General features: G+C 68.3%; 45 protein-coding genes and 1 pseudogene. 21 read left to right on the top strand and 25 right to left on the bottom strand.

Annotated elements, in window-relative coordinates:
• The coding region (locus tag JZ792_RS24755) for a glycerate kinase family protein (RefSeq protein ID WP_216913880.1) at nt 1-812 on the top strand (812 nt) is incomplete at its 5' end.
• A 64-nt stretch (nt 813-876) separates the two neighbouring features.
• Here JZ792_RS24755 and JZ792_RS24750 read toward each other — a convergent pair.
• Complete coding sequence (locus tag JZ792_RS24750) at nt 877-1224, bottom strand: winged helix-turn-helix transcriptional regulator (RefSeq protein WP_216913878.1); 348 nt, start codon at nt 1222-1224, stop codon at nt 877-879.
• A 144-nt stretch (nt 1225-1368) separates the two neighbouring features.
• Between JZ792_RS24750 and JZ792_RS24745 the strand changes: the two genes are divergently transcribed.
• Together JZ792_RS24745 and JZ792_RS24740 are read left to right on the top strand one after the other, a co-directional pair.
• Nucleotides 1369-2259, top strand: a complete 891-nt coding sequence (locus JZ792_RS24745; RefSeq protein WP_216913876.1) for an NAD(P)-dependent oxidoreductase — start codon at nt 1369-1371, stop codon at nt 2257-2259.
• Nucleotides 2260-2376: 117 nt separating this feature from the next.
• Nucleotides 2377-2823, top strand: a complete 447-nt coding sequence (locus JZ792_RS24740; RefSeq protein WP_216913874.1) for a nitroreductase family deazaflavin-dependent oxidoreductase — start codon at nt 2377-2379, stop codon at nt 2821-2823.
• A 4-nt stretch (nt 2824-2827) separates the two neighbouring features.
• On the opposite strand, the gene aroQ is transcribed toward JZ792_RS24740, so the two are convergent.
• Nucleotides 2828-3265, bottom strand: coding sequence for a type II 3-dehydroquinate dehydratase (gene aroQ / locus JZ792_RS24735; RefSeq protein WP_216913872.1), 438 nt, complete (start codon nt 3263-3265; stop codon nt 2828-2830).
• 102 nt (nt 3266-3367) lie between these two features.
• Nucleotides 3368-3973: an ATP-binding transcription factor AbmR gene (gene abmR / locus JZ792_RS24730; protein WP_216913870.1), complete on the bottom strand. Its 606-nt coding sequence runs from the start codon at nt 3971-3973 to the stop codon at nt 3368-3370.
• A gap of 420 nt (nt 3974-4393) precedes the next feature.
• Between abmR and JZ792_RS24725 the strand changes: the two genes are divergently transcribed.
• Complete coding sequence (locus tag JZ792_RS24725; RefSeq protein ID WP_216913868.1) at nt 4394-6073, top strand: NTF2-like N-terminal transpeptidase domain-containing protein; 1680 nt, start codon at nt 4394-4396, stop codon at nt 6071-6073.
• 54 nt (nt 6074-6127) lie between these two features.
• Here JZ792_RS24725 and JZ792_RS24720 read toward each other — a convergent pair whose 3' ends face one another.
• The 4 genes from JZ792_RS24720 to JZ792_RS24705 all read right to left on the bottom strand — a co-directional run bounded on the left by JZ792_RS24720 (nt 6128) and on the right by JZ792_RS24705 (nt 8505).
• Nucleotides 6128-6331 (bottom strand): hypothetical protein, encoded by a 204-nt coding sequence (locus tag JZ792_RS24720; RefSeq protein ID WP_216913866.1) that lies wholly within the window; start codon nt 6329-6331, stop codon nt 6128-6130.
• Between the two features lie 49 nt (nt 6332-6380).
• Nucleotides 6381-7037, bottom strand: a complete 657-nt coding sequence (locus JZ792_RS24715) for a DUF1707 SHOCT-like domain-containing protein (protein WP_216913896.1) — start codon at nt 7035-7037, stop codon at nt 6381-6383.
• A gap of 75 nt (nt 7038-7112) precedes the next feature.
• Complete coding sequence (locus JZ792_RS24710; protein WP_216913864.1) at nt 7113-7496, bottom strand: EthD domain-containing protein; 384 nt, start codon at nt 7494-7496, stop codon at nt 7113-7115.
• A 22-nt stretch (nt 7497-7518) separates the two neighbouring features.
• Nucleotides 7519-8505 (bottom strand): LLM class flavin-dependent oxidoreductase, encoded by a 987-nt coding sequence (locus JZ792_RS24705; protein WP_216913862.1) that lies wholly within the window; start codon nt 8503-8505, stop codon nt 7519-7521.
• An 8-nt stretch (nt 8506-8513) separates the two neighbouring features.
• Here JZ792_RS24705 and JZ792_RS24700 point away from each other — a divergent pair, with 8 nt between their 5' ends.
• Nucleotides 8514-9206 carry a TetR/AcrR family transcriptional regulator gene (locus JZ792_RS24700; RefSeq protein WP_308165439.1) on the top strand — a complete coding sequence of 231 codons (693 nt, stop codon included), beginning with the start codon at nt 8514-8516 and terminating at the stop codon, nt 9204-9206.
• A gap of 1 nt (nt 9207) precedes the next feature.
• On the opposite strand, the gene JZ792_RS24695 is transcribed toward JZ792_RS24700, so the two are convergent.
• The 3 genes from JZ792_RS24695 to JZ792_RS24685 form a co-directional block, all read right to left on the bottom strand.
• Nucleotides 9208-9876: a response regulator gene (locus JZ792_RS24695; protein ID WP_216913853.1), complete on the bottom strand. Its 669-nt coding sequence runs from the start codon at nt 9874-9876 to the stop codon at nt 9208-9210.
• A gap of 156 nt (nt 9877-10032) precedes the next feature.
• Nucleotides 10033-11253, bottom strand: a complete 1221-nt coding sequence (gene macS / locus JZ792_RS24690; RefSeq protein ID WP_216913851.1) for a MacS family sensor histidine kinase — start codon at nt 11251-11253, stop codon at nt 10033-10035.
• Nucleotides 11240-12493 (bottom strand): AI-2E family transporter, encoded by a 1254-nt coding sequence (locus JZ792_RS24685; RefSeq protein ID WP_438804374.1) that lies wholly within the window; start codon nt 12491-12493, stop codon nt 11240-11242. The genes macS and JZ792_RS24685 overlap by 14 nt, the downstream gene beginning before the upstream one ends.
• 168 nt (nt 12494-12661) lie before the next feature.
• On the opposite strand from JZ792_RS24685, the gene JZ792_RS24680 reads away from it, so the two are divergent.
• From JZ792_RS24680 to JZ792_RS24670, 3 genes are all read left to right on the top strand, one after another.
• Nucleotides 12662-14176 (top strand): adenylate/guanylate cyclase domain-containing protein, encoded by a 1515-nt coding sequence (locus JZ792_RS24680; protein WP_216913890.1) that lies wholly within the window; start codon nt 12662-12664, stop codon nt 14174-14176.
• A gap of 9 nt (nt 14177-14185) precedes the next feature.
• Nucleotides 14186-15286, top strand: coding sequence for a lysylphosphatidylglycerol synthase transmembrane domain-containing protein (locus tag JZ792_RS24675; RefSeq protein WP_216913849.1), 1101 nt, complete (start codon nt 14186-14188; stop codon nt 15284-15286).
• An 83-nt stretch (nt 15287-15369) separates the two neighbouring features.
• On the top strand, nt 15370-15738 hold the full coding sequence (locus JZ792_RS24670; protein WP_216913847.1) for a DUF3054 domain-containing protein: 369 nt from the start codon (nt 15370-15372) through the stop codon (nt 15736-15738).
• 21 nt (nt 15739-15759) lie between these two features.
• Here the strand turns inward: JZ792_RS24670 and JZ792_RS24665 are convergent, their stop codons facing one another.
• A complete protein-coding gene (locus JZ792_RS24665; protein ID WP_216913845.1) occupies nt 15760-16950 on the bottom strand; it encodes a helix-turn-helix domain-containing protein in 1191 nt (396 codons plus the stop codon).
• 331 nt (nt 16951-17281) lie between these two features.
• Here JZ792_RS24665 and JZ792_RS24660 point away from each other — a divergent pair, with 331 nt between their 5' ends.
• Together JZ792_RS24660 and JZ792_RS24655 are read left to right on the top strand one after the other, a co-directional pair.
• Nucleotides 17282-17740: a hypothetical protein gene (locus tag JZ792_RS24660; protein ID WP_216913843.1), complete on the top strand. Its 459-nt coding sequence runs from the start codon at nt 17282-17284 to the stop codon at nt 17738-17740.
• A 123-nt stretch (nt 17741-17863) separates the two neighbouring features.
• The gene (locus tag JZ792_RS24655; RefSeq protein WP_254190291.1) at nt 17864-20152 is read left to right on the top strand and encodes a DUF2339 domain-containing protein; all 2289 of its coding nucleotides are present in this window, start codon (nt 17864-17866) and stop codon (nt 20150-20152) included.
• On the opposite strand, the gene JZ792_RS24650 is transcribed toward JZ792_RS24655, so the two are convergent.
• From JZ792_RS24650 to JZ792_RS24635, 4 genes are all read right to left on the bottom strand, one after another.
• Complete coding sequence (locus JZ792_RS24650; protein ID WP_216913841.1) at nt 20118-23234, bottom strand: MMPL family transporter; 3117 nt, start codon at nt 23232-23234, stop codon at nt 20118-20120. The two genes, JZ792_RS24655 and JZ792_RS24650, sit on opposite strands and share 35 nt — an antisense overlap.
• Nucleotides 23234-23974 (bottom strand): NYN domain-containing protein, encoded by a 741-nt coding sequence (locus JZ792_RS24645; protein WP_216913839.1) that lies wholly within the window; start codon nt 23972-23974, stop codon nt 23234-23236. The genes JZ792_RS24650 and JZ792_RS24645 overlap by 1 nt, the downstream gene beginning before the upstream one ends.
• Before the next feature lie 79 nt (nt 23975-24053).
• A complete protein-coding gene (gene trmB, locus JZ792_RS24640; protein WP_216913837.1) occupies nt 24054-24863 on the bottom strand; it encodes a tRNA (guanosine(46)-N7)-methyltransferase TrmB in 810 nt (269 codons plus the stop codon).
• A 94-nt stretch (nt 24864-24957) separates the two neighbouring features.
• The gene (locus JZ792_RS24635; protein WP_216913835.1) at nt 24958-26316 is read right to left on the bottom strand and encodes a lipase family protein; all 1359 of its coding nucleotides are present in this window, start codon (nt 26314-26316) and stop codon (nt 24958-24960) included.
• 178 nt (nt 26317-26494) lie between these two features.
• Between JZ792_RS24635 and JZ792_RS24630 the strand changes: the two genes are divergently transcribed.
• From JZ792_RS24630 to JZ792_RS24615, 4 genes are all read left to right on the top strand, one after another.
• Nucleotides 26495-27283 (top strand): SDR family oxidoreductase, encoded by a 789-nt coding sequence (locus JZ792_RS24630; RefSeq protein ID WP_216913833.1) that lies wholly within the window; start codon nt 26495-26497, stop codon nt 27281-27283.
• A gap of 93 nt (nt 27284-27376) precedes the next feature.
• Nucleotides 27377-28516 carry a hypothetical protein gene (locus JZ792_RS24625; RefSeq protein ID WP_216913831.1) on the top strand — a complete coding sequence of 380 codons (1140 nt, stop codon included), beginning with the start codon at nt 27377-27379 and terminating at the stop codon, nt 28514-28516.
• Nucleotides 28517-28643: 127 nt separating this feature from the next.
• Nucleotides 28644-30248, top strand: a complete 1605-nt coding sequence (locus JZ792_RS24620; RefSeq protein WP_308165437.1) for a hypothetical protein — start codon at nt 28644-28646, stop codon at nt 30246-30248.
• Nucleotides 30249-30486: 238 nt separating this feature from the next.
• The gene (locus JZ792_RS24615; protein ID WP_216913829.1) at nt 30487-32319 is read left to right on the top strand and encodes a phosphoenolpyruvate carboxykinase (GTP); all 1833 of its coding nucleotides are present in this window, start codon (nt 30487-30489) and stop codon (nt 32317-32319) included.
• A 55-nt stretch (nt 32320-32374) separates the two neighbouring features.
• On the opposite strand, the gene JZ792_RS24610 is transcribed toward JZ792_RS24615, so the two are convergent.
• Complete coding sequence (locus tag JZ792_RS24610) at nt 32375-33127, bottom strand: HD domain-containing protein (RefSeq protein ID WP_216913827.1); 753 nt, start codon at nt 33125-33127, stop codon at nt 32375-32377.
• 188 nt (nt 33128-33315) lie between these two features.
• Complete coding sequence (locus JZ792_RS24605) at nt 33316-34659, bottom strand: lipase family protein (protein ID WP_216913825.1); 1344 nt, start codon at nt 34657-34659, stop codon at nt 33316-33318.
• A 398-nt stretch (nt 34660-35057) separates the two neighbouring features.
• On the opposite strand from JZ792_RS24605, the gene JZ792_RS43030 reads away from it, so the two are divergent.
• On the top strand, nt 35058-36008 hold the full coding sequence (locus JZ792_RS43030) for a GlxA family transcriptional regulator (RefSeq protein WP_216913823.1): 951 nt from the start codon (nt 35058-35060) through the stop codon (nt 36006-36008).
• A 210-nt stretch (nt 36009-36218) separates the two neighbouring features.
• On the top strand, nt 36219-36419 hold the full coding sequence (locus JZ792_RS24595; protein ID WP_216913821.1) for a hypothetical protein: 201 nt from the start codon (nt 36219-36221) through the stop codon (nt 36417-36419).
• Between the two features lie 48 nt (nt 36420-36467).
• On the opposite strand, the gene JZ792_RS24590 is transcribed toward JZ792_RS24595, so the two are convergent.
• Complete coding sequence (locus tag JZ792_RS24590) at nt 36468-37913, bottom strand: aldehyde dehydrogenase (RefSeq protein WP_216913819.1); 1446 nt, start codon at nt 37911-37913, stop codon at nt 36468-36470.
• A gap of 294 nt (nt 37914-38207) precedes the next feature.
• Here JZ792_RS24590 and JZ792_RS24585 point away from each other — a divergent pair, with 294 nt between their 5' ends.
• Nucleotides 38208-38510, top strand: a complete 303-nt coding sequence (locus JZ792_RS24585) for a hypothetical protein (protein WP_216913817.1) — start codon at nt 38208-38210, stop codon at nt 38508-38510.
• A 22-nt stretch (nt 38511-38532) separates the two neighbouring features.
• Here the strand turns inward: JZ792_RS24585 and JZ792_RS24580 are convergent, their stop codons facing one another.
• A complete protein-coding gene (locus JZ792_RS24580) occupies nt 38533-39291 on the bottom strand; it encodes a class I SAM-dependent methyltransferase (RefSeq protein ID WP_308165438.1) in 759 nt (252 codons plus the stop codon).
• Between the two features lie 176 nt (nt 39292-39467).
• The gene (locus JZ792_RS24575; protein WP_157978252.1) at nt 39468-39611 is read right to left on the bottom strand and encodes a hypothetical protein; all 144 of its coding nucleotides are present in this window, start codon (nt 39609-39611) and stop codon (nt 39468-39470) included.
• Between the two features lie 190 nt (nt 39612-39801).
• On the opposite strand from JZ792_RS24575, the gene JZ792_RS24570 reads away from it, so the two are divergent.
• Entirely contained in the window at nt 39802-40977 is a 1176-nt protein-coding gene (locus JZ792_RS24570; protein WP_216913813.1) for a glycosyltransferase family 4 protein, read from the top strand.
• Nucleotides 40978-41088: 111 nt separating this feature from the next.
• On the opposite strand, the gene JZ792_RS24565 is transcribed toward JZ792_RS24570, so the two are convergent.
• Nucleotides 41089-43047, bottom strand: a complete 1959-nt coding sequence (locus JZ792_RS24565; RefSeq protein ID WP_308165436.1) for an MmpA family trehalose lipid delivery protein — start codon at nt 43045-43047, stop codon at nt 41089-41091.
• A 173-nt stretch (nt 43048-43220) separates the two neighbouring features.
• Entirely contained in the window at nt 43221-43595 is a 375-nt protein-coding gene (locus tag JZ792_RS24560) for a VOC family protein (protein WP_216913811.1), read from the bottom strand.
• Between the two features lie 64 nt (nt 43596-43659).
• Here JZ792_RS24560 and JZ792_RS24555 point away from each other — a divergent pair, with 64 nt between their 5' ends.
• Complete coding sequence (locus JZ792_RS24555; RefSeq protein WP_216913808.1) at nt 43660-44097, top strand: winged helix-turn-helix transcriptional regulator; 438 nt, start codon at nt 43660-43662, stop codon at nt 44095-44097.
• Nucleotides 44098-44339: 242 nt separating this feature from the next.
• The gene (locus tag JZ792_RS24550; RefSeq protein ID WP_254190290.1) at nt 44340-45494 is read left to right on the top strand and encodes a polysaccharide biosynthesis protein; all 1155 of its coding nucleotides are present in this window, start codon (nt 44340-44342) and stop codon (nt 45492-45494) included.
• Between the two features lie 353 nt (nt 45495-45847).
• On the opposite strand, the gene pgfA is transcribed toward JZ792_RS24550, so the two are convergent.
• A complete protein-coding gene (gene pgfA, locus JZ792_RS24545) occupies nt 45848-47011 on the bottom strand; it encodes a cell envelope lipid trafficking protein PgfA (protein ID WP_216913806.1) in 1164 nt (387 codons plus the stop codon).
• A 231-nt stretch (nt 47012-47242) separates the two neighbouring features.
• Here pgfA and JZ792_RS24540 point away from each other — a divergent pair, with 231 nt between their 5' ends.
• The gene (locus JZ792_RS24540) at nt 47243-48418 is read left to right on the top strand and encodes an acyltransferase family protein (RefSeq protein WP_216913804.1); all 1176 of its coding nucleotides are present in this window, start codon (nt 47243-47245) and stop codon (nt 48416-48418) included.
• A 10-nt stretch (nt 48419-48428) separates the two neighbouring features.
• Here JZ792_RS24540 and JZ792_RS24535 read toward each other — a convergent pair whose 3' ends face one another.
• Together JZ792_RS24535 and JZ792_RS24530 are read right to left on the bottom strand one after the other, a co-directional pair.
• Nucleotides 48429-48932, bottom strand: a complete 504-nt coding sequence (locus JZ792_RS24535; protein ID WP_438804375.1) for a DinB family protein — start codon at nt 48930-48932, stop codon at nt 48429-48431.
• A 1-nt stretch (nt 48933) separates the two neighbouring features.
• Nucleotides 48934-49835 (bottom strand): annotated as a pseudogene (locus JZ792_RS24530) (hypothetical protein); the annotation flags it as partial.

Below are 49835 nucleotides of genomic sequence, written 5' to 3'. Positions count from 1 at the left end.
TGCCCGATCCGCTCGGCGCGAGCACCTTCGGGCTGGGGGTGGTGGTCGCGGACGCACTCGACAGGGGGGCCGTCGAGATCGTGATCGGCCTTGGCGGCAGCGCGTCCAGTGACGGCGGGGCCGGAATGCTGCGGGCGCTCGGCGTGCGGGTGCTGGACGGGCAGGGCGACGAAGTGCCGCGCGGTGGCGCGGCGCTGGCCGATGCCGTCGCGCTGGATCGCTCGGGAATCCATCCGGGGGTCGACGCGGCGCGGTTCGTCCTGGCCTGCGATGTGGACAACCCGTTGCTCGGGCCGCGCGGTGCGGTCGCGGTCTACGCCCCGCAGAAGGGGGCAGACACCGCACAGCTGGCGATATTGGAAGCGGCACTGTCGAATTGGGCCATCGTCGCGGGTGTCGAGTTCGCCGAGCGGCCGGGCGCGGGTGCGGCGGGCGGCACCGGGTTCGGCGCGATGGCGCTGCTCGGCGCAGAGGTGCGCAGCGGTATCGCGGTGATACTCGAACTGCTCGATTTCGCCGCCCTGCTCGACGGCGCCGACCTCGTCGTCACGGGCGAGGGTTCCCTCGACGATCAGAGCCTGCACGGCAAGGCGCCGATCGGTGTGTGCGAGGCGGCCCGCGCGGCCGGCGTGCCCGTCGTCGCGGCCGTCGGCCGTAATCTCCTGGCCCCGGACCGAATTCGCTCGGCCGGTTTCACCGCCTGCTACGCCCTCACGGATCTGGAATCCGATCCGCGGCGGTGCATGGCGCAGGCGCGGTCGCTGCTGGAGGACGTCGGCGCGACGATCGCCCGCGAGCACCTGGGGGCCTGAACGCCCGCTTCACGGCGGAGAGTCGACACCATCACTCGCCCCGCGCCGCGCGGAAGCGTCGCGCTCAGCCCGACGAGGCCAGATTGTCGAGCAGTCGGCTGCGGTGCCTGTCACCCCATTGTTCGAGCGGACGCAGCGCGAGGCGCAATTCCTCGCCGAGTGGGGTGAGCGAATATTCGACCCGCGGCGGTATCTCCGCGAACACCTCGCGGTGCACGACACCGCCCGCCTCCAATTGGCGCAGATTCTCCGCGAGCACCTTCTCGCTCACGCCGGTCAGGAGTTTGCGCAGCCTGCCGAAACGTTGCGGTCCGGCTTCGAGCGCCCACATCAGGTGCAGCTTCCATTTCCCTCCGACGACGTCGATCGCCACCGACATACCGCAGACCTCGTGATCTGTCTCACTACTCATGCGGGGCGCACCCTTTCCGACGGTATTTCGAACCTCACGGTAAGCAACCCGACCCCGACGTGCGGTCTTCCCGCCTCCGGCCGTGCGGACGACGATGAATTCGGCGCCGATCAGTTTCCGAATCGAGAATCGAAGGCACACAACATGTTCGAGCAGAGTATCCCCCGATCCGTCTCCGTGCTCGGCCTCGGCCCGATGGGGCAGGCCATGGTGCGGGCCTTCCTCGCCGCCGGTGTCGAGGTGACGGTGTGGAATCGCAGCGGGGCCAAAGCCGCCGCGATGGCCGAACTCGGCGCGAAGCGGGCCGACACCGTCTCCGACGCGCTCGCGGCCAACGAGGTGATCGTCGTGAGCCTGACCCACTACGCCGCGATGTACGAGGTCCTCGGCCGAGGGGTCGAGCGGTTGCCGGGCAAGGTGATCGTCAACCTCTCCTCCGATTCACCGCGTCGGGCCCGCGCGGGCGCGGCCTGGGTGCGTGAGCGCGGCGCCGAATTCCTTTCCGGCGGAGTGATGTCGGCGGGTGACGATATCGCGCACCCGGCCTCCTACATCTTCTACAGCGGACCGAGGGAGGTCTTCGACGCGCATTCGGCACTGTTGCGGCCACTGAGCCCTCAGGAATACCTCGGCGTCGACGACGGCCTGGCGCAGATCTTCTACCAGGGACTGCTCACCATCTTCCATCCGTGGCTGCTCGCCTTCGATCAGGCGACCGCGATGATCGAGCGTTCCGGTCACGACATCGCCCGGTTTCTGCCCTTCGCCATCCGGTCCAGCGCGGCCTTTCCCCATTTCATGACCGAGTTCTCGGCGGCGAACGCGGCGGGCGGATGGGCCGATATCGCCGGATTGCGAATGATGGACGCGGGCGCGGAGCACATCATCGACGCGAGTGCGGACGTCGGCGTGGACGCGACGTTCTCCCGGACCGCGCGGACCTTCTGGCGCGCGGCGATCGTCGCGAGCGAAGGAGCGGGCCGCGCGGTGTCGACCTACGAGCTCATGCGCGGTGCGGCGGAACCGGTTTCGTGACCGGCGGGCCTACAGCAGGCGAATTCCCTCGAAAAGAGAGCACTGCTCTTGACAGTGGCGGGCGAAAAGTGGAACATTGATCTCAACAGAGAGCAGTGCTCACAACAAGGAGTCGAGATGAACGCCAGCACCCGCTACATCGCCCCCGCCGGATTCGAGTCCGTGATGAATCGCTTCTTCAACCTGCTGCCCAAACTCGGCATCAGCGTGATGGGGTCGCGGTTGCTCGCGGTGAAGGGGCGCAAGAGCGGTGAATGGCGCACGACGATGGTCAATCTGATGATCGACGACGACGGCGCCCGCTACCTGGTCGCCCCGCGCGGCCATACCCAGTGGGTGCGCAATCTGCGGGTGGCGGGCGGCGGCGAACTGCGCCTGGGCCGCAAGGTCGAGAACTTCACGGCCACCGAGGTCGCCGATGCCGACAAGGTTCCGCTGCTGCGTCTCTACCTGCGCAAATGGGGTTGGGAAGTCGGCAAATTCTTCGAAGGGGTCACCAAGGACGCCACCGACGAGCAGTTGGCCGAGATCGCACCGGGGTTCCCGGTCTTCCGGATCGCGTGAGACGTCACGACGTGCGCGTCGCCAGGAATTCCACGGCCGCCGCGTACCCCGCGACGCCCATCCCGGCGATCACCGCCGTCGCGATCCCGGAGATATAGGAGTGGTGCCGGAATTCCTCCCTGGCGTGCACATTGCTGATGTGCACCTCCACGATCGGCACCTCGGGGATGACCAGCGCGTCACGCAGCGCCACCGACGTGTGGGTCAACCCGCCGGGATTGATGACGATCCCCGATTCGGCCCCGCGTGCCCGATGAACGCGATCGATCAGCGCGCCTTCGGAATTCGACTGGAACGCGACGATCTCCCGGCCGAACCGGGCCGCGGTCACCCGGCACAATTCGACCACGTCGTCGAGGGTTTCCGAACCGTATACCTCCGGCTGACGGATGCCGAGCGTGTTCAGGTTCGGGCCATTGAGGATCAGGATCGGGGCGGCCATGGGAGAGACTTTAGTGGCGTTCCGGCCTGATCGGACAAACTCTCACGAGTGATCGAGGATCCCGCGCGTGGAGTCCGGGATCGTCCGTTCAGGCCGGATTCCCTAGAGCCCCTTCGGTCCTTCCGACCGCAGATCGTCCACCTTGCTCATGGCGGTGCGCAGTTCCTCCAGCCACGCCTCCGCGTGCTTGCCCGCGAGTTTGACCGTCCAGGCCAACGCGTCGGAGCGGGAGCGGGCGACCCCGGAATCGACCAGGGTGTCGAGAACCTTGCGCTCGGGTTGACGCAGCCGAGTCATGACGGGCACCGCCTGGTGCGTGAACATGATCCGCTCGCCGTCGACCGTCACACCCCAGGCGACGCTGCGCCCGTACCGGTGCTGGGCCTCGCCCGCGATCTGCATGCGCGCCGGGCGGGTGGATTCGCGGAAACGCGAGATCACCCCTTCCTTGGTGGCGCGGGGCAATTCGTCGGTGGGGGCTTCCTCGTCGCTGTCGGTGGGGCCGGCCGGTCGCTCGGGCTTCGGCAGCGGCAGTTCGCCGATGACGACGATCTCGTCACGGTCGATCTCGATCACCGGCGCTCCGACGAACCACTCGCTCGGCAATCTTCCGGCGAACCAGTCGGGCACATCGGCGGGGTCGGGCAGATCCGCCTGCTGCCAGCCGCCGGGCCTGCCGAAATTCCGTCCCCGGTGGTCATGTCTCATGGGGAGTCACCTTCTTCTCTGTTCCGCGCTTCGTGCAGAGTTTGCGCTGACGGCGGAGTGTTGATTACAAGATTACGTCGCAAAACCCCGGGGTGGTTCCGCTCTGCGTGAAACCGCTCTGATTGGGGTAATCCACTATGGAAGGCGCCGATGACGGCGGTGGATGCGAGACGGGGGAGGTCCGAAATGGCGACGTTCACGGTAATTCCCCAAACGTGCCTTCCGCCCGGTACGGTAGCGGCGCCGGTTATCGCCTTGTGACTGGACAGCGTTCATGATCCGCCTTCTCGGTGACGGGATTTCGGGCACAATCGATACCGCTGAGCATGGGTAACGGCCCGGCTACAGGGCGCCAACGAGCAGGTAATTTCAGGTACGGTGGTCTTGTTACTGGAGTGACAAGAGTGAAGAGTGGGCGATATGGATGGTCGGGGATCCCGCCGCTTCAGCGTCCGGGGCGCATTGGCACTCGCGGGGGTAGCGGCTGTAGCGATCGCACTGGGTTCGTGTGGATTCCAGGCGGAACCCAATGAGGCGGAAGGCATCGTCGAGCGGTTCACCGAACTGCTCGACAAACAGGATTACAAAGAGGCCGCGGAGCTGACTTCCTACCCCAGCGGAGCTCAGGCAACCCTCAAGCAAATGTTCGAGGGTTTGCAGCCGGGGAAGGCTGACTACCAGAAGACCCAATTCATCGGCTTGGATTCGCAATCGGCGATCTTCAGCATGGACGTCGACTGGAATTTCGGTGAGAACAAGACCTGGGATTACAGCATCCAGGGCACCGTCCGCAAACTCGCGATCGGCTGGCGCATCTCCTGGGAGCCCGGCATCGTCATGCCGCAGCTGTCGAACAACCGCACGGCCAAACTGGTCCGCACCCTGCCCGCCCCCGCGCCACGGGTCGTCGACATCACCGGCGCCCCGCTCATGCACGAGCAGGTCATCAATGTCATCAAGATCGATCCGACCAGGACGTCGGATCCGGTCGCCTCCACCGACGCGCTGGCCAAGGCCATCGAGCCGGTCGCGCCGCTGATCACCGGCCCTTCGCTGATGCAGCAACTGGCGACATCGCAGGGTAAGCCGGTGATCGCGGTCAACCTGCGCGAAGGCGATTTCGGGATCCTCGAGCCCGCGATGGCGCCCATCCCCGGTGTGGTGATGGAAAAGCAGCCGCGCCTGATCTCCTCGGATCGCCGGGTCTGGTCCCCGCAGCTGGACGCGTTGCGCAAGGTCTGGCAGGACAGCCAGGAACAGCATTCCGGTTGGGGTGTGCAGATCTACGAGGCCGACGGCAAATTCGTCGGACAGGTCGCCGGATATCAGGGGCCGCCGGGAGCCGATATCGCCGGTGCGATGGATCAACGGCTGCAACGCGCGGCCGAGGACGCGGTGGTCAGTGTCGGCACCCCGGCCTCGATCGTCGCGATCCAGCCGTCCAGCGGCGCGGTCGTGGCCGTCGCCCAGAACAGCCAGGCCAGCGCGCACGGTTCGGTGGCCTTCACCGGGCTGTACCCGGTCGGGCGCAATATCGAACTGTTCCGCAATATCGCCGCGGTCACCGAAGGTAAACAGCCGCAGGACATCTCGGTGCAGGAAGCGGCCGAAGCCGCGAGCAGACTCGGTGTCGGCGTCGATTTCCGGGTGCCCGGCCTCGACGAGGTCACCGGACGTCTCGCGATCGCCGGACGCAGCGCCGAACAGGTCCGTCAGGGTGGCGGTTCGGACGCGGTGCTGGCCAGCCCGTTCGGTATGGCCATCGCGGCGGCCGCGATCGCGCGCGGCGAGGTTCCGGCCCCGGCGATCGAGGTCGGTCGCCCCGGCGGCACCGACGCGAAACTCGAACCGCTGCCGGGCGATGTCGCCGACCGCCTGCGCACCATGCTGCGCGACGGCGCGGGCAGCCCGGAGTTCGCGGGCCTGCGTTCCTACCGCGACATCACCGGTTTCGCCGCGACGGCGGGCGCGGACGGCTGGCTGCTCGCCACGATGGGCGACCTCGCCTTCGCCATCCACATCAACGATATCGACAGCGGCGACGCCGCCACCCGAATGGCCGCCCGCATGCTCCAATCCCTGGCCAGCCCCGAACCCTGATCCAGGAGTGTCGCTGACCGCGACGGGCGGTGCACGCCGTAGCGCGCGGTCACGTCACCAAGTCACGTCGGGCAATTCGATGTCGATCGGGAACGGGCGGTCGACCTTCACTCGATTGCGGAAGATCCCGGTCGGCGCGTAGCCGCCTTCGGGGAGTAGCCGGGGCAGATCACGAGCTGTGAACCCGTCCTCCGGGGGCGTCGGTATCAGCACCATGTGGCCTTTGATGGGCTCTTCACGACGCTGAGCGGCGGTCATATCAGGAGGCTACCTGTCGGTGGCTTCCGCTGCTTTCGCCAGATTCGGTTCAGTGGCCGAGGAGTTTGCGCCAGTGGGCGCGTAGGGGGTGTTTGGCGGTGACCGAGCCGAATCGGATGCTGCCCTGGACGACGAGGTGGAGTGGGCCGAGTGGGGGGCCGGTGCGGACCTTGTTGTTGACGCTGGAACCGATGAGGTCGACGCCGTCGAGGTCGACGGTGGCCTCGGCGGGGACGAGGAGATTGAGCGAACTGCAATAGTCGTCGACGTGCAGTTCGACCACCTGGGTCGACATGATCGCCTCGGTGAAATCCAGGGTGACGCCGGAAAGCCAGCTGTTCAGCACCAGTGTCGGCGGTACCTGCCACGGGCCGCGGCGGTTGACGCCCGACATGCGCGATCGGATGACATTGCCCGGCGCGGCGACCGGTGGGCGTCGGTAGGGCGGCATCGGGCGCGGCCGCTGGAACGGGGGCGCGGCGTTGACGAAATGCGTCTGCGGTGCGGCGGGCCTGCCGACGAATTGGACGCCGGGCAGGTCTATCAGCACCGAGTTGAGTTCACCTCGGGTCTTGGCGGCCAGGGCGGTGTCCATCCGCTCGGTGAACTCACCGAGCGAGAGCATCCCCAGGCCGACCGCGCGCTGCAACAACTGACCGACATGCTCGCGCTCGGCGTCGGATACGCGCAGTTCACGATCGCCCACAGCGCCGCCGCCATTCGATACCGATTCGGGGCCGCCCATGGAATCGAGGTTACCGACGATCGCGGGTGCGCGGCATCAGGGCAATCCCGGATTCTCGGAATCCGGGGCGGGGAGCGCCGATCGGCATTCCACGACGGTCGCGACCCGCGTCTTCGACCGATCGAAGAGCTGTTTCTCGTCCTCGAGAATCTCGGGCAGCGGCTGATTCCGCGCGACGCCCGCGGCGACGGCCTCCGCGGTCGCCCGGTCGGCGACCCACAGTTCGGTGATGACGTCGAACGGCAGTTCCTCGTCGCCGACCGGGTCGAGATAGTCGCGGACGTATCCGAGTAGTCCGCGCGAATACTTCTCGCCGAATTTCGAGTGGACGTTCTCGTAGTAGTCGCGGAAGTCCGCCACCGACATTCCCGGTCGACGTTTGAGGAAGAGCAGAACCTTGTGGACCTGCGAATCGGTCATCGAGAGCTCCCTGCGGTGTCGGCTATCGGGCCGCGGCGGCGAAGGTCGTCAGTTCCCTGGCGACGTCGGGGCCGCTCGGGGTGTAGATGACTTCCCGCACACCGCGTCCGGCCAACCTGGTCAGTTCGGCGCGGATCGCGTCGGGTTCGCCGATCATCGAGGGGAATCCGCCGTCGAATCCGGTGAGCGGCAGATCGCGTTCGGTCAGGTGGGTGACATGGCCCTGATGGGTGAGCAGGTGACGCTCGTCTTCGGGTGCGAGTCGTTCCACTTCCGCCCGCCACTGCGCGCCGCCCGGCATCGCGTCGACGGCCCTGGCCCCGGCGATGGCGTAGGCCTCGTGATACGCCACGGCCCGCCACGGGCCGACGGCCTCGCGGACCCGCCGACTCTCGCGGTGTTCACCCGGTTCGAGGACGGTGCCCGCCCGCATCGTCGCCGTGGGCAGGGTGGGGTGCGGGTGCTGTCCGATGATGCCGTCGGCGACGCGCCCGGCCAGTTCGATGGCGCGCGGACCGAAGGCGCTCAACCAGATCTGCGCGTCCACCGGCCGCGGCGCGGCCAATCCTTCGGCGTGCAGCATCCGGACCGGACTGCCGTCGATCGTCACGGTCTGTCCTTCGAGCAGGCCGCGAACCGCCGACAGGTATTCGCCGACCGCCTTCAGCGGCAGCGGTGCCCGGCCCATGGTTCGGCGCGCGGTGGCTCCGGTGCCGAAGCAGACCCGGAACCGGCCGCCGGAGAGTCGAGCGACGGTCGCGATGGATGACGCCATGGCCATCTCCGATCGCTCGCTCGGAATCGAGACCGCGGTGCCGAATCCGATACGGGAGGTGCGGCTCGCGGCCAGCGCGAGGTGCGCGAACGGGTCCTCCCACAGCGGAGCCGATCCGAAGATCCACACCCGCGCGTAGCCGCACTCCTCGGCCAGCGCGGCCAGATCGCTGAATTCGGGGCCGGGTGGCAGCCCGCACGAGAGCTCTACGGGCGTGTTCTCCGGATTGGACATGGGGACATATAATCATACGATCGCGTCTAGTTGGAAGAGGTGGTGCGATCACTACGGGACAGCGACGGCCGGGACGACCGACCAGGACCGAGACGCGACAACTCGTCGAGCGGCTGCGCGAAGCGGCGGTCGAGACCTTCCTCGCGTGCGGCTACGACGGCACGACCATGGAGGCGATCGCGCGGGCGGCGGGCATCACCAAACAGACGCTGTACGCCCGCTACCCGGATAAGCGGGCGGTTTTCGCCGAGGTGATCCCCTGGGCGATGTCGCGGCGTGACTCGCGGGCGTCGTCCGCGCCGCCCGAGGGTGCGGATCTGCGCGAATCACTCACGGCGATCGGCCGTGAGGCCCTGGCCAGGGTCGCCGATCCGCACCTGGTGAAACTGCAACGGATCGCCATGAGCGAATCGGCCAGATTCCCCGAATTCGCCCTCAGCGCCGAGACCATGGCGTGGTCGCCGCGGTTGCGCGCGGTGATGGACGTCCTGCGGCGGCACCGCGACGCCGGTGAACTCGATATCGCGGACGACGAACTCGATATCGCCGCCGAACATTTCCTCGTCCTGGTGGAGGCCCAGCCCTGGCGCCTCGCCGAATTCGGCGTCTACCGCAGCGACGAACAGACCGAAAGACATCTCCGCTACGCGATCACGCTGTTCCTGCGCGGCGTCGAGCCGCGATCCGGCGGGTCCGGGTGAGCTATTCGAGCCCCTGCTCGATCGCGTACCTGGTCAGCTCGACCCGGTTGGCGAGCTGGAGTTTTCGCAGCGTGGCCTGCACGTGGTTCTCCACGGTCCGATGACTCAGTCCGAGGCGCGTGGCTATCTGTTTCGCGGACAGACCTTTCGCCACCATCCGCAGCACCTCGGTCTCCCGGTCGGTCAGGGCGGGGCGGTGCGGTTCGTCCGGTTCGGCGGGCGTGGTCGCCATACGGCGGTATTCACCGAGGACCAGCCCCGCGAGCCCCGGCGTGAAAACCGGCTGGCCCGCCGCGGTCGCCCGTACCGCGTCGATCAATTCGGTCGCCGACGCGCTCTTGACCAGATAACCCGACGCGCCCGCCTTGATCGCGTCGAGCACATCGTCGCGTTCGGCGGAGGCGGAAAGGACCAGCACTCGGCTCTGCGGCGAAACCCGCAGGACCTCGGCGGTCGCCTGCGCGCCGTTGCCGTCGGGCAGTTGCATATCCATCAGCACGACCGCGGGTTGCACCGCCGCCGCCCGCCTGGTCGCCGCGCCGACCCCGTCCGCGGTGGCGGCCACCGCGAATCCGGCCTCGGTGAGGTCGCGGGACACGCCGTCGCGCCACATCGGGTGGTCGTCGACGACCATCACCGAAATGGCGCCGACGGTGGCGTCGTCGGTCATCGCGTACCTCCCGTGTCGTGTTCGACCCGATCGCTCGACGGTGTCGCCGAGCCGATTCCGGTCAATCGTGCCAGATCGGGTGGTACCGGGCGGCGGCTCGAGCAGGCAGCGTCGGGGAGTGCGCGAGGCCGAACGACCGCAGGGGGAGCGACCACCTCATCCACGCGGAACGCGGAACTCCCATTCGACGCCCTCACCCGAACCCTCGGTGAGTAATTCCGCCGTCCCGCCGAGACTCGCGATACGCCCGACGATCGACCGCGACACCCCCATCCGGCCTTCGGCCTCGGCCTGTTCCAAACGCCCCGACTCGATGCCGACACCGTCGTCGCGCACGCTGACGATGAGTTCTTCGCCGGTATCCTCCAGCAGTACATAGGTTTTCGCGTCGGGTCCGGCGTGCAGTCCGACATTGGACAGCGCCGTGGCCACCGCGGCCACGATCTCGGTCGCGGCCCAACGGCCGATCCGCACGGGTTCGCCCGGTGTCGAGACGGAAACGGTCGGCGTCGCGTGCGCGGTCAGCAGCGGGCGCAGATCCACCTCGGTGCCGCCCTCGTCGGCGCGTACGCCCTGTTCGGAGATCAGGACCCGGAGCGCGACCTCCTGCTCACCGGCGCGCTGCGCCAATTCCTCGGTGGGCCCGCCGATTTCGCCGCCACGGCGTTTGATGTAGCTGAGTACCTGGAGCACCCCGTCGTGCACCTCGCGTGCCAAGCGCTCGCGTTCCTCGGCGGCGGCGGTGAGCCGGACGGCGCGCTGGAGTTGTTCCTGCGCCCTGCGGGCGGTGTTCGCGGCCAGGCCGAGCGCCAGCCCGACCGATACCAGCACCGGCATGGTGGCATCCGCCCACACGTCCTGGCCCCACTGGTCGCGAACGGTGATGATGACGATGGAGATCAGTACGCCCGAGGCGATTCCGAGGATCGGCCCGCGCAGGATCGCGGCCGAGATCACCGCGTTCGCGGCCCACATGGTGGTCGGCAGGGTCTGATGTCCGTGGTACCAGTCGTAATCGGCGACCAACCGGGTGGCGCAGATCAGGCCGATCACCACGATGTGGTCGCCGATCACCACCCACATGCGGACCCGCGCCACATTCGTCACGTGCCAGTGCGAGAGCAGCAGCGCCGACGCACCGGACCACACCGCCATCAGCGCGATGAAAACCCAGCTCAGGCGTTGATTCTGGTAGTACTGCACCGAAGCGACCTGCTGACCGATCGCGTACAGCAGGGTGACCAGCCGGAAGGCCTGCACCGCCCGCCACAGCGGCGCGGTAGCGGCATCGGACGGGTTGAGGTCTGCGGTCCGGCGGTCTGCCGTCCGGCGATCAGCCGTCACGCGCTCGCCCGTCCAGCGATCACCCGTCCGCATCGCCGCGCTCGTTCCCGTCGTTGTCGGGTTTTCGCAGCAGGACGGTCTCGTGACGCACTGTCGCGGCCACGTCGAACCGGTCCGGGTCGGGATCCCGGTCCGGTTCGGCCGAGAACATTCGGCCCGGTTCCCCGGTCTGTAAATCCTCGAACGCCTCTTCCGGACTGTCGGCGAACAGCGACCGGATGGCCGTGTTCATCACCGCCACGAACGGCACCGCGAGCAGACCGCCCGCGATACCGCCGAGCACCACGCCCGCCGTGATCGCGAGCACGACCGCCAGCGGGTGGATGCTCACCGCCCGGCCGAGCAGCAAGGGTTGCAGCACATGACTTTCCAGCTGCATCACCGCGATGATGATGCCGAGCACGATCAACGCGGTGACCGGTCCCTTGGTCACCAGGGCGATGAAGACCGCGATGAAACCGGCCAGGAACGCGCCGATGATCGGGATGAACGCGCTGATGAAGACCAGCGAGGCCAGCGGCAGCGCCAGCGGGACACCGAGTATCGCCAGGCCCGCGCCGATGCCGATGGCGTCGACCGCCGCCACCGCGACGGTCGCGCGCACGAATCCGACCAGCGTTCCGAAGCCGAGTTGTCCGGCCAGGCGCACCCGCTCGCGATGGGGCGTCGGCACGATCCGGGTGACGAACGCCCAGATCTGATCGCCGCCGTAGAGGAAGAAGATCAGGATGAACAGGGTGAGGAAGGTGCCGGTGAGTATGTGGCCGATCGCCGTCGCGGTGGTCAGCGCGCCGCTGGTCACGCTGTCCTGATTGGACTGGATCATCTTGACGATCGTGTCGCCGATATTGCGGATCTGCTCGTTGCTCATATGCGGCGGACCGTTGATCAGCCAGTCCTGGATCTTGTGGATGCTGTGGGTGATCTCGTCCGACAGTTGCGGAACACCGGCGACGAACTGTTCCACGACGAAGGTCATGATGCCCGCGACGATGCCGAGCGATCCGACCAGCGCGACGAAAACCCCCACCCAGCGCGGCACGCCGAGACGTTGCATCCAATCCACAAGCGGCGCCAGTAGTCCGGCGGCGAGCAGCGCGATGGCGAGCGGGATCACCACCGTCGCGAGTCGCTGCACCACCATGGCGAGTACGTACACCGCCGCGAAGATGACCAGCAGCCGCCACGACCACTCCGCCGACTGCCGGACCAGCGGGTGCACCGCGTCCGCTGCCCCGGCTCTGCGTGCGGGACTCTGCTTCTGGTCGCTCACCTCCGCGAGCCTAACCGGCGCGCGTGGGTGAGGTCGGTCCCCCGTGATCGGGCGGGCTGGTGGCCGAGCCGTCGACGGGTGCGGCGCGCAACCACCACGACATGCCCGGATGATCGAAACGCTAGATTGGTGCACGTGTCAGCGCCCCTGGAAGCGGTCAAACAGACCATGCGAACGCGCTGGCCGCTGTACCTGACGTCGATGCTGTTGGCCAACGCCTTCGGCGCGGTGCTGGTGTGGGCGTTCATCCAATATGGACTCCCGGTTCCGGAAGGGGAGGCGGCCGGCGCGCGGCGCGTCGGGCTCCTCGTTCCCGCCCTCGTGTTCATCACCGGGGGCCTGTTGAGTCTGGCGGCGTCGGCGTTGATGCTGCGCCCGGTGATGCGCTGGCAGATGCGCGGCGGGCCGCCGAGCCGCCAGGAGCAGATGGCCGCCCTGCACGCACCGCTGCGCCAGGCGTTCGTGCACCTGGTGCTGTGGCTGGTCGGCGGTGCGGTGCTGGCCGCGCTCATCATCTCCGCCACGCCCGAACTCGCCGGGGCCGTCATCGTCACCGAATGTATGGCGGCGACCATCGTGTTCGGCTTCACCTACATGCTCGGCGAACGTATTCTGCGTCCGGTCGCCGCCGAGGCGCTGACGGCGGGCACCTTCGACCACACGCTGACCCCCGGCGTCGGCACGCGCATGGGCATGACCTGGGGGATGGGCACCTTCGCCCCGACCATCGCGATCGTGCTGCTGTGCGTCACCCAGATCACCTCGGACGTGAAATTCTCCGCCCAGTCGCTGGCGATCTCGATCCTGCTGCTCTCCGGGGTGGTGATCATGCAGGCGCTCGCGCTGTCGATGCTGACCGGATCCAGCATCTCCGATCCGGTCCGCCAGCTCAGCCAGGCCATCGACCGGGTGCAGGAGGGCGCGCGCGACGTCCAGGTCGAAGTCTTCGACGGCAGCGAGATCGGTCTGCTCCAGGTCGGGTTCAACCGGATGATGGAGGAGGCGGCCAAACGTCGTCAGCTCCAGGAACTCTTCGGTCAGCACGTCGGCGAGGAGGTCGCCCAGCGCGCCCTCGACTACGGCACCGAACTCGGCGGCGAGACCAGATTCGTCGCGGTGCTGTTCGTCGACATGGTCGGGTCGACCGCGGCCGCCGCCGAACGTCCGCCGACCGAGGTCGTCGGTCTGCTCAACGAATTCTTCCGCATCGTCGTCGACGTCATCGACCGCCATCACGGATTCGTCAACAAATTCGTCGGCGACGCCGCGCTCGCGATCTTCGGCGCGCCGCTGGACCGGCCGGACGCGCCGACCGCCGCGCTGGCCGCCGGTCGCGACCTGCGCGAGGCCTTGCGCGAGGTACCCGGACTCGATATCGGTATCGGCGTTTCCGCGGGCCTGGCCGTCGCGGGGAATATCGGTGCGGCGAACCGATTCGAGTACACGGTCATCGGCGACCCGGTCAACGAAGCCTCTCGTCTGACGGAACTGGCCAAGGACCAGCCGGGCCGGGTGCTCGCCTCCGGCAGCGCGCTGTATTTCGCCGACGAGAGCGAGCAGCGGTTGTGGATATCCGGCGAAGAGGTGCAGTTGCGCGGACGGCGGCGCAAGACCCGACTCGCGTGGCCGAAGGACAACGGTGGGCCGACCGTGGATGCGGACAGCGAAACGACGGGTCGTTAGGCTGACCGCGTGAGCGCCAACGGGGAGACAGTAGGTAAGCCCCCGCCCCCGCCCGGGCCGTCGTCGGCGACACGGCGTCGCGGCAGATTCTGGTGGGTCAAGTGGGTTCTCGGTGTCGCGCTCGCCGCACTGCTGATCGCCGAGGGTTTCTATCTCTGGCCGCGCCTGCACGAATCCTGGCAGAGTCTCACCGAGATCCACTGGGGTTGGCTCGCGGCCGGTGTCTGGTTCCAGGCGCTGTCCATGAGCGGATTCGGGCGGGTGCAGAAACAGCTGCTGCGGGCGGGCGGCGTCGACGTCAGTCAGCGGAAATCGGTCGCGGTGGTCTACGGCGCGACCGCGATGTCGGTGACCCTGCCCGCCGGGCAGGTCTTCTCCACCGCGTTCACCTACCGCCAGACCCGTCGCTGGGGCGCCAGCCCGATCGTCGCCTCCTGGCAGTTGGTGATCTCCGGGGTGATCGCCACCGTCGGGCTCGCACTGCTCGGGGTCGGCGGCGCGCTGCTGGTCGGCAATCGGGTCGGCCCGCTCAAACTCATCCTGTCGCTGGCCGGTGTCGTCGCGCTGGTGTGGGTCGGCAATTACATCTCGACCAATCCCGGTTCGCTGGAATCGGTGCTGCGGCGCGTTCTCGCCGGGGTCAACCGCCTGCGTAAACGCGAAGCCGACCACGGCATGGACAAGGTCGAGGAAATCCTCGGCCAGCTCGAATCGGTCGATCTGGGCACCCGCGACGGCGTGCTCGTCGGATTCTGGGCCATCGTGCACCGCTTCGCCGATGTCGCCTGTCTGGGTGCCGCGTGTTACGCGGTCGGCGCCGACCCGAAACTCGCCGGACTCCTGCTCGCCTTCGCCGCCGGTAAAGCCGTGGGATCCATCCCCTTCGCGCCGGGCGGCATCGTCTACGTGGACGCGACCCTGATCTACGGTCTCACCGTGGCGGCGGGCCTGCCCGCCGCGCAGGCCGTCGCGGGCGCTTTCGTCTACCGGCTGATCAGTTTCATCCTCGTCGCGATCATCGGCTGGATCGTCTTCGCCTTCCTGTTCCGCACTCCGCAGGCCGACGACGCCGAATTCGAGAAGGAATTCGAACAGCGCAGGACCGTGTAGTTCCCCGCCCCGCCCGATTCATGACTCGACAGTGCGAAGTGTCCGGGCCGGTGGCCGTTCGCCCTGGAACTACGCTGGCGGCCGTGAAAAAAGTTGCGCCGTGGCTGGTCGATCTGTTGCTGGTGATCCTGTTCTGCGTCATCGGGCGGCGCAGCCACGACGAAGCGATTCTCACCGGTCTGCTGAAGACCCTGTGGCCGTTCGCGATCGGCCTCGCCCTCGGCTGGATCGCGGTGCGCGTGCTCGCGAGCCGCAGGGCGGGCGACCGTCCGATCGACGGGATCGCGCTCTGGCCGACCGGCGTGCTGGTCTGGCTCGGCACGCTCTGCGGCGGCATGGTGCTGCGCGCGATCAGCGGCCAGGGCACCGCCGCGAGTTTCATCGCGGTCGCGACGACGGTACTCGCGCTGTTCCTGCTCGGCTGGCGCGCGGCGGTGACCGCCCTGCGGTGAGCCCGGGATCGACCCGATCGGTCAGTCGTTGACGCCGATGCGGCGGGCGAACGCGCGCAGCGGGACTCGACGGTCGTGGTCGAGCAGTTCGGACACGATATGGCGGGGCAGGGTCTGGTACTTCATCCAGTCGACGCCGCCGACGCGTTCGGCGTTGAGGAGCGCGTCCAGGGCGCGCTGGTATTGGCCGGTGCGGGTCCACGCCACGGCGGTGTCGGCGATGTGGCGGGCCCGCGAGGCCTGGGGGAGACCGCCGTTGCTCGGCATCCCCTTGGCGGCGGCCAGTGCCTCGGCGTAACGCTCGCAAGAGACGTTCACGTCGACGGTCTGCATGACGACCTGGGAGGGACCGAAATAGGTTTCGTAGTCCTGCCGGTCGCCGCCGATGCGCAGCGCGACTTCACCCGCGGCCTCGACCAGCGACAATGCCTCGTGGATGTCCTGCCCCCGGCCCGCGGCCGTCGCGCCTTGCAGGACAAGCGATCCGTACGCGGACAGGTGCGCCGGGCATTCGTCGCCGCTGGGTTCGAGTTCGGACGCGGCGCGTAAGGCGACCTTGCGCGATTCCTCGTAGCGGCCCTGCACGAGCAGTTGCCACGCGATCGAGCCTCGAATCGTGGCGAGCAGCAGGGGATCGCCGCCGTGTTCGGCCGCGCCGAGCGCCTGCCGGACGGCGAGGAAGGCCGGATCGGTCTGGCCGAGGTGGACCAGGGTGCAGCCGGTGACCCAGTACATCCGCGCCAGCAGTTCGTTGGCGGGCGCGACCGTGCCGTTGCGCGCGGCGTGCACGGTGGCGCGCAGCTGGGTGAGCCCGGACGGCAGCAGGGTGGTGAGCAGTTCGTAGCGCCCGGCCCAGTAGGCGCCCCACGCGTAATCGACCGAACGGCTGCCCTCTTCGAGGCTGACGGCCTGTTCGTCGGGAAATTCTCCGAGAAGATCGTCAACGGGGGTTAACGCTCGGCGGATCGCCACGATGCCCGCGTCGGGGTTGCTGGAAGGTATCCCGTGCCGCTTGCCGACGAGATCGGAGATATCGACATCCAATGCGCGCGCGAGCTTTTGCAGGCTCGCGATGGACGCGGTCTGCCGTCCGCCCTGCTCGAGCTTGCGTACGAGATCGACACTCACCCCGGCTTGATCGGCAAGTTGACGTTGCGTCAGCGCTTTGCCGCGAAAGCGCCTGATCCGCACGCCGATCGACGAATCGTCCATGTACCCATGTCCTTTGTTACATCCGGGTTTCAGAGTACGACGCTAAGCGATCGCGGTCGAGCACAGTGGGACATTACGTACGACTCGTCGCCGCACGGTTGGAATACCGTTGCCTTTCTGCAACTTTGAGAACGCAAAGGGCGGCGGCAATGATCACGATGCCGAACACCACCGTGCGGGCTCCTCGCGCCGATCGCGCGACCGAGCCGGGTGCACATTCAGATCGAACGGCGCGCGACACCCAGCGCACCATCAGACTGCGCGATTTGCTCCTACCGACGCAGAACTCGTTACTCGTACTGTCCGGCGATCGCGGTGAGGGGTAAACGTCATGTTCGAACGCTGTCAGACACCACACGATATCGCGCGCCTGCTGCGACATCGATACGGACTTCCGGTGCAACTGCTCGCCGGTCGTCCGATGATCGTCACCGGCTCCGTACTCGGCGCGGTGGTCATGCCGCCGGAACTGGGCCGCTCGGTACTCGCCACGCTGGACCGGAATTTCACCGCACCGGTGGTGGCCGATCCCGGCGAACGCACCTGGACCTTCCTGGTCGCGCCGCCGAGCCCGGCCCCGCCGCTGGAGGTCGCGATCCGGCGATTCCTGTCCGGACATCAGGTCGTCGTGGTCCCAGGCGGACGTCAAGTCCTGCTGCCGACCACGGATACAGCACTGGGCTGGCACTGGGCGGGCGAACCGGCCCCCGGTGTGCTGCGCATGCCACCCCGCTCGGCCGTGTTGAACGCCGTGCACCAGGTGACGGGCATGCGGGCGCCGACCCCGTAGGCCAACCGGCGTCCCCGGCCTCCATCCGATCTCAGTCGGGTGGAGGCCGGTCGGGTACTTATCGGCCCACGCTCGGGTGTTTCTACTCATCCCGGTAACCCGTACGGGACCGACCATGAGTACATGACGACCTCTATCGACCCGGCGCTGATCACACGGCTCTCGGGTGAGTTCACCGCGCTGGGCACGCAGATGGGCGTACTCGGCCGCGATCTCGACCTCCTGCACGCCCAACTCCTGGGCGAAACCCGCCGCGCAGCATCCGACGTCTCACCGGTGCCCGCACCGCTCGCCGGTCCCGGTACTCGGCCGCGGTCTGCGGGTAGTCCGGGTGCGCCGGGCGGATCCGCCGCGCAGACCGCGTCCGATCCACCTTCCGCCCCCGGAACACGCGATGCCCCTTCCGGATCTGCGGGACGGGCTGCACCCGGCGCACCTTCGACCCCCGGGGTACACGATGTCGACGGCCCCGCCGCCGCTGACGTGCCCAATTCGACGGTCGGGTCGGCTGATTCCGCGCCCGCAGCGGCCGCTGCTCGAAACGTCGCGGCCGGTGCCTCCGCGGCGGCATCGTCGCAGACTCCACCGGCACCGGCACCGGCACCGTGGCCGGGGCAGGGTCAGGGTGCCCGGGTGCAGGGTTACGGCGCGGTGCCTCCCGGCACTGCGGTCCCCACTCCGCACGGTGGAATGGCGACGCCCCCTTACGGTCCCGGTCGGTCGCCGCGTTGGGGTGCGCCGGTCGGGCCGCCGCCGGGGTGGCGTCCGCCGGTGCCGCCGGTGCGGAAGGCTGCCGTCGCGCGGACTCCGTGGTGGCAGCGGGAAGGGGTGATCAGCCGGGTGCTCGCGGTCGCCGGTGTCGGCGTGACCCTGATCGGTGTGGTGATGCTGCTGGTGCTCGCCGCGCAGGCGGGATACTTCGGGCCGGTGCTCAGAGTCGGTGCCGGAGCGGTGTTCTCGGCCGTGCTGGTCGGGGCGGGTATGCGGGTTTTCGGGCGCGTCGGCGGCCGGGTCGGCGGAATCGCGTTGGCGGCCACCGGTATCGCGGGCGCCTATCTCGACGTCGTCGCGGTGACGGCGATCTACGACTGGTTGCATCCGGTGCTCGGACTCGCGGTGGCGCTGGCCGTCGCTGCGGGCGGCGTGGCGTTGGCGATGGAATGGAAATCGCAGCCGCTGGCGGTGCTGGTCGTCGCCGGCGCGGCGGCGTTGTCGCCGGTGGTGACCTCGGAACTGATGTTGCTCGGATTTCTGATTGTGCTCCAATTGGCCTGCGCACCTGTGCAACTGGTTCGCAATTGGCCCGTCCTGCACGTGGTGCGCACACTGCCCGCCGTCCTCGCGACGCTGGGTTGTGTCGCCATCGCCACCTTCGATGATCCCGCACCCGATCGCGTGAACTGGTTGCTCGCCGCGGCGATCGCGATCGCGGTGATCGGGCTGGTCACCACGGTTCTCGTGGTGCGCGGACGCCCCTCCGACGTGATCGCGTCACTGGCCTTCGCGATGGCGACGACACCGCTGCTCGCGATGCCGGTCCTGTTCGAACGTCGCGCGGCTGTCCTCGTCGCCGCGATCTACGCGGCGGTGCTGCTCGCCCTCGCGGCGGCGTACCTGTCCCCGAAACTGCGTGCGGTGCTGCGTATTCCGGGCCACACCGCGACGGTGGCGGCGATCGCGGGGGCGTTCGCGCTACTCGAGGTGTGCTTCCGGGTGACCGATGTGCAGACAGCGCCGATCGCGCTGTTGCTGGTGGCGATCGGCTTCCTCGGCGTCGCGGGACAGGTGCGCTCGCGGGTGGCCGCGGCACTCGGCGGCGCGTTCGCGGCACTCGGCGCGTTCGGACTCCTGGTCTCCGCCTCGCCGAATATCCTCGCGACGCAACGACTCGCGCAGGAGAACCTGGATATCTCGACGGTGCTCGCCGCCGTTCTCGCGCTGGCGGTGGTCGCGGTCGCGGTGTGGGGGATCAGGAAACTGCCGACGATGTCCTCGGGCGACACCGAGGAATCGATGCTGTGGATCGTGGCCGCCGCCGTCGCCCTCTACGCGGTGACGGTCACGACGGTGTCGATCGGGGTGGCGTCGGGTGCTGCCGACGGATTCGTCATCGGACACTGTGCCGCCACCATCCTGTGGATGGTCGGCGCGACGGCAGCGCTGCTGTACGGCCTGCGCAATCTGTCGCGCTCGGCGGCGGTGGCCAAGGTGGCGCTCGGCTCGGGACTGCTCGTCACCGCCGCCGCGCTCGTCAAACTGTTCCTGTTCGATCTGGCCACGCTCGACGGACTGGTCCGCGTCGCCGCGTTCCTGGTGGTCGGTGTGCTCCTGCTGGTCGTCGGCACCCGGTACGCCCGCGCCTTCGCGGAGGCGGGGGCTACTCGGGATCGCGACGGCGAAGAAGTTCGTTGACGCTGACGGTGCGGCCGTCACTCCCGTGGTGACGGCCCTCGTCGGCGTTGCTCGCGACGCGACGACGTGACGACCGGAGTTCGGCCATCCAGTTCTCGATACTGCTGCGGTTCTCCTCGGGAGTCTCAGCGGTATCGGCGTTCTCGGCCGACTCCGCATCGGGTCCGTGCGATTCGTGATGCGGACGGCCCGTCGTCTCCGCCTCGCCGACCGGTCGCGGCGCCGACACCTCGGGTACCTGCGGCGCCGACACCTCGGGCAGGTCGCCGCCCGATCGCGCGCCCCGGACCATATCCGAGGAGATGGCGCTGCGCGCCGAATCACCGGTCCGGAAAACGGCGGGTGCGGGTTCGGTGGGCGGCAGATCCGGTTCCGAGGACGAAGTTCTCGCGGACTCGACGGGGGACGAAGTTCTCGCGGACTCCACGGAAGACCGAGTTCTCGTGGACTCGACGGACGGCGTCCGCGCGGAGTCGACAGCGGACGGCGTCCTCGCGGACTCGACCGGTGACGGCGGCCGCACCCCCTCGGCCGAGGGGACAGCCCAGCTGGGCTCGCCCGCCGGTCGCGCGGGTTCCCCGCCGTGCCGACCAGGCTCCGGCGCGGATACCGCGGGCGGCACCGCACGCGGACGCGTGGGATCGGCCTGCGCGGGTGCGGAGCGGGTCCTGTTCGGATCGGGAGCCGTCGGACGCGGCGGCGTGGCTTCGCCAGGCTTGCGGACCTGCGCGCGCGGACCAGCGGCCCTCGGCACCGCCCCGATACGCGCGGTCGGCGCTTCGGCTTCGATCTCGGCGACGGTGCGCGGCCTGCGCGGCGAGCGGCGCAGTTTGCCACCCTCCACCGCGGGGATCTGCATGGTGACCGGATCGGTGATCGGGGTGGTCTTGACCAGGTCGACCACCTCGCCGCCACCGGGACGCTCGTCGTCGAGGATGGGTTCGCCCAGGCCGATCTTCTCCTGGATGCGTTTCATCCAGGCGGGAGCCCACCAGCAATCGTCGCCGAGCAGTTTCATGGTGGCGGGCACGAGCAGCATGCGCAGAATGGTGGCGTCGATGAACAGCGCCGCGATCAGGCCGTAGGCGATGTACTGCATCATCACCAGATCGGAGAAGGCGAACGCGCCGACGACCACGAGCAGGATCAGTGCCGCCGCGGTGATGATCCGGCCGGTCTGGGCGGTGCCGATACGCACCGCCTCGGTGGTCGACGCGCCCTGGGAGCGTGCCTCGACCATGCGTGAGAGCAGGAAGACCTCGTAGTCGGTCGACAAGCCGTAGATCACCGCGATGATCAGCACCAGCACCGGCGACATGATCGGTTGCGGGGTGAAATTCAGCAGACCGGCCCCGTGCCCGTCGACGAAGATCCAGGTCAGGATGCCCAGGGTGGATCCGAGACCCAACGCGCTCATGAGCGCGGCCTTGATCGGCAGCACCAGCGACCCGAAGGTCAGGAACATCAGCAGCGTGGTCACGAACAGCACGAGCGCGATCATCAGCGGCATGCGATCGAGCAGCGCGTCGATGCTGTCCTTCTGGATCGTCGGCTGTCCGCCGACGTACATGGTGACGTCGTCGGGCAGTTCCAGCGAGCGCAGATAGTCGATCGTCGGGTCGGAGTTCTCCGAATCCTGGAGTGTGGCGCTGGTGCGATAGACGTCGGTTTGGGTGGTCGACCGCTGCGGCACCTCGAAATTGCCGGTGAGGCCGGGCGCCTGGTTGGCTTCTTTCCAGACCTTGCCGACATCGGTGCTGTTGTCGGACACGAAGACCAGCTGGATCGGGTCGGTCTTCTTCAGCGGGAAGATCTGATAGAACTCCTGCAACGCCACGCGGGTCGGATTGTCCGGCGGCAGGTACCGCTCGTTGATACCGCCGAAGGCCAGATTCTTGACCGGAATGATCAACAGCAGCAGCAGGACGCAGATCGGCACCGCGATCTTGAGCGGATGCTTCATCACCCACTGGGTGGTCCTGCCCCAGAAGCCGTTCTCGATATCGTCCGCGGTCTTGGCCTTGCGGAAGCGTTTGAGGCCGAACGAGTCCACGCGCTGCCCGAGGACGGCCAGCATCGCGGGCAGGATGGTGATCGCCGACAGCGCGGCCAGCGACACCGTGGCGATCGTGCCGTAGGCCACCGATTTCAGGAAGCCCTGCGGGAACAGGAGCATGCCGCCGAGACTCGCGATGATCATGGTCGCGGAGAACACGACGGTGCGACCGGCGGTCATCACGGTGCGGCGCACGGCCGCCCGCGTGTCGTAGCCCTCGGCGAGTTCTTCACGGAATCGACTGACCATGAACAGGCCGTAGTCGATCGCCAGGCCCAGACCGATCATCGAGACGACGCCGGAGACGAACGAGTTCACCTCGGTGAACCGCGTCAGGAACATGATGATGCCGTTGGCGCCGATGACGGTCAGGCCGCCGATGATCAACGGAAGTCCCGCGGCTATCAGGCCGCCGAAGATGAAGAACAGCAGGATCGCCACGGCCGGGATGGCCAGCATCTCCATGCGCAGCTGGTCGGCGGCCATGGTGTCGTTCAACGTGCCCGCGACCGCTTGCAGGCCGGTGACCTGCACATCGACGCCCGGAATGTAGAAGACGTCCTTCACTTTCCGGTAATTGCGCACCATATCGGTGTCGTTGTCACCGACGATGGCGACCGAGGCGAAGGTGTATTTCTTGTCCTTGGACCCGAAGGTCAGCGGAACGCCCGGCCCGGTTTCGGTCTGCCAGTACGCGCCGTTGATCTTGGCGATCTCGTTCGGGTAGGTCTTGGGCAGCGAATTCAGGTTGTCGACGACCTGCTGACGGAACTGCGGGTCATCGATCGTCTTGCCTTCGGGCGCGGTGTACAGCACGATCACGTCGCTGGTGTGATCACGCCCGAACGCCTCGTCGGCGACCCGTGCCGCCTCCGCGGATTCCGAGGTGGGATCGTCCCACCCGCTGGAACTGAGATGGTCTTCGAGGCCGAAGCCGTAGCCGCCCAGGCCGAGTAGGGCGGCCACCACCACGCCGATGACGGCGTAGCGCAGCCGGTAGACCAGATCGCCCCAGCGTGTGAACACTAAGCGACTCCTTGAGCAGGGCGAGAGGTGAGCAGTGCCGTCAGCGGCCGGAACGGCTGCAGCCAGGCACCCTCGTCGGGCAGCGAGTCGAGGCTCACCCGGGGCAGTGGTTCACGGAACACACCCGGGATGTCCTCGAGGTCGATGAACTCGAGGGTATCGGATGTGACGGCCCAACTCGCATGCTCGCGGAAGCCCAATACCTGAACGGGGATTCCGTGCGCGGCGAGTTCTTCGAGAGGTTCGCGAAACGCCTGGCCGTCGGCCGAGGCCACCATGATTCCGGCCAGACCCGCGCCGCGCCTTCGTAGCTCGATATGCCCGAGCATGTCGGCGTCGACGTCGGAATCCTCGTCGATCTTCGGTTTGGCGAAGACGGCGTAGCCGACATTGCGCAGCGCCTCGACCCACGGCCGCACCACGTCCGCGGTGCCGGGGGCGATATTGGTGAAAACGGTCGCTTCCGGTTCGACGCGGCCAGTGCTGCCGACCGACAGTTCCGCGGCCCTGGCGAGCAGCCAGCGGCCGAGCGCGTCGAAACGCGGGCGGTAGGCGGCGGTCGGTCGGCCGCCGAGGATGGCGCCCAGACCCATGTCGAGGTTCGGCGCGTCCCAGACCAGGAGCACCCTTCGCACGTCGGGACCCGCAGCGCCGACGACTTCCGCCGCCGGGCCCGCGACCTCCACCTCGACGTCGACGCCCCCGGTGGCCGTCTCGTGGGCAATCTGACCGACGCTCATAACTCCGCCTCGGCGGCGCTCGACACCCTCATGACCGTCATGACGGCTGAGCTAATTGATCGCTCGCTGCGCTCGCACATCATTCGATCTTGCCCCATATGAACTCGGTGACCGCGCTTCCGGCGCGTTGCGCCTTGCCCTCGAATTTCGTGACGGGTCGATCGAAGCCGATCGGGGCGGTGTCGCGCGGGTCGGCTCCCGCCCCGCCCGTGGTCTCGTTCAGGCCGGTGAACAGGGGTTCGGCGGCACCCACTTCGGCGATGTGTTCGGCGTAACCCGCGTGGTCGGTCGCGACATGCAACACACCGCCGGTGCGCAGCCGCGAGGCGATCAGCGACAGCGTGGTGGGTTGCAGCAGCCTGCGCTTGTGGTGGCGGGCCTTGGGCCACGGATCGGGGAAGAAAACGCGGACGCCGGTCAGCGACTTCTCGGCAATCATGTGCTCCAGCACGTCGACGGCGTCGCCGCGCAGCAGGCGGACGTTCTCGATCCGCTCCCGCTCGACCCGTTGCACCAGTTGGGCGAGGCCGGGCTGGTACACCTCGATGCCGATCAGGTTCACCTCGGGTTCGGCCTGGGCCATCACCGCCGTCGCGGTGCCGGTGCCACAGCCGATCTCGATGACGAGCGGAGCGTCGCGCCCGAACCAGGCCGCCGCGTCGAGCTGTTCGTCGCCGACGTCGCGGCCGATGGCGGGCCACATGCGGTCCCAGGAGGCCTGCTGATTCGGGGTCAGCGCGGCCCTGCGGGACCGGAAGCTGGTGACCCGGGGGTACAGGCGGGAGCCGGTGGTCGAGCGTCGTCCGGCTTCGAGGGGCGCCGAGGCTGTGGACGGCGGGCCCTGAACCGACTCGGCAGTGTGGTTGGCGGCGTCGTTCACGACATCCATTGTCCAGTATCGATTTCTCGGCCCGGCAATCGAACCCCGCGAGCGCGATCCGCGCATGGTCAGCGGGACCAAATATCTGTGTCTGACGGTGACATCAAGCCGCGCATTCCTCGGCCATCCGCGGCGCCGACGCGCTCTCCTGGCGCAACGGTCGCCCGAGCACGACTTTGGCGGTGGTCGTCGCCATCTCCAGCAGACCGCGCAGGCCCGTCGCCGACGCGAGCACCGACCACACGGTGGTGTCGCGATCCGGCGTCACCGGTGCGCCCGCGAGACGGTCGCCGAGCCAGTCCAGGCTGATCGGGGTAGCCATCACCAGCATCGAGAAATGCTCGGAGAGCCGGTCGCGGACATAGGTGACGTGCGCGCCGCCCTCGCGGTAGCGCCGCACCTGACCGTCGACGCCATCCATGTGGATGACCTGGTCGTGGATCGGCTGAACCACCAGCAGCGGGCAGGTCGGGGTCGAGTTGCCCAGACGCAGGTCGTCGAACATAGCGGTGAATTCCGGCGCGGCCAGAATCTCTTCCAGCCTGCGTCCGGTCGTGTAATCGCCCATCTTCTGGTTGGCCAGCGACAGGATCGCCCACAGCGGAGTCGCGCGTTCGGCCCTGGCGACGAACCGGTGCCCGTCCATGGTGAGCTCGTCGCGGACCACCGCGCCCAGCACCGGGTACAGCTTGCGAAGCGCCGCGATGACGATGGCGGGCAGACCGGCGAACGGCGTGCCGTTCAGGCGGGTGAACACCTCGCCGGGATCGCCGACCGGCGAACCGAGGACCGCGCCGACGATGCGGAGTTCGGGCGCGTAGGTCGGCGCCATCTCGACCACCCAGGAACTGGCCATCCCGCCGCCCGAATAGCCCCAGACGCCCACCGGGGTGTCCGCGTGCAGGTCGAGCGGAGTGAAGGCGAGGGCGGCGCGAATACCGTCGAGCACCCGGTATCCGGGTTCGCGCGGAGCCCCGAAGTTGCCGTGCGGTCCTTCGTGATCGGCGATGGAGACCGCCCAGCCGCGCCGCAGCGCGTTCGCCACCAGCAGCCATTCGAACTGGGTGACCGCGCCGATGGCCTTGGCGCCGCGTTGCAGCGCGTAGGAGGGCGAACATTTCTCGGCGACGGCGTCCATCGCGCTCTGGAACGCGAGCAGCGGTCGGTCGACATCGGGATCGGCGCCTTCGGGCAGCAGCACGGTGGTGACCGCGGCTTCCGGCGCGCCGTGCATGTCGGAGCTGCGGTAGAGCAGTTGCCATGCCGATACCCGCTGCGGTACCAGGCCGAACAGGGCGAGTTCGATCGCGCGGCTGCGCAGGATGGTGCCGGGAGATTTGGCCGCGAACCCGCGCGGGGGCCGGTAGAACGGGTCGGCGCTCGGCAGCGGTGGAATTCCCCGGTGACCCGATGCGGGCACGTCGCGGACAACGCCGATGGCGCCGATGGCGTCGATGCTCATCGCAACCTCCTCATCGAGGACCGGGCCGTGGCCTGGCTCGTCTCCGCCCGGCCGGCTCTACACTGCGAAAAGCGAAGCTGCGTACCGACGCTCGCCGCGATGACGCCGGTGCGAGCGAAGGCGGATCTGTCTGTGAACCCCGGTTATAGGGCTGAACCTCCACATTAGACTCCCCCGCATGAATTCACCGACGGTGTTCATCACCGGCGCGGCAGCAGGAATCGGCCGCGCGACGGCAATGCTCTTCGCCGAGCGGGGGTATCACGTCGGTGCCTATGACGTCGATGAGCTGGGGCTGAGCAGACTGGCCGCCGATATCACGGCCGCGGGCGGCACATTGCGAACAGGTATCCTCGATGTGACCAACAACACCGAGTGGGCGGAAAGTCTGGCAGATTTCCATACCGCGACCGGGCGGTTGGACATCCTCGTCAACAACGCCGGAATCCTGCGGGCCGGTCCGTTCGAGGAACTCGAACTCGATGCCCAGCGCGCGATCATCGACGTCAATCTGACCGGAGTCGTCACCGGGACGCACGCGGCGTTCCGGTACCTGCGCGACACACCGGGAGCCCAGGTGGTGAACCTGTGCTCGGCCTCGGCGATCTACGGCCAGCCCGAACTCGCGACCTACGGCGCCACCAAATCGGCGGTGAAGAGTCTGACCGAGGCGCTGGACCTGGAATGGGAACGCCACGACATCCGCGTCATCGCGATCTGGCCGCTTTTCGTCGCCACCGCGATGGTGGCGGGCGTCGAGACGGCGTCGACCAGGTCGCTCGGTGTGCGTCTCACCGCCGATGATGTCGCCGCCGGGATCTGGGACGCGACCCGCAAACGCGCGCGCCTGTCGAAGGTGCACTACGAGATCGGTGTTCAGGCCAAGGCGCTCGCCGTGGCGGCCAAGTACGCGCCGGGCTGGGCGGTGCGCACCGCCAACAAATTCTTCAGCGGCCAGGCGAACTGAGCCGCTCCCGTCTATGCGCCCGTCCGGTCGTCGCGGACGGCGCGTGCGCCGGGGATGTCTGACAGAATCGCACAGCGACAAGGGGGTGGAGCCATGCCGACGGCTACCGAGAACACCGGTCGGATGCGGGAACGCGGGGTGCCGACACGGGAACAGGATCAGCTCGACCGGCTGCTGGCCGATCTACGCGGGGCGGCGGGCGCCGACACACAGATCGGCTATCACGCCAGCGTGGCCGTCAACGCGTGGCGCAGACCGCCGCGCATCCTGGTCACCGGGCGCGCGCACGTCGGCCGGACGACGGTGCTGCACGCGTTGGCGCTGATGTCGGCCGCGGAGACGGGGCCGGTGGACGAGCCGGACGCGCTCGATCCCGAACTCGACGCCGATATCGTCGTCTACGTGCTGTCCGGCGCGCCGCTGCCCGCCGACCGCAGGGTGCTCGCGAGCCTTCCGCCCGAACGCACGGTCGTCGTGCTCAACAAGGCCGACGCGATCGGCTCGCGCTGGGCCGACGCCGTGGCCGCCGCCGATCAGTACACCAGGGAACTCGGTGTGCTCACGCTGCCCGTCGTCGCCTCGCTCGCCCAGCGCACCCGCGCGGGCGCGCTGACCGACGACGATATGGAGACCCTGCGCAGACTGGCCGCCACCGCCGACCCAGCGCTGACGCTCTCACCCGATCTGTTCGTCTCCCCGGCGGCGGGCCCCGACGTCGCCGAACGCGAGGCCCTGCTGCGCCGATGGGACCTCTACGGCGTCTCCTGCGCGTTGAGCGCCCTGCGCGCCGATCCCGATCTCGCGCCGCACGCCGTGCTCCAACTACTGCACGCCGCGAGCGGTATCGATCCGCTGCACGGACTGCTGCACCGCCGCTACGAGCAGGTCTCGGCGCTGCGCGGCGGCACCCTGCTCGACGATCTGGCCCGGCTCGCGGCACGGTCGCTGCCCGGCGTCGCGGGTCACGCGCGCGACGTCATCGAGGACTACCTCTACGGCGACGACGCCATGTGGCTCGGGCTGTGCGCCGGACTCGCTGACCCCGCTGTCGCGCACCTGGCCGCGGGCTACCGAACCCCCGCGCCCGCCGACGCCGACGACGCGCTTCAGCGCGCCGCGCGGTGGCGGGCCGTCGTATCCGGCGATATGCCCCCCACCGCCCGACGTGCCGCGCTGCGCGTGCACAACGGCTATATCCGACTGTGGGAGCGAATGAGCAGTGCCGGACTCTGATCCACCCGCACGGGATCCCGCCGCGCCCGATGCGGCAGGCGGGGCACCGAGCCCCGACGCTGCCGCCGATTCGGCAACTCCGCAGTACTCGGCGGACCCGGGAAGCCCAGCCGCGCAGGTCGGTGCGGTGACTCGGGCGGACCCGCCGGCGTCGGCGACCGCGGCGGACTCGCCGACCGGCACGGCAGCCGCGGAAACCTCCGTCGCGCCGACCCGAGCGGATTCGGAACTGCCCCCGGATGTGCTGGCGGTCGTCGCGCGGTGGAATCCGCAGGGTGCGGCCCTGCTGAAGGCGGCGCGCGGTGCGGGTGCGGGGTCGGCGGTGGCGCTGATCGGTCCCGACGACGCGAACACCACCCTGTTGCGCACCGAACTCGCGCGATTCGAGCCGAGGATCGATCTCACCGAACCGATGGGTGAGGTGGGGTCCTCGGTCGAATCGACACTGCCCGGCGCGACACCGGCGGCGGTCGCGCTGGTCCTGCTCGACGCGGGCAGTGTCGTGGGCGCGGACAGTCTCGGTCTGATTCGGCGGTTGCGCGCCGATGACACCAGGATCCTGCTCGCGATGAACGGCATCCACGCCTACGGGGACTGGCGGTCGGTCCGCGACCGCGATCTCGAACTGCTGGCGGCGCAGGACCTGGCGGATCTCGACATCATTCCCGTGTCGGCGCGGCTCGCGGCGGCCGCGCGGGCGGGCGGTGACGCGGCGCTGATGGACCGGTCGGGACTCGGCGCACTGCACACGGAACTGACCGAAGCGTCCGCGTCCGCGCCCGGCGACGGCAGACTGGCCGCGCTCGACGAGCGGGTGCTCGCGGAGACCAGGGTGCGGGTGGAAGCCCAGCTGGAAACCCTGCGTTCCGGGGGCGAACCCACCCGGTGGCGGGCCGAGCGGGCGACGCTGATCGCGAGCCGCGACAGCGGACGCGCCACGGCGATGTCGACATTGCGCGGGCAGTTGCATCTGGCCCGCGTCGATCTGATGACGGAGGTCGGTGGCCAGGTCAGGGCACTGCACGTGGCCGCGCGAGCCGAACTCGACCGCCAGCGCCAAGCCGATCTCGCGCACTACCCCGACCGGTTGCAGCAGGTGGTCACCGAGTTGACCGGTGTCATCGATTTCGGCATCGATCGCAGGCTCGCCGAACTCGCCGCCAAGGTGGACGCGGAAGGCGTGTCCTCCGGGAACACGCCGTCGGGGAACGCTGCGCCGCCACACCGGAGGCGCGATGCCGCGCCCCGGGTCGGACCCGATCCCGAGCCGAGACATCGGGGTGTCGAAGATCACCTCATGATCGCTCTCGGTGCGTCCGCCGGGGTCGGTCTCGGCAGGCTGCTCGTCTCGCCGCTGGCTCTGGTTTCCGCGCTGGACGTCGCCAGCATCCCGGTCACGCTGGCGCTGGGAGCGCTCGTTGCCTGGTGGGTGGTACGGACTCGCAGGCAGGTCGCCGATCGGGCGCATGTGCGTCAGTGGGTCGCCGACGCGCTCGTGAACGTCAAGGCTGCGCTGGAACAGCGGGTGGCGACGGCTCTGGTCGAGGCCGAGACCGAGTTGGCCGACCGGGTGGTGCGCGCGAGCGCGGCCCGCATCATCGACACCGATCGGCGTGTCGCGGAATTGGAGACGCGGATCCGGCGAGCAGCGGCCGAGCAACCCGCCCAGCTAGCGGCCTGCGAACGTGATATCGCGACCCTGGATCGGCGGATCCGACTGTTGGATTGGTAACTAATCGGGTATTTCACCTGTACCCGATTCCGTACCGGTCGTCATATCGCGTTAACCTTTAAGGCAGGAACCTGGGCGTCCGCTTCGTCCTTGTACGCCGTCCAGCCGGGGCGAGCTTTCGACTGGTCGTAGCGGGTGCCTTCCCGCCAACGGTGGCGCTTGGTGTGTTCGCGCTGGTCATGGGCCTTGGGCCAGGCGGCGAAGCATCGTAGAGCCCGCCCATCTCAGGAGAGTTTTCATGACCTCAGCGACCATTCCTGGTCTTCGTGGATCCGACGGCACAGCGCCGACCGAGCACAGCGAACTACTCGCCTGGGTACAGGAAGTCGCAGAACTCACTCAGCCTGAGCGAGTCGTGTGGGCGGACGGTTCCGACGCGGAATGGGAGCGGCTTACAGACCAGTTGGTCGAGGCGGGCACCTTCAAGCGTCTCGATCCGAAGAAGAAGCCGAACTCCTTCCTAGCCTTATCCGATCCGTCGGACGTGGCGCGCGTCGAGTCGCGCACCTACATCTGTTCCAAGTCCGAGGCGGACGCGGGCCCGACCAACAACTGGGTCGACCCGGCCGAGATGCGCGCCACCATGACCGAGCTGTACCGCGGCTCGATGAAGGGCCGCACCCTCTACGTGGTGCCCTTCTGCATGGGTCCGCTGGGCGCCGAGGATCCGAAACTGGGCGTCGAGATCACCGACTCGGAATACGTCGTGGTGTCGATGCGCGTGATGACCCGCATGGGCACCGCCGCGCTGGAGAAGCTGGGCACCGACCGCCCCTTCGTGAAGGCGCTGCATTCGGTCGGCGCGCCGCTGGCCGAGGGCGAGGCCGACGTGCCGTGGCCCTGCAACGACTCCAAGTACATCACCCACTTCCCCGAGGACCGCGAGATCTGGTCCTACGGTTCGGGCTACGGCGGTAACGCGCTGCTCGGCAAGAAGTGCTACTCGCTGCGCATCGCCTCGGCGATGGCCCACGACGAGGGCTGGCTGGCCGAGCACATGCTGATCCTCAAACTGATCTCCCCCGAGAACAAGGCCTACTACATCGCCGCCGCGTTCCCGAGCGCCTGCGGTAAGACCAACCTCGCGATGATCCAGCCGACCGTTCCCGGCTGGCGCGCCGAAACCCTCGGCGACGACATCGCCTGGATGCGTTTCGGCAAGGACGGCAGGCTGTACGCGGTCAACCCGGAATACGGTTTCTTCGGCGTCGCGCCCGGCACCAACAACAGCTCCAACCCGAACGCCATGGCGACCATGGACGCGGGCAACACCGTCTACACCAACGTCGCGCTGACCGATAACAACGACGTGTGGTGGGAGGGTCTGGAAGGCGAGCCCGATCACCTGACCGACTGGAAGGGCAACGACTGGTACCTGCGGGAGACCGAGACGCTGGCCGCCCACCCGAACTCGCGCTACTGCACCCCGATGTCGCAGTGCCCGATCCTGGCCCCCGAGTGGGACGACCCGCAGGGTGTGCCGATCTCGGCGATCCTGTTCGGCGGTCGCCGCAAGACCACCGTCCCGCTGGTGACGGAATCCTTCGACTGGCAGCACGGCGTGTTCATGGGCGCGACGCTGTCCTCGGAGCAGACCGCCGCCGCCGAGGGCAAGGTCGGCACCGTGCGTCGCGACCCGATGGCGATGATCCCGTTCATGGGCTACCACGTCGGTGACTACCTGAACCACTGGATCAATATCGGCAAGAACGCCGACGCGAACAAGCTGCCGAAGATCTTCTACGTCAACTGGTTCCGTCGCGGCGACGACGGCCGTTTCCTGTGGCCCGGATTCGGCGAGAACTCCCGCGTGCTGGAGTGGATCGTCGGCCGGATCGAAGGCAACGCCGAGGCCGTGTCGACAGCGATCGGTCACGTGCCCACCGCGTCGCAGATGGATCTCGACGGCCTCGACGTCGAAGCGAACGATGTCGACGAGGCACTCGCGGTCGATGTCGACGAGTGGCGCAAGGAGATTCCACTCATCGAGGAGTGGTTCGAATTCGTCGGCGACAAACTGCCTTCGGGCGTTCGTGACGAATTCGAGGCGCTCAAGCAGCGGCTCGCCTGATCCACGGCTCTCCCGACCGCCCCGCACCCTTATTCGGTGCGGGGCGGTCGGCGTCTCATTCGGTGAAGGGCGCGAACCGGATCATCTGGTTGAACCCGGCTGTGACGAGCAGTTTCGATCGGCCTTCCGGCACGGCTTTCGCCTCGGCGTCGAACGCGGCGACCAGGTGACGTTTGAGTTCGCGGCGCGGGTGACGGGTCAGCAGGTCCGCGATCCACTCGCGGTCGAATTCGCCGATGCGGGCGCCGATCACGTCCACCGACGCGCCCGCGGAGACGAAACCACCGGGGTCGCTCAGGTCGGCGGCGACGCCGGGGGTGATGTGGGAGGCGATGGCGGCGCCGATCGCCTCGGCCCGGTCCGGTGCGGTTCCTTCGCGTAGCGCGAATTCGACCGCGGCCTCCGCGCCGGTCACCGCGAAACAGCGCCCCGGCGTCGGCTGTTCCAAGCGCAGATCGTGCAGCAGGCACGCGACGTAGACCAGTTCGTCGTCGAAACGCGCGCCGTCGAGATCGGCGAGTACCCGGCCGAAGAAATAGGTCCGGTACGAATGTTCGAGCATGTGCGCCGAGAGCGATTCGCGCGCTTGCTGTTCCGCTGCCACGGCCAGCCCGGAATCCGGGACCCGCAATCCTTCGAATTCCAGCCGTCCGCTGCCGCGCCCGCCCAGCGCGCTCGCCGCCTTGGCCGCGAGTAGTCCCGGCACGGCGCGGGCCAGCGCGGCGGCCAGCTGTCTGCGTTGCGCGCCCGACAGCGCGCCCCCGGTCCGAGTCGCCCATTCCCAATCGAGTTCCACTGGGGCTCCCACGCTGTTCTCCTCTGTTCGGCGTACCGATTCGAGTGAAACCCGCGCGCTCGTCCGGGGCGAGTGGCGTGAACGCCAGTAATACTCGGATTCTCGCCAGAGAGTGCGCGATGCTCCGCGAACCTACCTCGGACACGAACGAGCCCCGACCGGACAACCGGATCGGGGCTCGTTCGGTATCGCGGGGAGTATCAGTCGATGGTGCAGCCGGAGATGGGCTTGTCGCCCAGGCGATCCAGCAGGTAGGTGACCGCGTTGTCCGGGCCGAAGCCGTCGATCAACTCCGGTCCGAAATGGCCGGGCAGCGTGGTGCCGGGCAGGATCGGCGGCAGGTCGTTGGTGCGGAAGGTGACCGTCGCGCCCTGCGCGCACCAGTCCTCGGCCAGCTGACGCGCCTGGCCGTAGGGGACGGTGTCGTCGTTGAGGCCGCTGGTGATCAGCACCGGTGTGGCGGGAGCCGAATTGCCCAGGCGCATCTCGGCCAGGGCGGGGATCGCTTCGGGGATCTCGGCCAGATGCTCGCTGAGCGATCTGCCGTCGACGGTCAGCGTATTGGTCCGCAGGAAGGGCTGATTGAAGATGACGTCGCCGACGCATTCGTTGCTCAGCGTCGCCAGCATCGCGCGCCCCGCAGGGGTGGTCACCCGGTCGACGGCTTTGTTCAGCTCCGGGTAGCGCGCCAGCAGGCCGTTGATAGCGAATCCGATGGCGCCGCCGATCAGCGCGCCGTCGATGCGGGCGAGGATCGCGGCCAGATCGGCGGTCGGGCCGCCCGCCCAGGTGCCCTTGAGATTCAGTTCCGGCGCGTAGTCCGGCTGCATTTCCGCCGCGGCGCCGGTCGCGCCGCCGCCCTGGGAGTACCCCCAGAACACCACGGGGGTCTCGGGTCCGACACCGGCCACATTGTTGGCCGCGCGAGCGCCGTCGAGGATGGCGTGCGCGCCCTCGATCCGATTGGCGAAAGTATGGATGCCGGGGGTTCCGAGACCGATGTAGTCGGTGACGAGGACGCGAGCGCCGAGGGCGCTCCATACTGCCGAAGACGGCAGTTCCTGATTCGCCGAGACCGAGAACGCGGGCGAGAAATTGAACGACAGCGCGGTCGAGAACGCCACCGACATGGCGCACTGATCGCCCTGACCGGCGGTGCCGGGGCCGATCACCACGGTCGGGCGTTCACCAGGGCCCTGCCACGGGCCGGTGGCCTCGATGTAGGTGCCGGTCACCGCGACCGGGGAGCCGTCCTGCAACTGGGTGGTGTACATGACGTGCTGCGCGGAACCCGGCCAGCCGTTGATGGTGGGCGGGGCGACGAACAGCGGCATCGGCTGGGTTCTGATGATCGAGCCCGGCTCGGTCGGAATCTGCGCGGGTGGAATGTAGAAGGAGCTCACCGGCGGCGCGGCCTGCGCGGCTCCGGTATCGATCCCCGCTCCCGCGACTGCGGTGGCACAGGCCACGGCCGCCGCCGCGAGTATCCGTCCGGTCCGGGGTAGTGAACCCGACCGTGTGCGCCGCCCAAATCTCTTCTGCATCGATATCTCTCCATATGCACCACTCGGGCACCGTCGCCCGAATGTCTCCCGAACCACATATAGCTGTATGACATGACGCTCGTCACACCTGCGATCTACTAGAGGGTAACATAGGTCGCAGAGTCTGCGGGCGGGTGCCATCACTATGGATCGGGCCGTGAAAGTTGTTGTGCACAGGGAATATTCAGCACAAGAGGTGCGGAGGGCTCGATCGCCGTTGCCCGCTCGCGAGTATTCGCGATGACGGGCTGGATTCGCACGCGGAGAGGGAAAACCCTCGCCGAGTAACGATGTTACTTGATTCGGCGGCAAATGGGCGAAAAAGACGGTAACCGGCCATCGGGCAGCCGATTCGGCGCGAATCCGGGCAACCGACGGATTCGTGCCACACTCGTTCTGTGAAACGGGTGGTGGCGTTGGCGCTGGACGGCATCATGACCTACGACCTGGCCTGTGTGGTCCAGGCGTTTCGGCACGGACCGGGGAGAACCGGCGAGCCGGTGGGATTCGACATGATCACCTGCGGGATTCGGCCGGGGCCGGTGTGGACGCCGAACGGTTTCGACCTGCGGGTCGAGCACGGGCTGGAGGCGCTGGAATCGGCCGATATCGTCGTCGTGCCAGGGATCGGGCTACCGACGCTGCCGACCCCGCCGGAGGTACTCGACGCGCTGCGGGCGGCGTCCGGGCGCGGGGCGACGGTGATGAGCGTCTGCGTCGGCGCTTTCGTACTGGCCAGGGCCGGATTGCTGGACGGTCGACCAGCGACAACCCACTGGGCCTACTGTGACGAATTCGCCGCCCTCTTCCCCGCGGTGAAACTGGATCCGGGCGCGCTGTACATCGATGACGGGGATGTACTCACCTCGGCGGGACTGTCGGCGGCGCTCGATCTGTGCCTGCACGTGGTGCGACGCGAACTGGGCGTCGGCGTGGCGGCGGAACTCGCCCGATGGAATGTCACCTCCCCGCATCGCGAGGGCGGTCAGGCGCAGTACATACCGGATGCACTGGGCGACAACAATTTTCCCGGAGCACTCGCCGCAGCATTGGCTCGGGCGGCCGCGGATCCCGCTGCGGTGAGCGATGTTTCGGCGCTGGCCGGTATGGCATCGATGAGCGAACGCACACTGATCCGTCGTTTCAAGGCCGAGATGGGCACCACGCCTCGGCGCTGGCTGGAGGCGCAGCGGACCGCGCGGGCGCGAGAGTTGTTGGAAACCACCGAACTTCCGGTCGAGGTGGTCGCGGCGCAGGCGGGGTTCGGCAGCGTCACGGCCTTGCGATCGCATCTGCGCGCCGCGACCGGAACGACGCCCGCCGGATATCGGCGTTCGCTGCGCCGCTAGTTCAGTCCGTCCCGATCGGTGTCACGGCCCGATCCGCGGTGCCGCCTCGCGCGGGTTTCGGCCGAAGCCGCGCGAAGACGGACAGAGCGGTCCACTAAGCTGGTGCCGCGTTCAACGCTTCACGATCGTCCAGGCATGTTGCACCGGCTGAACTGCTCTGCTCTCCCTATTCGCACAGCGGCGGATCGACACGTGAGAGGTGGTCGAGGCATGACCGATCTTGGATTCGGCACCGTGGGGGCACCGCTACTGACCGGGCCGGAGTCGACGGCGAGTACGCCGCTCGCCCGGGCCGCGGGTCGGTTGCAGGCGGTGTTGCCGCCTGGCTGGCGAGTCGAGATCGCCGTCGCGCCCGACGAGCCAGGTGGACGTCCACGGCCGCTGTTGCGGGTGGTCATGCCGCAGGATTGACCGAGATCGGGGCGAGGATCGCGGTGGACCCTCACCCCCGATCCGGTGCTATCCGGTCCAGCCGAGCGGCATCAGCAGCGATTTCTGCTCGCAGTACGCGTCGAGACCTTCCGGGCCGTTCTCCCGTCCGAGTCCGGAGTTCTTGTAGCCGCCGAAGGGCGCCGTCGGGTCGAAGGCGTACCAGTTGATCGCGTAGGTGCCGGTACGGACCCTGGACGCGATCTCGGCGCCGTGTTCGATATCGGTCGTCCAGACCGAGCCCGCGAGTCCGTAGACCGAATCGTTGGCGATGGCGACGGCCTCGTCCTCGGTCTCGTAGGGGATCACCGACAGCACCGGGCCGAAGATCTCCTCCTGCGCGATGGTCGACTTGTTGTCGACGTCGGCGAAGATCGTCGGTTCGACGAACCAGCCGCGGTCGAGCCCCTCGGGCCGCCCGCCGCCGAGTACCAGCCGCGCGCCCTCGGCCTTGCCGGTGGCGATATAGCCCTCGACGCGTTCGCGCTGACGTTCGGAGATCAGCGGGCCGAGCTGGACGGACGGATCGTCCGGAAGTCCGACCTTCATCGTCTTCACATGTTCGACCAGCGCGTCGAGGATCTCGTCATAGCGCCCACGTGGGGCGAGGATGCGGGTCTGTGCGACGCAACCCTGCCCGCTGTTCATCAGACCGGAGAACGCGAGGACGGGAATGCTCGCCGCCAGATCCATATCCGGCAACAGGATCGCCGCCGATTTGCCGCCCAGTTCCAGGGAGACGCTCTTGAGCTGTTCGGTGGCGATCGCGCCGATCCGGCGTCCGACCGCCGTGCTCCCGGTGAAGGTCACCTTGTCGACGCCCGGATGCGAGATCAGGTATTCGGAGGCCTCGGCTTCGGCGGGCAGTACCGACAGCACGCCTTCCGGCAGGCCCGCCTCGGTGAAGATGTCGGCGACGATATTCGCGGTGATCGGGGTCAGCGGAGCGGGTTTGAGCACCACCGTGCAACCGGCGAGCAGGGCGGGGGCGAGTTTGTTGCAGGCCAGGAACAGCGGCACATTCCACGCCGTCACCGCCGCGACGACGCCGCGCGGTTCCCGGGTGACCCGCGAGGTGCCGAAGGAGCCGGTGCGAGTCTCCTTCCACGGGAAGGTCTTCGCGAGTTCGGCGAAGGCGTCGATGGTGGCCGTCGCCGGGATCTGGTTCAGCGTCATGCTGAACATCTGCGGCGCGCCCACTTCCGCGGTGAGCGCGGCGAGCAGTTCGGCCGAACGCTGCTCGAGCAGTCGGGCGGCGCGGGTGAGGACGGCGGCGCGCTCCAGCGGCGGGGTCGACGGCCAAGGCCCGTGGTCGAAGGCGTGACGCGCGGCGGCGACCGCGGCGTCGACATCGGCACGGACGACCACCGGGACGCTGCCGACCGGTTCGACCGTGGCGGGGGAGATGACCTGGAGGCGCTCGGACGAGGCAGGTTCGGTCCATCGGCCGCCGATGAACAAGCTGTCGTAGTGCATGAGAACACGTTACAGTTTTGCGGTCCCGTTGTCTGTAACCTGTTCCAGTTCTGATCACCGCCGAACTCCTGACCTGGCCGAATCCCAACCTGTCGGTTCGCTTTTCCGCAAACGCACTATTGCGTTCCGGAGGTTGACAGTGGATGCTGTAGCTACCGATCAGCTGCTTGACTGAAGTACGACTGTTCCGGAGTTCGACCAGTTCGAATTCGGCCTTCGTGACGTTCGTTTGCTGTGAAGTTCGGTTGTTCGATCCGTTCTGCATTGATCTGATACCGCAGGGGTGAACGAGTCATGGCGGTGCACGTGATCGGTCGGTCGCTGATGACCAGTGATCAGACCGAGCATCAGGCGAAGAGTGTCGGCAGCGGCGGGTGGGTCGTGTCGTTCCTACCGGGGCGGACGCTGACGATCGAGCAGGCGACAGCCGCGATGCAGGCCGCGGAAGCGGTCGCGGTCGTGGGTGTGCTCGCCGATCAGGTCGGGCTGACCACCTTGGAAACCGTCGGTCTGGCCATGCAGGAATCTTCCTGGTACGAACCGGTTCCCGGTGCGTGCGGGCCGCGCGGCTGGCGTCGCGGCTGGCTGGAGAAATAGGGAGCCGGGAAACCTCGAGCCGCTATTTGGTCGCGACCACGACCAGATTGCTGACCAGCAGTTCCCTGATCGCGGGCACGCGCACCAGCCACCAGGCCCATTTCGGGTGGTAGCGCGGGAAGATGGTCCGCACATTCGCGGGAGTCGTTGCCGCCCAACGCAGTCCGTCGGCGGCACGGACCGCGAACAGTGACTGCCCGAATCGGTTCTTGGGTTCCCTGCCGTTCTTGCGCCGGTAGCGCCGCGCCGCGTATTCGCCGCCGAGGTAATGCCACGGACCGGTCTCGTGCCCGCCGAACGGGCCGTGCCACACCGTGTACGAGAGCACGACCACGCCGCCGGGCCTGGTCACCCGCACCATCTCGTCGGCCATGAGCCACGGATCCGAGACATGTTCGGCGACATTGGAAGAGAAGCAGATGTCGACGGCGTCGTCGCGGAACGGCAGCGCCATACCGGATCCGCGGACCGCGCCCGCCGCGGGCAGACCGGCCGCGTGCAGTTCCGAGGGGTCGGGCTCGACGGGGATGTATCGCGCGCCGACGCGGGCGAACTCGTCGGCGAAGTAGCCGGGGCCGCCGCCGACGTCGAGCACGGTCGCGCCGTCGAGGTCGCGGCCGGTGAGATCGAGGTAGAAATCGCCGAGCATGGCCGCGCTGTCGGCCGCGATACCGCCGTAGAAGGTGGCGGGATCGGTCTGCTCGAAACGGAAGCTGCCGAGTAGTCGCAAGGACCGGCGCAGAGTCGCCCGGTGTGCGAACCGGGCTTCCGCGCGGTGCACCCGGGGCGCGAGCGGGCGGTCGGCCGTCTCGGTGGTGGGCGGCAATGTCTTGGCACTTGGCACGGCGGAGAGTTTTCCACAGGCGGCCCGCGGTGGTGCCGCCCGCGTCGGACTAACCGACCGGACTCCGGACCGGCCCGGCTCCGTACCCGCCGGGCCGGTGGGAGTCCGGCGCGCTAGCCGATGCCGCTGCTCGCGCCGCTGCCGGTGGACAGCGACGAGGTGATCAGCGCCAGCAGTACGGCGAGCGCGCCGCCCAGGTCGCCGGTCGCGCCGCCGCCGGTGCCGCCGCCGGTCCGAGTCCTCGGTGTCGCCTTCATGTATTTCTCCTCATCGTTCTGGTTGATCGAGTGGCGGCAGGCTATCCAAAGTGGACTGTGAAATGTGGGCGTTTCAACATTTTCGTCAGATCGTTGCCGGTGAAGCGCTTGCCGCGGGGACGCGCGCGCTATGGTGTACCCCGGTATCCACGTCCCCGGCCGGGGCCCGACGAGGCGAGAGAGCTCCACTGTGCGCGAAGTCCTGCTGCTCTGCTGGCGTGACACCGGGCACCCGCAGGGCGGCGGCAGCGAACGCTACCTGGAGCAGGTCGGCGCGCAGCTGGCCGCACGCGGGGTCAAGGTCACGTTGCGAACCGCCCGCTACCGCGGCGCGGCGCGGCGGGAACACGTCGACGGCATCTACATCAGCCGCGGCGGCGGGCGATACACCGTGTACCCGCGCGCCCTCGCCGCCATCGCGCTCGGCAGGCTCGGATTCGGATCGCTGCGCGGCGTGCGTCCCGACGCCGTCATCGACACCCAGAACGGCATCCCCTTCTTCGCGGGCGTCGCCTGTGACGCGCCGTCTGTGGTGCTGGTGCACCACGGGCATCGCGAACAGTGGCCGGTCGCGGGCAAGCTGGTCGGCCGCATCGGCTGGTGGATCGAATCGGTGCTCTCCCCGCGTGTGCACCGCGACAACCAGTACCTGACCGTCTCGCTGCCCTCGGCCGAAGAACTCGCGACCCTCGGCGTCGACCGTTCCCGCATCGCCGTGGTGCGCAACGGCGCGGAACCGGTCCCCGCCGACATCCCCACCGGAGCCGCGCAGACCCGCACCGACGGACCGCGGATCGTGGTGCTCTCCCGGCTGGTGCCGCACAAGCAGATCGAGGACGCGCTCGCCGCGGTCGCTCGGCTGCGGGCGCGGATTCCCGGTCTGCGACTCGACGTCATCGGCGGCGGCTGGTGGGCCGACAACCTGCGCGAATACGCCGGGAACCTCGACATCGCCGACGCGGTCACCTTCCACGGCCACGTCGATGAACACCGCAAACACGAACTGCTCTCCCGCGCCTGGGTGCACGTGCTGCCCTCCCGCAAAGAGGGTTGGGGCCTCGCGGTCATCGAGGCGGCCCAGCACGGTGTGCCGACCATCGGATACCGCAGCTCCCGTGGCCTCACCGATTCCATCGTCGACGGCGTCACCGGCATGCTGGTCGACGACGTCGACCACCTCACCGAATCCGTCGGCGAACTGCTCGACGACCACGCCGCCCGCTCGGTCATGGGAGAGAAGGCCCGCGCCCGCGCCCGCGAATTCTCCTGGGAGCAAACCGGAAACGGAGTGTACGAGGTACTCGCCGCCATCGCGCGCGGTGCGCACACGAGCGGACTGGTAGCCGCGCCGGACGTCAACGCCTGATCGGCTGTCCGTGGCCGCCCGGAAGCGGCGACGGGCGTTCGCCGGTCGGCCGTGTCGGAAGGTTGACGCTGGATACGCTTTTCGCGCCGGATCGGCTGCCGCGTTCGCGATTCAGCGCCGGATCGGGCGGTAGATCGCCGCGATCAGTAGTCCGCCGATCAGGAGTGTCGCCCACAGTAGGTGTGCCGTGATCGCGATGATTCGGTGCGCGCCAGGGGTTTCGGTGGCTCGGGCCACGTCACCGGGAACCCGGTAGAGCGCGAAATTCTGGTCCTCGTAACGCTTTTCGAGCTGGGGCAGGGTTTTCGCGGAATCGCCGAGCGGGCCGGGTGTCGACCGTTCCACCAGGACCCATCCGACTCCGAGGTCGGCCAATCGTTGTGCCGAATCACCGTGCAGTAGAGCGTTTTCCGCATCGACGGCGCGGGTGCCCTCGCCCGAGACGGTCAGGCCGCGTACCGGAAGTCTGCCGGTCTGGAGGACATCGTTGGGCAGCATGCGCGGTGCGGGATCGAGAACGGCGACCTTTCCGCTGTAGGGGAAACGTCGGAACATCCCCCCGGGCAGCACGGCGACGTCGCCCGTGGCATCGATCTTCTCGGCGACGCGCTGCCACCCGAGCGGGTAGTGCACCGGGCGTACGGAACCGCCGACGCCGAAGGCGAGGTCGAGCAGCGGGGCGACGAGCAGGGCGACGAACAAGACCGCGACCGGTATCGCCGCCGAACCGCCCCTCGATACCGACTGGTGCTCAACGGCATTCGTGGAGCGCGCCGCGATCCGCGCGGCGAGGGCTCGGCATCCGGCAGCCGCGCACAGTGCGAAGGCGGGCACGGCGAGCGCGACGTATTTCTGGGTGTCGCGAAGCAGACCGGCACCTGGGATCTCGACGACCAGCCACCGCATGACTTCCATCCCCCACCCGGTGCTCGCCAGCGCGGGAACGACGACGGCGGCGACGGCGAGGGCGAACAGTGTGCGGCGCACGCGAAGACCGGCGCGATCTTCGGGAACGGCGGTGAGCACGGCTCGAATTCCGCTCGCCACCACCGCCAGTAGCAGAATCGTCGCTACCAGGGCAATCGGCGTGGTGCGCGAGTCCGGTACCGCGTCGGCGTTCCAGATACCGCCGAGGCCCGCGAGGCTGCCCAGTGTGCCGAGACCGGGTTCGGCCCGCGCGGCGAACGCGGCGACCCCCGTGGGGTCGGAGGGTTCCGCCCCCGCCCCCGACAGCGCCGTCGCCGCAAGCCACGGGGCGGACGCGGCCACCAGCAGGGCCAGCGTGCCCGGCAGATTGCGTCGCCCGACCGTCGACAGCGCGACGCACCCCGCGAGCAGCGAGCCGGTCGGCGTGAGTCCGGCCGCCGCGAGACATCCGGCGAGCGCACCCCACGCGGCGACCGTGGTGGACTGCTGCCCTGTCGAAATCGCGCGGCGCCATCGCGGACCGCGACCCGTTGACCTCGTATGTCGCTCTCGCCGACCGTGCCGTGTTGATGGCGCGGTCGGCGATCGCCGGCTGTCGTCCGTGGAGGTCGTCCGCGCGTCCGCTTCCACAGCCACGGGATTCGGGGAGGGACGAGGTCCGGCGTCGGCCCCGGCGGACCGGAGGTGATAGGCCGCGAGTGCGGTCCACGGGAGTGCGGCGTATCCGGCGAGCAGGCTCCAATGTCCTTGCAGCAGCCGCTCGGCCACGAACGGGTTCCACAGGGTGAGTGTCGTCGCCACCAACTGCGGGCCGAGCGACACTGCGAGCAGTGCGCGGGCCAGCACGGCGGCACCGTATCCGGCGGCCCACAGCGCGACGATCAGAATCGCCTTGACCAGCAGCCCGCCGTCCACGATCGGTGACAGCGCGGCGAGCAGCGCGTCCTGCGGGACGGCTCGGGGAGCGGCATCACCGAGTCCGAGCGCGGAATCGGTGAGATAGGACCGGGGTGTGCTCACCGCGTCGCGTAGCAGCAGATAGCCGGAACCGAGCAGCGGTCCCGTGATGAGCGCCGTCAGCACGGCGCTGTACCCGGCCGGAATCAGCCCGGCCCACCGTGTACTCCGACCGCTCTCGCCCACGCCCCAGAACCCTACGGACCGTCGCATCCGTTCCGCACCGCCCACCCGGTGGTGCGCGCCCGAACCGCTCCCCGAAGTAGGTGGCGCTTCCTCGAGCGGTTGTGGACCGACGCGAGCACCCGACAAGCCGAGGGTGTGGCTCCCGGAGCAGCGTGAGGGTGCGCCGGGACACCTCAGCCGAGCACGCGCGCCCGAAGGTCAGCCGTCCATTCGACGTATTCGATCTCGTTCCCGTCGGGGTGGCGGGCGTAGAGGAATCGGCCGGTCGCGGACGACAGCGGCCCGCCGATCACGACGCCTCCGGTCGCGGCGAGGAAATCCGGCACCGCGTCGAGATCGTCGACGACCACGGGTCCGAGGGTCGCGCGGTAGCGGTCGGTGGCTTCGGGCGGACCGGCGATGAGCAGGAAGTCGCCGACCGCGGCGAGTTCGGCCTCCTCGAAGGCGAATCGGAGGTCGGCGGGCGCGCCGACGAGTTTCTCGTAGGTCGGCAGGGTCGTGTCGAGGTCGCGGACGAACAATCTCGCGTAGGTCTTGAGAATCTGCACCGCCCGGACGCTACGGTTCGGGCCTAACCTCGGTAAGTACGCACTTTCAGGTGAGAGGTGGTCGATGACCGACAGCGCGGCCGAGCGGGAACTGGCGAGCGCCGTGGCCCGCCGGGTCTTCGCGACCCTGTCGACCAAATGGGCGCTGCCGGTCATCGAGGCCATAGGTTCCGGACAGCCGCGCTTCGCCGAGATCCACCGCGCGGTCGACGGGATCAGCTACAAGATGCTGACCGCCACCCTGCGCGCACTCGAAGCCGACGGCATCGTCGCCCGACACGACTACCGCACCCCCGGTCCACGCGTCGAATACACCCTGACCAACGCCGGAGCGGATCTCCTGCGCACCGTCCACGGATTGTGCGCGTGGTCGCGCGCGCATCTGGCGGAGTTGGTCGGGCAGATCGCTACGGCGCCGTCGCCGGTGCCGCCGAGTCTGGGTCGACGGGAGCATGACGGGTTGGTCGAGCGCCCGGACGTATCGCCGTCATCCCGACGCTGAGTAGCGGTCGCCGCCGAAAACCCGCGGATCCGACCATCGCCGCGTGCGGTACGGAGCCGTCTACCGCTCACACCGCGTGGCTGTACGGTCCGGCCGGTATCGGCGGACATGTCGCGTCGAATCCGGCGGCACGCCGATGTGGGTCTGTGCGGGGCCGGATCGGGGAGGTGGGACGATGGGGTGTGCTCGCGGTCCGTCGTCTCCCTGTGGTCGCGGATTTGACGTTGGTGACAGCCGGTGCGATGACCGCCAATGTGGCCGGTTACCTGCTGCAACTGCTGGCCGGGCGTTGGCTCGGGGTGACCGGATACAGCGAATTCGCCAGTCTGCTCGCGGTGCAGTTGCTGTGCGCGGTGCCCGCGCTCGCGTTGCAGAACGTCGTCGCGCGGGAGTCCGTGCGCGGGGCGGGGATCGCGCGGTTGCGCGCGCTCCAGTGGCGGTGCGCGGTGATCGTCGCCCTGGTCGCCGCGGCGTTGATTCCCGCGGTGACGTTCGCGCTCGACGTGGGGGTCGCGGCCTGCGCGGCGGCGCTGGGAGCGGCGCCCGCGCTGGTGCTGCTGTCGGGTGAACAGGGGATTCTGCAAGGGGCCAACCGTTTCCGCGGTCTGGCCGTCGTGCTCGGCGTCGCCGGGATCGCCAGGGTGACGCCCGCGCTTGTGGTACTCGCGGTCGGCGGCGGTGCGGCGGCGGCCCTGTGCGCGGCGGCGGGAGGATTGGTCGCCGCGGCGATATTCGCCCGCTACGTCGCCGGTTCGGCGCAGACGGCCGAGGCCGGAACCGGCGAGCACATCGTCGGCGTGCTCCCGGTATTGCGGGCCGCGCAGGTGCAGGCCGCGTTGATGGCGCTGTCCTCGGCGGATCTGATCGTGGTGCGCATCGTGCTCGACGAGGTCGACGCGAGCCGCTACGCCCTCGGCACCATCGCGACGAAGATCGCGTTCTGGCTACCGCAGGCGGTCGGTGTGGTGCTGTATCCGAGGATGGCCGCGCCGACGCATTCGGCCCGCGCGATCAGGGACGCGCTGGGCGTGCTGTCCGCGATCGGCGTGGTCGCGGTCGCCTGCGCCGCGCTCGCCGCTCCGGTGGCGCCCCTGTTCGCGGGCGAGGACTACGCGCCGATCCAGGGCCTGCTGTGGTTGTTCGCGCTGCACGGCGCGATCCTCGCGGTGTTGCAGGGCGCGGTCCTGTCGGCGATCGCGGTCGACCGAACGGCCCTCGCCGCCGTCACCTGGATCGGTCTGGCCGTCGAGGTCACGCTGATGGTGTCGTTCGCCCGCACGGTGCCCGCGCTGATCGCCACGGCGGTGTCGGTGGCGGCGGTCACCACGGCGGTCGTCGCGGTGATCGTCCTGCGTACCGCAGAGCGTCCGGTAGCCGCGGCGGCGCAACGGATCTGAGGCGGTCGGGTCGTCTGCTGGCGTCGAATTCGGCGGAGCGGAATTTCAAGATCATCGAGTCGGCGACAATGTGGCATACCGCGGAACCGAACGCGGTGCTCGACACCGTATACCGGTGCGCGGACATCGGCCGTACGCCGAGTCCCGGTGCGCTGTCGATGAATTGAATGCTTTGGATATCCGAGGTTTGCCCCACGCGTGAATTCCGGTACCGGGACGGTTCCTTCGGTGGCACTCCGTCTCGGTCGGACAATTCCCGCACCGCTATTCCACCCGGTGCACAAACGAATTCGGCCCCCCGGCGAGGAGGCCGGGGGGCCGAATTCGAAGGTTGCTCGGAGTGAGCGGCTGGATCAGAGATTCTTGCGGATATCGATCTGCTCGGTCGGAGCGTCATCGCCGCCGCGCGGACGACCCGTGGTCGGCGCCGGGCCGGTCGCGGCGGGTCCGCTCGGCCGTCCGTACGGGCCCGCGGAGCGCCCGGCCGGAGCCGAGGTGGAACCGCCGGTGAGGCCGAGGACGATGCCGCCGATGATCGCGAGCACGCCGAGGATGCCGAAGATGATCGGCATGGTGCGGCCGAACAGCGACAGCTTGTCGATGTTCTCCTCGGCCACCGAGATCTGCGATTCGATGGTGTTCTCGTCGAAGACCAGGTTCGACTTCAGCGCGGTGACATCCGGCTTGTTGGCGTTCTGGGCGTAGTAGAGGTGGATCTGCTCGCCGCCCTTGATCACGGTGCCGGTGTCCGGCTCCACCCACACGTCGCGGACGTTGGTGTAGTACCGGGTCATGGTGACGGGAGCGTCGCCCTCCATGCCCCACTTCGCGGCGGGCAGCGTCAGCTTGTTGGTCGGGGTCTGCACGACATCCCACATGCTGGTGGCGGGGATGGTCTGCTGGAAGTGGTAGACCTTCATGCTGTTGATCTCGGTCTCTTCGACGAAGTTGATGTCGAAGGTCGCGCGGGCGTTGATGTCGAAGTACGGGTAGGTCTTCTTCTCGGTGCCGATCGGGAAGCGGTACTGGAGACCGGTGTGCTGGACCGGGTCGGCGATGCTCTCGCCTTCCTTGTTGGTCGTGACCGCGATGGAGCCGTTGGGCTCCTTGTCGACCGGCATGCCGTCGACGCGGTCGATGGTGACCCGGTCGACGGTCGCGGTGAGCAGGCCGGTGTCGCCCTGCTTGTCGATGCGGCGCAGGGTCTGGCCGGCCTGGATGGTCATCTCGTCGGCGTCGGACGGATCCTCGACCGTGAGGAAGCGCTGCGAGACGATCGGCACGTTGGTGTCGACCTTGGCCGCGCCTTCGGGAGCGGTGAGCGACTTCGAGTCGAGCACCAGACTGTCTTGACCCGGCTGATTGACCGCGACCGTGGTGATCTCGAGGTCGAGAGGAGTCTTCGACAGTTTGCCGACGGTATAGGTCGGGATCAGCAACGCCATCACGACGAGCAACGCGCCCAGGCCCACGAGTAGGCAGGCCACCGTCCTTCTGGTACCGGCACTCAGTGCCATGCAAACTCTCCTCGTCTAGAACACAGGCGGATCCGGCAAAGTGCCGCGTAGCCCGCAGGTGTTATACCTCTGCGGGCGCACCACAGCACTCGTGAGCCCCGACACTAACAGTCCGATGTCGTACTATGCGGTGCCGAGGCCGAATCCGCCAAGAAATCGTCCGAGTTTAGCGTGAAATGTGAAACGTATTGTTCTCAATCCGGAAAACCGGTGAGAGAAGACCGGAGGACGATGACCGCGACCATCCCCGTGCCGTCGGAGACCACCGACGTGGCGCCGCCGCGCTCGCGCGGTTTCGTGCCCGCGCTGGAAGGTATGCGCGCGATGGCCGCGCTCGGGGTGATCGTCACCCACGTCGCCTTCCAGACCGGTGCGTCCTCGGTGTCGTTCGGCCGGATCCTGGAACGTTTCGACATGGCGGTCGCGGTGTTCTTCGCGCTGTCGGGATTCCTGCTGTGGCGACCGCACGCGAGTGCCGCGCGCGGATTCGGGCCGAAACCGTCCACCCTCCGCTACCTGCTCCACCGTGGCGCGCGCATCCTGCCCGCGTACTGGGCGGTGGTCGTCGCGGTCCTGATCCTGTTGCCCAACGCGGCCCACACGGCGGGGATTCGCGTGTGGCTGTCCAATCTCGCGCTGCTCCAGGTCTTCGTGCCGCTCACCCTGACCGACGGACTCACCCAGATGTGGAGTCTCTCGGTGGAGGTGGCCTTCTATCTCGTGCTGCCGCTGCTCGCCTTCGCCCTCGTCCGCTTGCGCGGTGACGCGGCGCGGTACCGGGTACCCGTCATCGCGGGTTTCGGGTTGCTGTTCCTCGGCTGGAATTTCCTGCCCGTCCCCACCCAGGACGCGATCCACGCCGACAACTGGCTGCCCGCCTACCTGCCGTGGTTCGCGGTGGGCATGCTGCTCGCCGAACTCGTCGACGATCCTGCCGCACTGTCGAAGTGGCGTCGTTTCCTGGGAAACCAGCGGATCATGTGGTCCATCGCTTTGGTCGCGCTGATCTTCTCCGCGACCGATCTCGGCGGTCCCGCCGGACTCACCCACGCCGCACCCTGGCAGTACGTGGCGAAGATGGTACTCGGCACCTTCATCGGATTCGGACTGATCGCCCCGCTGGTTCTCGGCGACGGCAGACACCGCTGGCTGCAATCGCGTACGGCGGCGACCCTGGGCCGATGGTCCTACGGAATCTTCCTCTGGCACCTGGCCGTGCTGTCGATCATCTTCCCGGTCTTCGGCATCCTGCCGTTCCAGCGCAACTTCGTCTTCGTCCTGCTGCTGACCGTCGCCCTCACGCTCCCGCTGGCCGCCGCCAGTTTCGCCCTCATCGAGGATCCGGCCCGCCGCCTGGCGCACCGGTTCGACGAGGCGAAACTGGCAGGGGAGAAGAACGCGACGTAGTGGCGCGGCGCTACAGCTGACGTCTGATATCTCCGAGGTGGTGCCGCAATTCGTGCAGGGTATGCACGGCGACCCAGCGCAATGTGCGCTCGGTGGGTTCGGGATATCCGTAGACGAGTCGTCGTTCCCAATCGTCGTCGGACAACCGGTCGAGCGCGTGGGCGAACAGCGAAGCCGCGTCCCACAACTGACGGCTGACATCTTCGGGTTGTTCGTCGGCGTATCCGGCGTGTTCGACCCGTTCGTCGCGGCCCATCGGTTCGGTGACCGGAATCTCGACCCGTCGCGCGGTGAGCACGCGCTCCCGTTGGACGAGCAGGACATCGCGGACGTGGCAGGAGTATTCGAGCGGTGACCACACCGTCGGCGCGGTCCGCCGCCGCAGTCGCGCCGGGTCGGAGATCAGGATTCGGGCGTAGTCGTCGGCGTAGTCTCGCGCCCGCGCCGACACCTCGGTCGCGACGGTGAGGTCGTAGGCGAAGTCGCATTCCACGCAGGTCTGCACGAAAACCACTCTAGCCATCTCGTGAGTTGTCGTCGTCGGAATTCTCGGGTTCGGCGCTGCCCCGTCGGGCGCGGGCACGCGGGAGTGCGGCGACGCCGACCGCGATCACCGCGACCAGCGCGGGCAACTGCACCCAGACCGAACCGCCCACGTATCCGCCCGGTGAGCGCCACGGACCGGTGGACAGTGCCGCCAGCGACAACGCGGCTCCCACCCCGGCGACGAGCACGAGGTGATTCGCGGTGACGCGGGCGTAGAAGCGGGCCACCGCCACACCGGCGACGGTGAGCGCGGCACCGACCGGACCGGCGATGATCGTCGCGGCGGCGGTCACCCCGACGATGCCGACGGTGCGCGTTCCCCAGGTGCGCGGCACCGCGATCGCCTCGACGACAGGTGAACGCCGACGCGGTATCGCCAGCGCGATCAGGGGAATCAAGAGCAACAGGCCGCCGAAGATCCCGAGCCGATACCAGCGGTCCGCGGGGAAGGAGACAGTGATCGGTTCGTCGCTCGCCGACCAGTCGTCAGGCAGCAGCCACCCCTGCTGCCAGCCGTCGATCACCACCGGTGCGAGTTCGGTGCCGTCGCCGGTGCGGGCCTGCCAGCCGACATTGGTGCTGAGCGGCAGGACGAGCAGTCGCTGCCCGTTCGAGGCGGGGGCCGGTCGGGTGTCGGTGCGCGTCAGCCGCAGCCGATCGACGAAGAACAGTTCGGTCGGCCCGACACTGACGTCGACGCGGCCCGATCCGGCCACGAGCGTCGGTGGGCTGTCCGCGGACGCGGGTTCGTCGCCGTCGCAGGCCTGCGCGGAAACGGGTGCGCTGGAACGTAACTCGTCGGCGGTCGCGGTGACGCTGGTCCGCACGGCGATTCCGTCGACGCTCACCGTCGGGCCGAGCGCGCACGGGA

Origin of the sequence: Nocardia noduli (assembly GCF_019038455.1) — a bacterium.
GTDB lineage: Bacteria > Actinomycetota > Actinomycetes > Mycobacteriales > Mycobacteriaceae > Nocardia > Nocardia noduli.
Note: the sequence above shows the minus strand (reverse complement) of the source record. Positions and strands in the feature narration are given on the sequence as shown.

What these genes read in the sequence shown, in the direction of transcription:
- JZ792_RS24750 (WP_216913878.1), bottom strand. Translation starts at nt 1,224, where the DNA reads ATGAGTAGTGAGACAGATCACGAGGTCTGCGGTATGTCGGTGGCGATC.
- JZ792_RS24745 (WP_216913876.1), top strand. Translation starts at nt 1,369, where the DNA reads ATGTTCGAGCAGAGTATCCCCCGATCCGTCTCCGTGCTCGGCCTCGGC.
- JZ792_RS24740 (WP_216913874.1), top strand. Translation starts at nt 2,377, where the DNA reads ATGAACGCCAGCACCCGCTACATCGCCCCCGCCGGATTCGAGTCCGTG.
- aroQ (WP_216913872.1), bottom strand. Translation starts at nt 3,265, where the DNA reads ATGGCCGCCCCGATCCTGATCCTCAATGGCCCGAACCTGAACACGCTC.
- abmR (WP_216913870.1), bottom strand. Translation starts at nt 3,973, where the DNA reads ATGAGACATGACCACCGGGGACGGAATTTCGGCAGGCCCGGCGGCTGG.
- JZ792_RS24725 (WP_216913868.1), top strand. Translation starts at nt 4,394, where the DNA reads ATGGATGGTCGGGGATCCCGCCGCTTCAGCGTCCGGGGCGCATTGGCA.
- JZ792_RS24720 (WP_216913866.1), bottom strand. Translation starts at nt 6,331, where the DNA reads ATGACCGCCGCTCAGCGTCGTGAAGAGCCCATCAAAGGCCACATGGTG.
- JZ792_RS24710 (WP_216913864.1), bottom strand. Translation starts at nt 7,496, where the DNA reads ATGACCGATTCGCAGGTCCACAAGGTTCTGCTCTTCCTCAAACGTCGA.
- JZ792_RS24705 (WP_216913862.1), bottom strand. Translation starts at nt 8,505, where the DNA reads ATGTCCAATCCGGAGAACACGCCCGTAGAGCTCTCGTGCGGGCTGCCA.
- JZ792_RS24695 (WP_216913853.1), bottom strand. Translation starts at nt 9,876, where the DNA reads ATGACCGACGACGCCACCGTCGGCGCCATTTCGGTGATGGTCGTCGAC.
- macS (WP_216913851.1), bottom strand. Translation starts at nt 11,253, where the DNA reads ATGCGGACGGGTGATCGCTGGACGGGCGAGCGCGTGACGGCTGATCGC.
- JZ792_RS24680 (WP_216913890.1), top strand. Translation starts at nt 12,662, where the DNA reads ATGCGAACGCGCTGGCCGCTGTACCTGACGTCGATGCTGTTGGCCAAC.
- JZ792_RS24665 (WP_216913845.1), bottom strand. Translation starts at nt 16,950, where the DNA reads ATGGACGATTCGTCGATCGGCGTGCGGATCAGGCGCTTTCGCGGCAAA.
- JZ792_RS24660 (WP_216913843.1), top strand. Translation starts at nt 17,282, where the DNA reads ATGTTCGAACGCTGTCAGACACCACACGATATCGCGCGCCTGCTGCGA.
- JZ792_RS24655 (WP_254190291.1), top strand. Translation starts at nt 17,864, where the DNA reads ATGACGACCTCTATCGACCCGGCGCTGATCACACGGCTCTCGGGTGAG.
- JZ792_RS24645 (WP_216913839.1), bottom strand. Translation starts at nt 23,974, where the DNA reads ATGAGCGTCGGTCAGATTGCCCACGAGACGGCCACCGGGGGCGTCGAC.
- trmB (WP_216913837.1), bottom strand. Translation starts at nt 24,863, where the DNA reads ATGGATGTCGTGAACGACGCCGCCAACCACACTGCCGAGTCGGTTCAG.
- JZ792_RS24635 (WP_216913835.1), bottom strand. Translation starts at nt 26,316, where the DNA reads ATGAGCATCGACGCCATCGGCGCCATCGGCGTTGTCCGCGACGTGCCC.
- JZ792_RS24630 (WP_216913833.1), top strand. Translation starts at nt 26,495, where the DNA reads ATGAATTCACCGACGGTGTTCATCACCGGCGCGGCAGCAGGAATCGGC.
- JZ792_RS24625 (WP_216913831.1), top strand. Translation starts at nt 27,377, where the DNA reads ATGCCGACGGCTACCGAGAACACCGGTCGGATGCGGGAACGCGGGGTG.
- JZ792_RS24615 (WP_216913829.1), top strand. Translation starts at nt 30,487, where the DNA reads ATGACCTCAGCGACCATTCCTGGTCTTCGTGGATCCGACGGCACAGCG.
- JZ792_RS24605 (WP_216913825.1), bottom strand. Translation starts at nt 34,659, where the DNA reads ATGCAGAAGAGATTTGGGCGGCGCACACGGTCGGGTTCACTACCCCGG.
- JZ792_RS24595 (WP_216913821.1), top strand. Translation starts at nt 36,219, where the DNA reads ATGACCGATCTTGGATTCGGCACCGTGGGGGCACCGCTACTGACCGGG.
- JZ792_RS24590 (WP_216913819.1), bottom strand. Translation starts at nt 37,913, where the DNA reads ATGCACTACGACAGCTTGTTCATCGGCGGCCGATGGACCGAACCTGCC.
- JZ792_RS24585 (WP_216913817.1), top strand. Translation starts at nt 38,208, where the DNA reads ATGGCGGTGCACGTGATCGGTCGGTCGCTGATGACCAGTGATCAGACC.
- JZ792_RS24575 (WP_157978252.1), bottom strand. Translation starts at nt 39,611, where the DNA reads ATGAAGGCGACACCGAGGACTCGGACCGGCGGCGGCACCGGCGGCGGC.
- JZ792_RS24555 (WP_216913808.1), top strand. Translation starts at nt 43,660, where the DNA reads ATGACCGACAGCGCGGCCGAGCGGGAACTGGCGAGCGCCGTGGCCCGC.
- JZ792_RS24550 (WP_254190290.1), top strand. Translation starts at nt 44,340, where the DNA reads ATGACCGCCAATGTGGCCGGTTACCTGCTGCAACTGCTGGCCGGGCGT.
- pgfA (WP_216913806.1), bottom strand. Translation starts at nt 47,011, where the DNA reads ATGGCACTGAGTGCCGGTACCAGAAGGACGGTGGCCTGCCTACTCGTG.
- JZ792_RS24540 (WP_216913804.1), top strand. Translation starts at nt 47,243, where the DNA reads ATGACCGCGACCATCCCCGTGCCGTCGGAGACCACCGACGTGGCGCCG.